Genomic DNA, 57,671 nt, shown 5'->3' with positions numbered 1-57,671 from the left:
GGTATCTACATTAAAAAACAATTCCGCAGGTTCCGCCTTTTTATTCTCTAAAAATAGTTTGAAACTATAGGCTGTTTTCTTTGATAGATCAACATTCACCTTATTGGAGGAAAATACATTCGGCAGAACAACTTCTTTTGTAAAACCATCAGTAGTTGGCATTTGAAACAGTTCACCTAAAGCTTTAACTAAGTTGTCAGATTGTGTTCCTAGTGTAGTAATTTTAATTTTTCCTTTAGTAAAGCCCACATCATCACTTGGCTGACCATCGATAATACCTGCTGGGATAAAATCAACGACTTCAATTTTAGCACCTACTGTATCCTTATTGTAAATTGATTTCGTTGTATAAATGCGACTTGAATCGGTTTTAACTTCGTCGGTAATACGCAAAAAGAAATTCTTTTTTTCAGGTCCTGGAGTACCATTCGTCAGTTGTTCGATGCGCACCCGCTCAATGGTGTTCGCTGTCGCAGTATCACTTCCATCAGTTTTCTTCTGATTGGAATTTCCACAAGCAGCCACCATCATCGTAGCTGTTGCAAGAAGGGCTATAGATTGAATTTTGTACATGGTGAATTGTTTATTATCAGTAATCATTGAAATATTGTTCCTATAATATTACTACTATTACTGATAACAAACAACTATTCGCAATGTTTTTATTTTATTTCAATAAAGCGTCGTATAAAATTTCAACGGGGTGAAAAGATTTTCTTCCGGCACCATCTTTAATCTGATGTCGGCACGAAGTACCCGCAGCAGCAATTAGAGTCGCAGTATCTGTGTTACGTACAGCTGGTAATAAAACCAGTTCGGCCACTTTCATTGAGACATCATAGTGTTCGGCTTCATAACCAAACGAACCTGCCATACCACAGCAACCCGACGGAATCACTTCAACGGAATAATTGGATGGGAACGCTAAGACTTGCTGGGTAACGCCTACCAGATGAAAAGCTTTCTGATAGCAATGTCCATGCAGTTTGATGTTCTTTTCCACAGCTGTAAACTGCTCCTGATGAATACGGCCCGCCTCGATTTCCGCCAATAGAAATTCGTCAATCATAAGTGCATTTTTAGCCACCAACTGTGCATCAGTACGAAGATTTTCATCAACCAGACTTAAATATTCATCTCTAAATGTAATGATGCCAGATGGCTCAATACCCAACAACGGTGTTTCGTCGGTAATCAGACCTTTTAGGAAATTAATGTTTTGATTGGCAATCTTTTTTGCTTCTTTGACAAATCCTTTGGAGAGATATGTCCGTCCGCTTTGTACATGTTTTGGAATAATCACTTCATAGCCCAATGCCGTTAGTAGCTTGTAAGCTGTAATACCAATCTCAGCATCGTTATATTCTGTAAACTCGTCTGAGAATAGATAGACCCTGCGTTTATTCTGTGGTGTTATCGTTTGCTTCCTGACCCATTGGCTCAAGGTCGTTCCATTCACCGTAGGAAGAGAGCGTTTTGGTGCAAACCCTACGGTTTTCTTTACCAAACCAGATAAAAAGTCATTCTTCACAACAAAATTATAGATTGGAGCGACGAGCGATCCCAGTTTCTGGGAATCAGTAAAATTCGCGATCAATTTGGCCCTAAAGCCGGCCCCATGTTCATCGTAATAATGTTGTAAAAACTCTGCTTTCATCTTGGCAACATCCACACTCGATGGACATTCCGTTTTACAGCCTTTGCAACTCAAACATAGATCCATCACTTCCTTGATTTCCTCATGGTCAAAGCGATTTTTTTTCGTGGAGTTGGTCAAAAATTGACGCAACATATTCGCTCGTGCACGCGTTGTATCCTTCTCATCCCGTGTCGCCATAAAAGATGGACACATCGTCCCGCCGGTAATTTCTGTTTTCCGGCAATCACCCGAGCCCGAACATTTTTCAGCCAAACGGAGAATGGATTCATCTTTGGAAAAATCAAAATAGGTTTTTATATCCGTCCTATTTTTGTCATTGTCATAACGCAAATGGGCATCCATTGGTGGAGTATTGACAATCTTATTTGCATTAAAAATTCCTACGGGGTCGAAGATTACCTTTACTTCCTCCAGAAGTTTATAAACCTTTTCTCCTAGTACTTTACCAATAAATTCTCCCCTCAAACGTCCGTCACCATGCTCCCCACTCAACGATCCATTATACTTTAACACAAGGTCACTTGTTTTTTCCAATATGGAGCGGAAAGTCCGCTTACCTTCTTCTGTTTTCAAATTGACAAAAGGCTCGATATGTAGTTCACCCGCTCCAGCATGTGCATAGTAAGATGCATGCACCCCCTCTTCAACCAAAAGTTTCTGGATATCACTAACATAGGCCGGAAGATCCTCCGGAGAAACCGCACAATCTTCGATTAAATTGACAGGTTGGCTGTCCCCAGGAAGATTACGGATAAGCCCCAGTCCAGCTTTTCGAACATCCCAGACAAGATTAGTCTGCTCGACTCCAATAATATAAGGATAGGCATAGCCCAAACCTTTCTCAATCAGTTCTGCCTTTAAAGCCATCGCCTTGGCCTCGGTCTCCACAGCAGTATGACCTCTAAATTCTACGATCAACAGTGCCTGGGGATCACCCTCAATAAAAAAGCGATTGTATTTATAAGTCGGATGCCCGACCGTAAAATCCATGATATATTTATCGACCAGCTCAGATGCCTCAGGCTGATGATTCAACGCAATTACATTTCCATGCATACATTCAACCATATCAGCAAAATGAACACATAATAGTCCAAGTTCCTGCGGTGGTAAATCCATCAAGTGAAGCTTTGCCTCCGTTACAATCGCCAAAGTTCCCTCCGAACCCGCCAAAAGGTTACACATATTAAACGGTTGCGTGCGGTCACTCAAAATATCCAAGGCATATCCAGTATTTCGTCGCGTAATCGAACGCTTGGGGTAGCCTGTTTCAATCGCCGCCAAATTTTGAGGATCCGTCAACAAATCATTCATGTGACGGTAGATATCCCCTTCACGATCTGCTTGTAAAAGTTTTTTGAAATAACTTGCCTCATCTAGCGAAGCAAAGCTTACCTCCGATTTATCGTCTAAAAGTACATTTGCCGCAATTAGATTATGACGGGTATCGCCCCAAACAATGGAATGGAGACCCGAGGAATTATTTCCGATCATACCACCAACCATGGCCCGACTTGCCGTGGATGTCTCCGGACCAAACATTAGCCCAAAAGGCTTCAGGTAACTATTCAGATCATCACGAATCACTCCGGGTTGTAGCCGCACCCATTTCTCCTCCACATTCAATTCCAGTATGCGGTTAAAATGACGGGATATATCCATAATGATACCATTTCCGACAACCTGTCCTGCCAACGATGTACCAGCCGTACGGGGAATTAAGGTTGTTTGGTTTGCTCGGGCAAAATCAATCAAATTCTTTATATCGTTTATATCAGATGGAATGGCCACCGCCAACGGTTTTTCCTGGTACACCGAAGCATCTGTTGAGTAGGCAAGTAACATGGTTTGATGCGATGCCTCATCTGTATAATACAACTCCCCCTTAAGTTGAGTTGCCAATAAGGCTAACTGATTCTGATCTTTCACTGAATTTGCTTTTTTGTATAGAAAACAAATTTAGTCAAATTTCTCCTTTGGAAAAAGGAAGAATTGCAAGAAATACACAATTTCTTTTAACAAAACGCATAAAAACGCAATCACAAAATGCAATAAACCGGAATTTTATTTCGCATCTTCATCAATTGCTTGTATTTTTGCAGCAGCAACACGGTTTAATGAATTAACATCCGCTCTGTTATATGCGTAATCTTATCCTTCGATACACATTACATTCAGATTTTATTATATATTCGATACGGGTACTAGTAGGATTTTTACTAGGCTACATCCTATTCGTGTCCTTTCCGGAATACTCTGTTTCCTGGACACTTATTTCAATTATCCTAGTGATATCCCCGCAGGAAAATGAGTCCAAAAAAATTGCCATTGACCGTGCAAAATCCAATTTCATTGGCTCTGCCATCGGTCTCAGCTTATACTTCGTACCGATTCCGCAGCTATATGCGATGATTATCGGAATGCTTGCCTCCCTCATCATCTGCAAAGCACTGAATATTATGGCTGTGGCCCGCACATCTATGGTGGCTTTAATTATTGTCTACTTACATGAGCAGGAAAGTCGTTCTTATTTTGCAGCCCTCGACCGTTTCGGTTGTGTTTGCGTGGGATGTTTGATCGGCTTAGGTGTCATCCTATCTACCCGGAATATTATTATTAAGTTGAGAAATCGGTATAATTGTTGAACATCGTAAACTGTAGACCACCTGCAACTCTCTTTCAACCAACAAATTAAAGCAAACAAAGAAAATCAACAAGAACACCAATCGAATAAAATTCACAACATTAACCATTCTTTCAGAATAATATTCATAATTAATACTAATATTTTGAATATTATACTTTTTTCCTTACCTTTGCAGTCGAAATGACAAAAGTAGAATATAATTTAGATCAGGTAGATTACAAAATCCTTCGTTTAATGCAGGATAATGGGCGTATCAACAATGCTGATATCGCTAGAGAATTAGGTATGGCTCCTTCAGCAATACTGGAGCGGGTTAAGAAGCTTGAACAGAAAGATGTGATCTTAAAATACAGCGCCAAGATCAATCCAGCGGCTGTTGATCAGAAACTTTTATCATTTATTTTCATCAAATCCAATGATATCATTGGCGAACAACGTGTAGGTCTCGCCCTCGCGGAAATTCCGGAGGTACAAGAAGTACACGACATTGCTGGAGATGACGGTTATCTTATCAAAGTAAGAACGGCAGATTCAACAGGTTTGGTTGATTTAATGCGCAATACACTGGGCAAAGTAGAAGGAATAATTTCTACTCGTACCACAATTGTACTTCAGACGGTAAAAGAAGATCAACAGGTAGTTATACCTGAATAACAGAAAGGAGGTTTTAATTATGTTGCAAGGACACAAAAAAGCTGCAAGCCCTTTAATGGTTGTAGTTGCTTATTTTATTATTTATGTGGTATGGGGCTCAACCTTTTTCTTTATAGAAAAAGCATTGCATAGTTTTCCACCATTTATATTAGGCTCGTTTCGGTTTGTTACTGCAAGTGCCATCCTGATGAGTTATTGTGCCATAAAAGGTTATAAACTGTTTAACAAACGCTCCATATTGGAAGCTGCCTTTGTAGGCTTCTTACTTCTATTTGTGGATATGGCCGGAGTCATCTGGGCCGAACAATATGTTTCTGGTGGGGTAGCCGCGATTATTGCCGCTGCAGCTGCAATCTGGTTTATTTTACTTGACAAACCCAAATGGAAAGAGAATTTTAGCAGTGTCACTACAGTAGCCGGAGTTATGCTTGGATTCGTCGGGGTTGTTATGTTATTTGCAGAACAGATCATGGCTTCCAACGACAATGCCAATGGTAATTTGAAAATCATCGCGCTATGTATTTTGGTATTGGGCTCCATCGCCTGGACGGTAGGTTCATTAGCGTCTAAATACTTCAAAAAATCAGAAGCACAAGAAAAAGAAGATCTGCACGTAATGGTGAAAACAGCCTGGCAGATGGTCACTGCAGGTGTTCTTTTTAATATCACTGCGCTATTCACAGGCGAATACGCATCATTTGAATTAAGTAGTGTCGCTCCTGTCGATTGGTTTAATTTGGCATATTTGATCACATTTGGTTCTATCCTTGCATTTAGCTCCTATATTTGGCTTTTGCAGGTACGCCCAGCGATGGAAGTAAGTACATACGCTTATGTAAATCCGATCATTGCGTTAATATTAAGTCATTTTTTCACTTCACATGCCGTGACTTCCTTACAGATTGTAGGTTTGGCAGTTATTTTGTTCTCTGTTTTACTGATGAACTGGAAGGCTTACCGCACCAAATTGTCAACTAAAAATAAAAACAAAAAGATACTGCAAGGAGGTACATTGGATACTTTACCAAGGCATGATGATCGTCAATCAACTATAGATGATCTTCCCGAAGCAGAATTAGTTCACTAGGTTGTTATTTTTCTAATTATATGATAAAGCTTAACGTAGATCTATGTTAAGCTTTTATTGTTTTTATCATTTTAGCAAAATTAGACCAGGAGGAATAAGATTTCTTCATATTTAATTGGCTAACTTTGCCCCAGTATTTGGTTAAACTAACTATAATGAATATATCAAAGCAAATTGCCTTTATTGGTAGTTTTGGAGTCGCTTCGCTTTTGATGGTCACAGGTTGCTCAAAGCAACTCCACCCTACACAAAAGGACTTCAAACAATACCATATCAACAAGGATGTACAAGCAGATCCTACCGTCGTTTCCATCTATGAGCCATTCAAGCAAAAAATGGAAACTGAAATGAACCGCGTTATCGGACATGCCGATAAGGCGTTGACAAAAGAGAAGACACCTGAAACATTAATGGGTAATTTCTTTTGTGAAGCTTTGTTGTGGATGAGTGACCATTATGCCCACAATCCCGCCGACCTTGCCTTTGCGACAAAAGGAGGAATTCGCAATGATCTCAAAGCTGGAAATATCACAGTAGGACATATCTTTGAAGTAATGCCCTTTGAAAATACATTGACGATTATTGAACTAAAAGGCAGCCAAATACGCCAGCTTGCTGACTATATCGCGACAACCCATGGCCAGCCTATTGCAGGCATGACCTTAACGATAACTGGCAATAAAGTACAGGATATCAAAATCAAAGGACAGGTAATAGATGACAATAAAACGTACAAACTTGTCACCTATGATTATCTGGCCAATGGTGGCGATAATCTCGTCCTATTGACACAATCGATCGCTAGAACCAACTATCCCCAACGGATGCGTGAAGGTTTGATAGAATATGTAAGTGAATTAACAAAAGCAGGTAAACAAGTAAATGCGGAATTAGATGGAAGAATTAAAATCAATTAATCGGAGAACCTTTATCAAGCAAGCCGGTGGATTTTCTGCAGCACTTGCTTTGGGTTCATTACCTTTTCAGGCGTCGGCAAAAAGTAAAAAGATCAAATTGACCATTTTACATACCAATGATGTACATAGTCGCATTGAGCCTTTTCCAATGGACGGTGGTAAGTACCAGGGACTGGGTGGTGTAGCTCGTCGTAGCACACTGATCAATAAGATCCGTAGCGAGGAAAATAATCTACTATTATTGGATGCAGGTGACATGTTTCAGGGAACGCCGTATTTCAACCTCTTTGGCGGTAAATTAGAGCTTGACCTGATGACCAAATTGCGATATGATGCCGGGACATTTGGCAACCATGAGTTCGATAATGGCCTGGATGGACTCGTGAAATACCTAGACCATGCCAAATTTCCATTTCTGACTGCCAACTATGATTTTAAAGGTACTGTACTTGAAGGAAAAACCCAGGATTATACGATATTTCATAAAGGCGGTATCAAGGTGGGTGTGTTTGGACTAGGGGTTGATATCGAAGGTTTGGTAGATCCCAATAATTACAAAGGGATGAAATATCTGGATCCGATTGAAATATCCAACAAAATTGTTAAAATCCTGAAAGAAAAACATAAGTGTGACCTTATTATCTGTCTTTCACACCTCGGATATCAATATGAGAATGATAAAGTTTCAGATCTGGTTTTGGCAGCCAAAACATCAGATATCGATCTGATCATTGGCGGACACACCCATACTTTTTTAAATGAACCGACCTTGGTCACAAATTTAAAAGGTACACAGACAGTGGTCAACCAGGTTGGTTTTGCAGGCATCAATCTTGGTCGCATTGATTTTATTATGGAACCGGGATCAAACAAAAAGCAGATGATAGCAAGTACCTATCAGGTCAACCCGTCAATAGCAGAATCGCAACTGGCATAATATTATCCCTTTATAATAGATGCCAAATTGACCAAATCAATTTGGCATTTTTTTGACAGAATCCGTTGAAGTTTTTGTGAGCCAAAATCAGCCCTTACCGGAAAGATGGAAACGCTCATAATAAATGACCAGCTTTTAAAAAGCAAACTATTTGCATGAAAAAAATCATATCCATATACTTGGATTCCTTCAAAGGCCTTTCACAGGCCGCATGGCTCTTGGCAGTTGTTATGTTGATCAACAGAATGGGAAGTATGGTCATCCCCTTCCTGGGGCTCTATATGACACAGGTCCTTCATTTTGATATCAAACAAGTTGGGATTGTACTTATGAGCTATGGCATAGGCTCGGTTTGCGGCTCCTACATCGGTGGATGGTTGACAGATCGGATTGGTAGCTTTAAGGTACAATTCGGTAGTTTAGTATTGGCTTCGCCCCTATTTCTATTGATTCCTTTATTTAAAGAGGTTCAATCCCTGTCTATCATGATCTTTACACTAAGTCTAATTTTTGATGCATTTAGACCTGCCAATTCTGTTTCTGTTGCGAGTTACGCTAAACCCGAGAATATTACCAGAGCTTTTTCGCTCAACCGTTTAGCAATTAATCTAGGTTTTTCAATCGGTCCTGCTGCCGCAGGCTTTCTGGCGACGATCTCGTTTAACTGGATATTCTATGGAAATTCCTTTGCAGTGATGTGTGCTGCAGTAATTTTCTTTATCTTCTTTAATAAAAGACAAAAAAGAACAGATGTAAAAGCAAAAAAAGAAGCATTGGCAAACAGCAATATAATCGTAAAACAAAGTCGCAATCCTTATACCGATATTCCCTTTGTATTATTTAATATATTCTGCTGTATTTTCTCGTTCTGCTTTTTCCAGCTAATTACGACCTTACCGATATTTTATCGTGAAGTACATCACCTGGATGATCATCAGATCGGATTTCTACTAGGTTGGAGTGGTTTTGTGATTGTTCTATTGGAGATGTTTGTCGTCCATGTCGCCGAAAAGAGGTTCTCACTGATTAGTACATTGGTGTTTGGTACCACTTTATGCGCCCTCTCCTACGCCATGTTAAATTACATGGGTGGACTAGGCTGGTTATATTTCACATTTTTCATCTTCGGTCTTGGCGAAATGCTGACACTTCCCTTTATGGCGACCGTATCTGTCAATCGTTCTACACCCAAAACTCAGGGAGCATATATGGGTTTCAACTCCCTAGCTTTCTCTGCCGCAAATATCTTTTCACCATTGCTAGGAACTTCTATTGTTGACTCCTTTGGTTTTACAACATTGTGGTGGGCCACAGCACTGACCCTGTCCTTTACAGGACTCGGCTTTTACCTTGTGCTGAAATGGATGCGATAAATAATAAAAGGGACATTTCAAATGAAATGTCCCTTTTATTATTTAAATAAGATCGGTGGATTTTCCTACCAGATCTTAATACGTTTATCTGTAGGGATAAACATTTTATCGCCATCTTTCGTTTCCCAGGCAGCATGGAATGCATCCAAATTAATGATTGGAGCGAACGCCCGGTATTGTGCAGGAGAATGTGGGTCCGTTTTCACCTGATTCACAACAAATTCATCCGTTGTCTTCGTTCTCCAAATGGTAGCCCAAGAAAGGAAGAAACGTTGATTCTGTGTAAAACCATCGATTAAACCAGGATTTCCTTTGTCTTTTAAATACAGCTGTAGCGCATCAAAAGCGACCGAAGAACCACCCAAATCACCAATATTCTCACCTAAAGTGAAACGGCCGTTCACAAAAACTCCCGGAACTGGCTCATAAGCTTCAAATTGTTTGACCAACGCATCCGCTGCGGCTTCAAATTTAGCCTTATCACCATCAGTCCACCAGTTGTTCAGATTTCCATTACCATCGTATTTTGCACCCTGATCATCAAAACCATGAGATAACTCATGTCCTATGACTGCACCGATGCCACCAAAATTAACCGCTGCATCGGCTTTGTAATCATAAAACGGAGGCTGAAGAATTGCTGCCGGAAATACGATTTCGTTAAACAATGGACTATAATAAGCATTGACAGTCTGTGGTGTCATTCCCCATTCAGATTTATCAACTGGCTTACCTTGTTTTGCAAGGTTCTCATAAAAAGCCCACTTGCTGGATGATAAAACATTCGCGTAAAGTGATGTTCCAATATCAAGTTTGCTATAATCCTTCCATTTGTCCGGATAACCGATTTTCACTTTAAACTTCGACAACTTTTCGAGCGCCTTCACTTTTGTATCTGCAGACATCCATGTTAGACCATTGATATGTTGCCCGAATGCTTTTACAAGATAACTTACCAGCTCCTCCGCATCCGCTTTGGCTTTTGGTGGAAAATTCTCTTTTACATATAACTTACCCAAAAGTTCCCCAGCGATAGAATTAACGAATTCTACCCCTCTTTTGTCCAGTGCACGTTGTTCCTTCTGCCCTTTTAACTTACGACCCCAAAAATCAAAAGAAAGATCATTTAATTCCTGCGTTGTATACGAAGCCGCGGTATTTAATAGGTGAAATGTCAAGATATCTTTAATAATCGGAAGGTTCGCCGGATTGAAGATTTTATCTAAATTTTCATAGTATTTTAATTCGGGTACAATAACAGTATCTGCTTTGAATCCTACATCGTTTAGATATTTAGCAATGTCGACGTTTTTTACCATCTTTTTCAAATCAGCAACTGCCACTGGATTATAGCGGCCATTTGCATCACGCGACTGTTCGACAGTTTTTAGATTAGCGGCCAATTCTTTTTCAAATGCAACAATTTTAGGACCTTTTAGATCTCTTGTACGTTGCCCCGATTTGGCATAAAGAGCAGAGATATATTCCGAATAATCCTTTAACGTCTCTTCATTCTTTTGATCCTTAACTTGGTAATAAGAACGACCTAAACCTAGACTTCCACCACCCAAATAAACCGTATTGACATTAGAATTTTTGAGATGTGCATATACATATCCACCAAAGAAAGGGTTTCCTCCGATAGGCGCGACCTCTACCAGGTATTTATAAAGATCGTCAAAATTCTTTATCGCGTTAATTTTTGTCAAATAGGGCTGAACAGGACCTAATCCCAATTTGTCACGTGTCTTCGTATCTACAAAAGACCTGTACAAATCCCCTATTTTCTGGTTATCTGTTCCCTTTGTAAACTGGCCTGATAACGATTCCTGCAACACTTTCAATGTAGCGATGTCTGTATTTTCACGCAACTCATCAAAAGAACCCCAACGTGCCTTATCAGACGGAATTTTAACCGTTTTCATCCATTGACCATTCACAAAATTGTAGAAATCATCCTGCGGACGAACACTTTTATCCATGTAATTTACATTGATTGCATTATTTTGCGCATAGCCGGCCAAAGAACCACATGCCAACAAAGCAGCCAAAAGTATATTTCTCTTCATATAAATTTTAGTTTGTTATGTATCTACACAAACTTAAGAAAAGTTTCGCTATTGTTCCTAACACAAAACATAGTTTTGCAGACAACTGAAATAATATATATTACACTATGTCTGTCTTTTGTTTTGAGTCGATTTACGGAGCAGAAGAAAGAAAACCACCAGGAACAGTGCCACTCCACCCAGCCAAATCCAGGGATTGGCATACCACAACGTGCCATTTGCCTCCTTGAGCTTTTGATTTTCCTCAATCGGCACCTCCGCGTGGAGTATAATAATTGAAAACAGCAAACAAAACAGTAAAGACATTCTTTTCATACGATCTACTTTATATAGATAGAATGCTCCGCCAGCCTATTTTGTTTGCTTAGGATAAAATTTGTGTTCAGTCTTTTTGTCTAATCTCCCCCAGATGAACGACATCTTTTAAATCAAAAGGCGTTTCCTGGTACACAAAATAGTTGAGCCAATTATTAAATAACAAATTAGCATGGCTCGTCCAACGCACCAAAGGTTGATTTTCTGGATTGTCATCTCTATAGTAGTTCGCAGGCATACGAATGGCCTGGCCTTTTTCTAAATCCCTTTTATATTCTTCATCCAAAGTAAATGGCGCATATTCCGAATGGCCGGTTAGGTAAAATTCCCGACCACCGCGGGAGGATGCGATGGCAATACCTGCTTCAGGAGATTCGGAAAGAATTTCTACCCCGCTTTTAGCAAGTAAATCGTCTTTCTCCATGGTTGTATGCCGACTATGAGGAATAAAAAACTCATCATCAAATCCACGAAATAACGGATGTCTTTTGTCGAGAGCAGTATGTTTGAATACACCAAAAAGCTTTTCATCCAACGGTTTTTTCTCCACATCATAAAAATGATACAAGGCCGCCTGCGAAGCCCAACAGATATACAAGCTTGACGTTACATGCGTTCTCGCCCAGTCAAAGATCGTCTGAATTTCATTCCAATAGGTCACCTCTTCAAATCTGACCATCTCAACCGGAGCGCCTGTGATGATCATACCATCGTAGAAGTTTTCCTTCACCTCACTTAGGCTTTTATAAAACATCTCTAAGTGCTCCTCAGGAGTATTTTTTGAAACGTGGGTTTCCAATCGAAGAAACTCCATCTCAACTTGCAAAGGATTATTGGAAAGTAAGCGGATAAAATCGGTCTCCGTTGTAATCTTAAGAGGCATCAGATTGAGGACCAAAACACGTAATGGTCTAATATCCTGCTCATTTGCTCTTAGATCACTCATGACAAAGATATTTTCCTTTTTTAAAAGCTCTATCGCAGGAAGGTTATTAGGAAGTTTGACTGGCATATATAAATTTCTCCTTATACAATTAGCATGCAAAATTAACAAGAAAATGGCAGAATACTAAATGAAACCGCAAATTTAAGTTTGCACCAAATCATAGCCTTTTTCCCTTTCAGATCACTCTTCGGTTAATTGCCTTAGGGCTTTTTGAAACTTCGCCGAGCCAAAGTTCATCCCGCCCACGTGCTTATTGACCAGTTTGCCCGCTTTATCTATGATAATGGTCGTAGGGATACTCGTCGTACTAAGATCTTTTGGTAATGCGGAATTCAGCTGATAGACCGGAAGACTATATTTTCTTTTCTTTAAAAACTTCTCCGAAGACTTCAGGTTGCCGTCAACGTCCACCGATAAAAACACAATTCGGCTATTCCCTTGAAAGTCTTTATAAAGTTTGTCCAAAGAGGGCATTTCTGCTAAACAAGGTGAACACCATATCGCCCAAAAATTGATCAAAACAACTTTACCTTTGAGCTGATTCAACGAAATCACCTTGCCTTTACTGTCTTTAAAACTAACTTCCTCATTTTTGAGTCGCAAGCTAGCATACGTTGTCGGATCATCTCCATACGCATAACCCGATGTGTATGCAAATAATAATAGCAGTAAGATGCTGATCATAATAGATCCGACGCTGTTTTTTCTTCTCATATTGTTTCTTTCATGAAGGACACACAATCAACGTTTATTGTATAAATTGATTGTGTTAATCACTGCACAAACTACAATAAAATTACATTTATTCTAGCATTTTAATTCAATATCCATGTCAGTAAATTGACCAAACTTGATGGTTTAAATACATCCTACGGATCCAATGCAGTCTATGAACACAAGAAAACAACTGTAAAATCAGGACATAATAAACTAAGCATCTGATATTTAAACCTAACAAAAACAAATTGCTAATTTGCCACCACCCCATTTTTTTGGGAAACGATCAATTGAATGCAATGATTTGTCTAAAAGTTATTACAAACAAATTGGCGGCTATGATTATTATATAGTATATAATAAGTAAATCAATATGAGCAAGGAAAAATCAATCCAGGAAATCGAGATCAATGGAAAAGTTTATCAATATAGTTCCCTAAGAAATCTACCGGAGGGTGATATCGAACATCTGCCCTTCAGTATTCGGATTCTCCTGGAAAATGTCTTACGTAACCATGATGGATTTAGTATCACGGATGAGCATATCGGCACATTAATCAATTGGTCTCCTCAGCCTGTCGACAAAGATATTCCATTCAAACCAGCACGCATTCTCATCCAGGACTTTACCGGTGTCCCTGCAGTGGTAGATATGGCTTCTCTACGAGCGGAATTTGTTCGACATGGCAAGGATGGTCAAAAAATTAACCCAGCGATTCCCGTTGATCTGGTTATTGACCACTCCGTACAGGTAGATTATTTTGGCACCGAATATTCCTACGACAAAAATGTAGCATTGGAATATGAACGCAACCGTGAACGGTATGAGCTTCTGAAATGGGCTCAAAAAGGCTTAAAAAATTTCACTGTTGTTCCTCCGGGGATGGGAATCTGCCATCAGGTAAATTTAGAATATCTGGCCAAAGGTGTTATTTCACGTGATAATTGGTTATTTCCCGACACCTTAGTCGGCACGGACTCCCATACCCCTATGGTCAATGGTATTGGTGTCCTGGGCTGGGGTGTTGGCGGTATCGAAGCCGAAGCAGCGATGTTGGGACAACCCATCTTCTTTACCTGTCCGGAGGTTATCGGACTTAAGCTCACAGGTAGTATTCCCGATATCTGTACGGCGACTGATATGGTTCTTTCCATCACAAAAATTCTACGGGATAAGGGTGTTGTCGGAAAATTTGTTGAAGTCTTTGGGGACGGACTAGATACACTGTCCGTCACAGACCGGGCCACCATCTCCAATATGTCACCTGAATTTGGCTGTACGGTCACCTATTTTCCAATAGACGACCGCACACTGGAATACATGCACAGCACCAATAGAACCGAGCAGGAAATCAAGATTGTAGAAGAATACTGTAAACAAAATCTACTCTGGCGCACAGGAAAAGAACAGATCTTATACTCCTCCGTTGTCGAATTTAATCTAAGTACACTCGAGCCCACAGTTTCAGGCCCCAAACGTCCACAGGACAAAATTTTGGTTAAGGACTTAAACAATAAGTTCTCACAGCTACTCGATAGTGAACACCATAGACAATACATCCCGATGCCACAACGCTCCGAATCGGCCTGGTTAGCAGATGGCGGATCGGGTACCGAATTTACTTTTGGGAAAGTACCTGTTGAACATGCTTCACCACATCAAGTCATTTCAGAGTCTATACATGCCGTAAGAATAAAACACAACCATAAGGAATATATTGTTAGCGACGGTAGTATCGCTATTGCTGCAATTACAAGCTGTACGAATACCTCTAATCCAACAGTTATGATCGGGGCTGGTCTATTGGCCAGAAATGCTATTGAACGTGGGTTACGGACAAAATCTTGGGTAAAGACCTCCTTGGCACCAGGCTCAAAAGTAGTCACACAGTACCTTGAACGATCGGGACTCAATGCAGATCTTGACGCACTCAGATTCCACACTGTAGGCTACGGATGTACCTCCTGTATCGGAAATTCAGGTCCGCTCCCACCGCAAATTGCGGAAGCAGTTGAGAAAGGTGAGTTGATTGTCGCCTCAGTATTGTCAGGGAATAGAAACTTTGAAGCACGGGTCCATCCACAGGTAAAAATGAATTTCCTAATGTCTCCCATGCTGGTTGTTGCCTATGCCCTTGTTGGTCGCGTGGACATCAATTTGATGGAAGACCCTCTTGATTATGACCCAAATGGGCAACCCGTTTATTTGAAAGATATCTGGCCAAGTCGTGAAGAAATTACCAAAACAGTCAACGAATGCGTTAAACAATCTGATTTCCAAGAGGTCTACGAAGTTATCTTTGACGGTTCTACGGATTGGCAGGATCTAGCGGTCAATCTTGATCAGAACTATCAATGGGATGACACATCGACATATATCAAAGAATCCCCATTTTTTGAGAACCTACAGGCTGCTCCGGCACCTATTCAGGACATTCAGCATGCAAGAGTCTTACTTTATTTGGGAGACTCAGTCACAACGGACCATATTTCTCCTGCCGGATCTTTTAAAGAAGAGACTGCCGCTGGAAAATACCTCAAGTCTCATCAGGTCAATAAAGAAGACTTCAACTCCTATGGTTCCAGACGCGGTAATCATGAAGTCATGATGCGTGGCACCTTCGCCAATGTGCGGATTAAAAATAAAATTACCGATCAGGAAGGCGGTTTTAGCAGGTATTTCCCGACGAATGAAGTAAAAACAGTATACGATACGGCAATGGAATATCGCAAAACAGATACGCCTTTGATTGTCTTAGCGGGAAAAGAATATGGGTCGGGCTCATCCCGTGACTGGGCAGCCAAAGGCACTTTTCTCCTTGGTGTACGGGCTGTGATTGCCGAAAGTTTTGAACGCATACATCGAAGTAATCTTGTCGGTATGGGCGTAGCTCCACTCGTTTTTATCAATGGAGAAAATGCTGAAACACTCGGACTTGATGGCACTGAAGTCTATACGATCACTGGCTTAGCAAATGCGCTAACACCACATAAACTGCTAGCTGTAAAAGCCGTACACGACAATGGGAAGACAACAACATTTCAAGTCAAAGCGAGACTGGATTCAGCCATAGAAATAGAATACTTCAAGAATGATGGTATCTTACAATATGTACTAAGACAATATTTAAAAAACAATTAGCATTAACCTTGCTGAAGAAGCATGAAATGAACAAATAGAAAAAGGGCGCCATTAGACGGCGCCCCTTTCACAACCTATATAAAAACCTACCAGAGTTCTATTAGACGATTTTCCAGCCACCGCATATACAACGATGGAGCTAGGCCAAAGTTACACCCTTTAACACCTGTTTTCCCTCCCTGAAGTCAGCCATTTTTTATCAACTCCACTTTCATTATCCATGATAAAAATGTATTTTCGCAGGTAATCAATCCCAATATTTACGCAGCAGAAAAATCATGGATGAACTGGTAGAACAGACGATTTCTAAAGTAGGCTTCAATAGCGAATTGCAGCAAATTAAAGAATTTTATAAATGCACGTTTGAATATTGCGATTTCCAAAATGCCGCATTGATGGATCTAATCTTTACAGATTGTGAATTTAAATCCTGTAATTTATCCAACATTAAGCTCAAGGGTACTCAATTGGATCACATCCTTTTTCAGGACTGTAAGATGTTGGGGATACAATTCAACGAATGCAGTTCATTCTCATTCCATATCGAAGTGAAAAATAGCATGCTCGACTATGCTTCTTTTTTTGAACGAAATATGAAGAAATTCAAATTTGAACACTGTTCATTACAGCATGTCGATTTTGAAAAAGCGAACCTTCAACAGGTAATCTTTAAAGATTGCGACTTTCTGCGTGCCCGATTTGAACAATGCAACCTGGAAGGCTGTGATTTTCGTACCTCCATGAATATCCAGCTGGATCCAGAAACAAATCGTATGAAAAAGAGCAAATTTGAATCAGAGCAATTACCCGGTTTGCTCGCCAAATATCAATTGCTGATCGACTGATAAGATTTTATATCATCAGGCTCCAGAAGAAATCTTTAGCAAGAAATTACGAAATAACGGATTTCAGGGATAAAAGAGCCTATTCTAAATCATCATATTTGCCTATCAATTTTAGGTAGATGAAAATATCATGCCCCTACAATAGCGAATATACCTTGCGCATATGAGCACATGATAATTTCCGCACCACTAAAAAGCAAATTTATACAGATGAAAAAAACATTCTTATCATTCGCCGTATTAATGGCTGCCAGTACGGTATCTTTCGCGCAGGTCAATAAGGCATTTAAAATTAGTTATGCTATTGTATTCGCAAACAACAGTGGCGGCACGGAGCAAGAAGGCCCTGTTTCCCTTTATGAAGCATATGTCAGTAACGACAAGATAAAAGTTATATCTTCGGCGGAGGGACAAGAGTCCATTTTTCTTGCGAAAAAGAATGAAGATAAATCAACGATCCTTTATCCCTCCCTATCGAAATACACCGTACACGAAGAGGACGCAACCTCCTTCTCCATAAAATTAGTTGCCGGTCAAACTAAAACCATTGCGGGTTATCCTTGCAAACTGGCACAGATTGAGCTCCCCAATATGGAAGATATCGAAGGTAATACCAACTTGTCCATCTGGTATAGCGAGAAGCTACCTGTTATCTATTGGGAAGGTTTCGATGTCTTCAAAAAAATTCCAGGAGCTGTACTTCAGGTAACCACACCTCTTGGTGTAGATATTGTCGCACAAAGTGTCGCAAACAGTCAGTTAAATGACAATGACTTTATTGTTCCCGAAGACTATGATCAAGTAGAATCTATCTACGAAGAAGGCCAAGAAGGTGAGGAAAGCAATCAAATGGCGGAAAACCTTTACCTATTTGAAGACAGTATCTCTGGTCTTATGGGATTGCAAGATAATGCGCAACAAATCATCGTACCTGCCCAATATCATTACATTACACCATTTGTAGGTGAAATCAGTGTGGTCCAGTTTAAAAATGAGAAATATGGTGCAATCAACCTTGCAGGAAAAGCAGTTATCCCCTTTCAATACGAATATTTAAGCTATGATGATAATTCAGGACAATTTCTATTCGGTCTAAAAGAAAAATATGGGATACTTGACAAGGCAGGTAAAGTCCTTATTCCGGCAAATTACGATATGATCTCCTTTATCAATGGTGGTTACGCTGTTTTTCAACAAAATGAAAAATATGGCATTTTAAATCAAGCTGGAAAAATCACTGTACCGGCTAGCTATAGTTTCATTTCGGAGAATAATGGCACACATTTTATTAGTGTCGAAAATGACAAATACAGTCTCGTTGATATTAAAACAAACAAAACATTGGCTCCAGCTTATGATTTTATTTCAATAACCGAAGAACCGAATCTTTTTCTTGCGAGTAAAGACGGCAAATATGGCTATTTAAATGGTCAGGGAAAAATTGCCATTCCTTTTATCTACAGCGGTGCAACAGCATTTAGCGATGGTGTAGCATCCGTCTCAAAAGAAGGTTCAGATGACGTCATTTTAATCAATACAAAAGGTGAACAGGTTGAATTGGATGCAGCTGCTGAAGCGGTAGCCGAAGAAATCTAAAGCATAACAGGCTATTCAAAAAATAGGGGCTGGTAAAGATTACCAGCCCCTATTTTTTCACCTATTTGTGCTATTAATTTGCACTTACCGCCTTCTTTTTGCCGAAAATTTTCTTACCTACTGTAAAAAGTAGCACCGCGATAATACCACCGCCCAAACCGAACAAAAACTCCTTAGCCATACCGGGGAAATTAGGTAACGCATGGTGTAGAAAATCTATATAATGCGAAAAGATACCACCCGAAACCAAAATCAAGGCAATCGTACCTACCACAGCCAATAATTTGATAATAAAAGGCAAAGCGCGAACCAGCAATCTGCCTAAACTGGCCAATGGCCCTTTTTCCTTCGCGCTTTTAATCAACTTATATCCAGCATCATCCATCCTGACAATCAAGGCTACAATACCGTAGACACCAACTGTAGCAAGCAAAGCAACCACACAAACTGTAATGATTTGCAAGGTCAGACTTTTATCAAGTACCGTTCCCAATGCAATAATCACGATTTCCACAGAAAGAATAAAATCAGTCGTAATAGCTGCCTTGATTTTTGACTTTTCAGCCTCTACGTTATTCTCTTCGATAACCTCCTCAACATTGGATTCGCCCGCCTGATGTTTACGATGGAACAAATACTCAATAATCTTTTCAACCCCTTCAAAGGCCAGATAAAATCCACCCAAGATCAAGATATATTTGATCGCTATTGGAAAAAAGACGTTCAGTAGTAAAGCTATGGGAACGATAATCAGTTTATTCACTAAAGATCCCTTTGTAATAGCCCACAGAACGGGCAATTCCCTAGATGCTAAGAATCCGGTAGCTTTCTCCGCATTCACAGCCAAATCATCACCCAAAATTCCAGCTGTTTTTTTTGTTGCTATCTTACTAGCAACTGCAACATCATCCATTAAAGCCGCAATATCATCTAATATTGCAAATATTCCTGAAGCCATATTTTAATAAAAATTTGAACGTAAAAATATAAATTTAATTCAATTCCCAAATAAGTAATTTAATTGGATTACAATAATCGACTATAAACAGATTTATTTTAATTGTGTATTTTAGATTCAAATTATACCAAATATGAAAAAATCACTTTCGGCTACGGATCAGGCAGCATTATACAAAGTGCTGAAGCAGCGATTTGATACGAATATGAACAGACATCAGGATCTTGTCTGGGAGCAGATACAACATAAACTGGAAGAAAACCCGACCAAGATCTGGAGCCTACATCAAATGGAACAGAGTGGTGGCGAACCTGATGTTATCGGAATAGATCCGATTAATGCTGCTTATTTGTTTGTTGACTGCGCCGAGGAAACCCCAAAAGGAAGAAGGAGTTTGTGTTTCGACCAGTCCGCATTGGATTCCAGAAAAGAAAATAAACCGGTAGGGAGTGCCATGGAAACAGCTAAACGGATGGGAGTCGAATTGCTGACAGAAGAACAATATCGACAGTTACAAACGCTGGGGCAATTTGACCTGAAAACATCAAGCTGGATACAGACACCGGCCGATATCCGTAAACTCGGAGGCGCCCTATTCTGTGACCGTCGTTATGACCATGTTTTCATCTACCACAATGGCGCTATCTCCTACTATGCCGCACGTGGCTTTAGAGCAGTATTATACGTTTAACCAAAAAGGAATAACAAGCTAGTTTAAAACAGATTACATCTAAAATGAAACAGTCTATCATCTTATGGCTTAGCCTCATCTGCATCTTGTTTTCGCGATCAGTATTCGCGCAAGCCCCCTTTCCCGCATTTCTCCAGGGCACCTGGAAAGTAGCCGATAAAGAACGCTATGAACACTGGGATCGCATGAGTGACAGTGAATTAAAGGGTGTTTCTTACAGCATTAAAAATGACCAAAAAATCGTCAGTGAGTATCTGAAAATCAAAAAACTCGGCGACAAAGTTATTTACACCGCTTTGGTAATCGGTCAAAATAACGGAAAAGAAATAGACTTTGAATTGACTTTTAAGGATAGCACCTATTCGTTTATCAATGAGCGCCACGATTTTCCCAACCGAATACGTTATAAACAGCTTGCCGGAGACCGTATTCATATTTCAGTCGAAGGGAAATCCGGAAAAGCACATGCTTTTTATGTCCACAAAATAAAAAATGACAGTCTGAGCGAAAACCCCAATTATGACCGCGACTTAGCAGCCAAGTTGGGCGCTGACGATTATGGTATGAAAAGTTATATTTTTGTACTGCTAAAAACTGGCCAAAATAGAACCACAGATAAACAACTGATCAGCGAAAGCTTTAAAGGACATATGGAAAATATTGGCCGTTTGGTCAAGAATGGGCAGTTGATTGTAGCTGGCCCATTTGGAAAAAATGACAGTGGCTTTCGAGGTCTTTTTATCCTCAATAAGGTTGCAACAATTGAACAGGCCAAAGAAATACTGCAAACAGATCCAGCAATTAAAAATGGTCTTTTGGAACCCTTATACTATTCTTGGTACGGCTCAGCAGCATTATCCGAATACCTACCTTTTTCTGAAAAAATATGGAAAAAAGAACATTGATTTAATACCCTACATAAGATTTTGGATCCATTGGGAAGAACCTATTTTTTTTCAATCCAGCATTCCCTAATGACAAGCTGTTGTCAGCTGTCAAATCTATTTTTGAGAAAAATATAAAACGCATGGAAAATAGATCTATACCTTCTTTCAATATTATTGGAATTGCTATACGTACAAGCAATCAGAACAATCAAGCCGCCAAAGATATTCCTGGACTATGGGCCAGATTTTTCGAAAATGATATTATGAACCGGATTCCAAATAAAGTATCCAATGAGCTCTATTGTGTTTACACAGAATACGAAAGGGATCACACCTTGCCCTACACAACCTTATTAGGTTGTAAGGTTGCCCATCTTGATGATCTCCCGGAAGATATGGATGGCATACGCATCGAAGAAAGTCTGTATCATCATGTTGAGGCTGAGGGCAACCTGGCAGCAGGCATTGTTTACGATGCCTGGTTAAACATCTGGGAAGCCGGTCTTCCAAGAGCATTTTCAGCAGATTTTGAAATATACGGCGAGAAAGCACAAAACCCAGAGCAGGCGAAGGTTGATATTTTCATTGCACTCCAATAGCCAAAGATTTCGGCACATCATTCAGGGCTTTAACAGTCAAGCCTGTTAAAGCCCTGACAATTTTTATTTACTTTCCAGTGAATGTAACAAAACGTATGTCGGACCTCTCTTGCATTTATTTTAGCCAAAATATCTTTTACCTTTGTGCCGATTTAAAGTAAACTAATATGCAGGACACCACCGCCCACCGTAAAAAAATCGTACGATACAGCTACATAAAATTAATCGGAAGTTCAGTTTTCGTAAGCCTAATATGTTGCCTACTCGCTTACAGCCTGAAACATATTACTGGATATGTACAGGAAAAAATAGCTGAAGGCATTTTAAACTGGGATCCTAGACTATTTATCCTATTACCAAGTGTAGGTATTACAGCGATATATTTTCTACGAAAGCATGCTTTTCAAAACCGGAAAAACAAAGGAATCAAGGAGATTTACACAACGCTGGAAACACGAAAGGATCATTTGCCTTTTTTCAAAATACCGTCCCACTATATCAACGGCTTTTTGACCGTTATTTTTGGCGGATCAACGGGTATTGAAGTTTCTACTGTAGTAGCCACAGCCACGGTGGGAAACCAGGCCTACAAGCGTCTTCACCCTGCTTGGGCCTATAAAACAGAACTGATCTGCGCTGGTGTTATTGCCGGTGTAACACTATTGTTTGGCAGTGCGCTTGGTGGCTTGTTATTTGCCTTTGAAGTCATCGCCAGAAAATACAACAAAACACTATTGATCAGCGGCATCAGCTCCATGTTGGTCGCCTCGCTATTCGTACACTATATGGATGACAGTCCTTTGTTCAACTTTGCAGCGAAGCAATGGCAATGGCAGGCTGTTCCTTTTATCGTCTTACTAGGCCTAATCGCTGGTTTGTTAGCCTTATATTTTACAAAAATTGTGATCTATGCAAAATCTTTCTTTGCCGGAATAAAGAATAATTTTATCCGGGTCAATTTGGGAGCCATTACAGTGGGAATCCTGATCTTCTTTTTGCCAGCCCTATATGGTGACAGCTATCACGGTCTCGGAGAAATCTTGGAAAGTAGTTTACATGGATCTATCAATTGGCTCTACTTTCTGCCATTACTGCTATTAGTCCTGTTAAAACCGCTTGCAGCAGCACTTACATTAGGGGCTGGTGGTGATGGTGGTGTCTTCGCCCCCAGTATTGTAACAGGCGCACTTTTAGGTGTACTTTTTGCGCAACTTTGCAATCACTATCTGGGCACACATCTTATTGTCATTAATTTTGCGCTATTTGGAGCAGCAGCGATGCTTTCCGCTGCCATCCATGCGCCATTTACTGCGATTTTCATTATTGCCAGTATTGTCCCTTCAGGTTATCTACTATTTGCCCCCTTATTGGTAGTCAGTGTCATCGCCAAGATACTTGCCAAAAGGATCTATCCTTATAATGTATATACTTACAAGGAAGTCGCCCATAACTAGCAGCCAGCATTGGCTTCAAGGGGCTGTCTCCAAATTGAATTTGGGAGATAGCTTTGAAAATACTAATACACAAGAAAAAGGATCAAAATTCATTAAGAATTTGATCCTTTTTTATTTGATTCAATGAAGTTTTAAAATACCCCTAATCTTCACGGCTACCATCATCAGCCATACGGACAATTTTTGGTGAGAACTTTGCGACGACGTCCACCAACTCCTCTTGCGAGGCCATGACGGTATGGATGTCTTTGTAGGCCATGGGTGCTTCATCCATCCCGGCTCCCAAAAGTGTAATCCCCCGATCAGCAAGCATATCTTTCAACTCAGTAGCAGCGAGCCTCTTGATTGCTTGTGTACGGCTCATCAATCGTCCTGCACCATGAGATGCCGATTGGATAGCAGCCATCTCCCCTTTTCCGCGCACCAGAAATCCAGGAGTGGCCATGGAACCCGGGATAATTCCCATCACGCCTTTTGCTGCAGGAGTAGCTCCTTTTCGGTGTACCACAACCTCTCGGTCATTCCAGGTCTCTTTCCATGCAAAATTATGATGGTTTTCAATTTTCGCTAGCAATTCAGCCCCCAAAGCATCTTTTATCTTGTCATGAATAACTTCATGGCAGGCTGAAGCATAATCACCAGCCAGATTCATTGCCAACCAATATTCTTGTCCTTCCATTGTATTTAAATCCAGATAAGCCAGATTTTGAGCTTGATAGGGCAACTTACATAAAGTCTTCGCCAATTTGGTGTAATGAGCAGCCACAGTTGCGCCTAAGCCTCGCGATCCGGAATGTGTCAGCAAACCTAGGTAAAGTCCTTTCTCAATGTCCAGTATCTCATCCTTTTCGACAAACTCCACAATCCCAAATTCCACAAAGTGATTACCTCCACCCGAAGAACCTAACTGTGTCCATGCCTTGTCTTTTAAGGATCTAAGCAGATCATTTTCTGCAAACAATTTATTGTCCAGGACGGCATGATCCACACGTTCATGCTTCAGATAGCCATTGCCGGTACCAAATCGCGTATGTTTCAGAATAGTCTCTTTTAATGTAGTCGTATCTGTATCCAATAAAGATGCTGGAAGATCAAAGATGGACAAAGCCATCCGGCAACCAATATCAACGCCAACTCCGTAAGGAATTACAGCATTATCGGTAGCCAATACACCACCGATCGGCAGTCCGTATCCTTGATGGGCATCGGGCATCAAAGCGCCAGCAACTGTAACCGGCAGTTTCATGGCCACTTTCATCTGTTCTTTAGCTCCCGCTTCGATTCCGGACTCTCCATAAATCGTGTATCCTACAGGATTTTCATTTAGGGCAATCATGGAGGCATCAACAACATCCTGTCCTAATATGGCCTCTGCCAACACACTGAAAATAGCATCTTCAGTATACGCTGTTGGATTTTCCAGAACAGATTTAAATTTAGCTAACATTTCCGCTCGCGTAAAACCATGTCGCTTGCTGTTGATTTTCAACGCAGCACCCAATGTATGATTCTCTTTATATCCTAATGCAATCAGATCATTGCCATTAATTCTTTTATTTTCCATTTTTATCTTTTTTAACAAGGGGGATCTTTCCAATCCCAAGCAGGTAGCAATACCTCTTTACAATTGCTACCCGCACCTCTTTTGTCCTCAATTTTATTAACTTCCCTTTGTCGCTACTTCACAAACAACTGCTTTAATTGATCTACAATCTGCCCATTTCCCGAAATAGAGATGTTATTGATCCTTTCGGCAATTTTCTCTACATACTCCATTTCCTTCAATTTAAACAACATCGCATTCTCCTCCATAAGTTTTGCAGTATTCAGCAAACTTCTAGTCGAAGCTGTTTCTTCACGACGCATAATAATATTTGCCTGAGCGCGTTTTTCCGCGATCAACACTTGGTTCATGATATCACGAACATCCCCTGGCAGAATAATGTCTTTGACTCCACAAGTTAATAGACGTAAGCCTAATCCAGCAATATACTCCATCGTATTTTGCAAAATATAAGTGCTTATCTCTGTCTTCTTGTCCATCAGTTCATCCAGCGTCATCTGACCGATATATGTCCGGAGATTTAATTGCATCACAGCATACAATTGCTTCTCATATTCCTTATTATCCAACAGCGCTTTGACGATATCAACGATTTGATATTGCAAAGTGAAATTGATCCGTATTTGCGCTTTGTCCCGCGATAGAATCTCCTGACCTACCACATCCAAAGTTAACACACGCATATCCGCTTTTGACACCGAAATAGTCTTTGCGTTCTTCCACCAGCTATACGTTCCTGGATCCAAAATTTCTGTAAACACGCCTTCAACAAAAAGTAATCCTTTCTCATTTGGTTCAACTTTGTATTGACGGATATAATAAGCCAACGTTTGCTTTTCAAACAATTGACGGTTGACAGAAACTGGTATTTCGATCTCCGAAATATCCTCCAGTTGAAATTTGCGCACTTGCAAACCTTTCCAGAACACATGTCTACCTGCTGCCAAGGTCTTTTCAAAATTATTGCTTAAGAAAACCAGCGCAATTTCCGTATCCGCCACTTCGACAATATCCACCAGTTCACGAAAGCCCTCCACCTGTAAGAGCACATCAATGTTATGGTTAGACGGAAACGAATTTGCCCTATTGTATGTCTCCAGTTTTTCACCGAAACCCAACCAGTACTTACCGGCATCCAATACACGGATAACTTGGTTATTTTTAACCACCAATCCAATTTCATTGACATTTACTTGTACTCTTTTCATAATATTTATTGTTTATACTATTTTCCAATGACAAAACTTGCTATGAGCTGCCCATCGATGCCGAGCGGGATCAAAAAGAGCCCATACGGAGCTTTACCGTAGAAGCGTTCGAAATGGCCGCCTTAGCGATCCACGACAACGCTCTTCCTGTATCGTCTCTGTATGAGATGTTCCCGATCACGGGCTCCTCACCGACTGCCATGAAGAAAAACGAAGTTCTCCTCAGTGCCGGCCAGACTATAGCAAGCTTTATTTAAATAACCTTTTTAAAGAAGGTATAACTTTCAAAACCAGAACCTAAATTCTGTGCAATACCCTTATGCTATTCCATCCGAAAATGGAAGTGGGATTCGAACCCACACTACAACTAAACTGCCTTGCTCTACCCTTGAGCTACCTCTTTCGAGGGAAGGATTCGAACCTTCAACCCTGGCAACCTTCTCTCATTCTCCTCTTCTTATCAGTATATTGAGTCCCATCGGGAACAATACTATCCTGCTATACAGAAACAGGAGACTAGGACGCAAATCAAAGAATGAGAGTCTCTTTATACTTCTCCTAAAAAGAAGTGCATATCTTAAAAGCATTTTGCTATAATTTTCATCAAAGAACGTTTATCATTGCTGACATTACAAAGATCACACGATTAACATGCAGACCATTTGCGCGATAAAATAAAACACAAAGAAAATAATAAAAATAAATACAACACACTGATAATAAGTTATAAAAATTTCAAAATAAACGTTAGTATTAAAAATCAAAACCCTAACTACGCAATTATATTGCGTATATCAACAGTGATTAGACGAGAGATATGCTTAGATGATCATTTGATAACGATAAATATCACTGATTTCCATGAGAAAGCTATCTGATATAAGTGCTATTTTTACACCGTTATAATTAACTGGAATTTACTAAATGAGAGCAAAAACATTATTGGTTATACTGGCTACCTATTTTGTCGCTACAGGTTGCGCGGGTTCAAATCCTAAAAATAATGCTGTAAAGCCCCCTAGCGATATCCTAACAACAAAAAGTAGCGCTGATACTGCGAAAGCCAGTGATCAGGTAAAGTCAACAACAGATCTTGATCCAGCCAAAGTATGGCTGGAGCGCATTTTTCACTGCAATGACGATAAATCAGGGAAGTATTGTTATTATCTGGACAAGGAAGAAGCCCTCTGCACGGCACGTTTTATGGAGTTCTTAGCAGATGCCAATGAAATCTATGGTCCCTCCAATCTAACAGACGCAGAATTACCTGAGGTGGAAGCGCGATACAAAGCGAAGTGGGGAAAAATTTACCCGCTCTACACGCAGGAAATGTGGTTATTCGGCCGAGGTAACGATGATGCCCTGGCTATTAATACTGTCGAAATCAAGAAACTAAGCACAGACAAGTACAGCGTATTTATAGATTATGGTGACAACATAAAAACGCAAAATGAGGTTCAGTTGGTTCTTGAAAACAGTAACTATAAAATTGATTATTGTAAGACAAGCTTTGTACAATAAACTCTTCGTACTTTTCCGCACCACAGTTAGGATAATCAAAGGAAGGTTCTTTCTGACCAATATACCGAGCTGACAGCCAATTCAATAAAAGCCACTTTTTATCACTAACGGATAAAAAGTGGCAATATAATAAAACAATAAATGGGGCGTGTAAGCAGATTAAATTTGGGACGAATTGCTCCACTTGACGATATTCCCTTTGTGCAGTAGGCCATCGACAGCTGAGATACGTGATACAGCTTCAGCAGAGCAGCTTGCATCCACCAATAGGAAACTCGCTTCATCACCTACATTTGGCCATATCCGTTGACCACTATCGTCCAAAGGTAATTTTCCATTTGTCGCATAGTGTAGGCAACGGGACAGATCAAATTCCGTCTCATAACCATAGAGTTGCGCAGCAAGGTTTGCTTTTTGCAACATATTTCCACTACCGAAGGTCCCCCAGTGATCCTGCACATTATCATTTCCGGTAAGTACCTCCACTCCCGCTTTCCGCAGTTGAGGCAATGGCATCAGCATATTACGGAACGGGACTGAACTCGCAATACCGACCTTGGCGGAAGCCAAGCGTTCAGCTGTATATTGAAGATCTTTTTGAGACATATACCCCAATGCAAAAGCATGACTGATAAATGTCCGTCCCTGCAGTGCGGGATTCTCAAGTACTTTGTCTATTAAGTAATGGATGGTTTTGACACCAGATTCACCCCCCTCATGCAGATGGATATCAATTCCCTTTTTGTTGTCCAAAGCTAACTGAACAGTCAAATCCATGGGTTTTTCGATACTTCCATCAATACTATAGGGATCTAGACCTCCTATAAAATCAACCTTTTCCCAGGCAGCAATTTCCTTCATCAGCCCAGCAGAGTCCGTATAATATAACCCATGTTGTGGGAAAGCAACCAGTTCTGCGCCAAAGGAATCTTTCACATGTTCCAATGCCCGCAATAGATTTGCTAATGATTTGGTGCCAGAGGTTGGATCGACATTAAAATGTGTTCTAGCAAAATTAGTTCCATAGCCTTGCAGCAACATGATTAGCTTTTCAGCCCTTTCCACCGAGGTTTTAAGCAGCTCTGGAATAATTTCCTGCTCGCGGGCAATCATATCCTTCACGGTTCTATTTTTGGGAAATACAGCCTTCCAAGGTAGACCATAAAGGGTTTTATCCAAATGGATGTGCATATCCCTAAAGGCGGGTAATGCCAATTTTCCCTTCGCATCGAATCCGCCGGAGCCAACTGTAGTCTGACCCGGCCGAATTTCCTTTATCTTTCCGTCCGCTATTGTTACCGCAAAGAGTGCCGTATCAGTTCCAACAATTTTCCCTTCACTATAGAGAAAACCTGTTTCCAATCGTACATTTTCTAATGTATACTGTTCGTTGCGCTGATTGAGTTCATTCATGAAAATATCATTTTTTCCAAAGCTAAGCTATTTAGCCCCTTTTGCTTTGTAGATATTATCACAACATTTGTAAATATTATGGCTGCGGCTTAAATTATGAAGTCTGCATGAATTTTCTCTTAATCCTGTGTTTAATACAAAAATATAGTTACTTTGAACTCGTTTTATAAAACACCACTTCCTTAATATGCAGATTGAAATTGATCACAATTTTTATGAAATAGTCAGTTGGGACAAAGATTATATTCAAATTCAAGGTACAGATTCCCCCTTTCGTGTCTATGCACCAGCCTTTTATGATATTGCCTCCCTCGAACAATATATCAGGCTTAATCCGCCAACATCTTCCGGACATGATCAGTCCTATTCCTACCTGGAAAATCCCTATCATTTATTTACAAAACCCTACCTGGTTAAGGTTTTTCAAACCTCAGCAGCGCCTTTTATTGAACTTAAATCAAGCAGTATCTGCGTTCACCAACGAAAGGCTGTAAATACACTCAAGTTACTCAAACCCTGGAGTCATGAATTGTTATACAATGAACTGATCAAAAGGATAACCTATTGGGAAGAACAGCTGGACAACTACGCAATTTCAGCAATCCATATAGGCAAGCTATCTACCACGAATTATAAAATTAAGGGCAATGAAATCTATTTTTCATCCCGATTGATTGATTTTGACAAAGAACAGATTAATCTGGTTGTTTTAGCAGCATTTTGTAAAATTTCCAAAAAAAACAAGAAAGAATCAGAAGCGATCTATAACTTGTACATCCCCAACTGGAGAGCATTTAATGTATATTAAGACATGGCAGACATCAGCATACAATTAACAATAACAGGAGACAGCAACTTTGAATCGCTGCGAAACGATCCAATACAATGCTCAAAATTATTAGGTACCGAACAGCAGCGACTGATTGATGACCATGTTGTTGGTCAGCTCGATGATCAAGATGGTGCTCCGACACTGACAGATTTTAGCATCAGCAATATTCTCTTTGATCGCATGACGCTAAAGGGTTCCTTTCGCCTTCATTTCAAAATTTCCCGACAATTCTGCTGTAGCGACACCTCTTCTTGCCAGACCGATTATATGGATTTTAACTTCACAAAAGAAGGTAAAAAAACCTATGCAACAGGAAATTATACACCATGGACAATTCAATAAATTTACCCATTTAAAATCGACAACAGATCAGTTGATTCCAATTTAGGTATACTATTTAAAAATGAAAATCCCCGAGCGCTATAAAATTAACACAACCTCCTTTTCCTATTATTGGACCAAGGGTATCGGTGCTAAGTTGCTAGACAAGTTGCCCAATAAACCAAATCTGGCCGATGCGGATCAATATATTCCATTGTTATATCAGTACGATGAGGCCTGCGACCGACTGGTAGAACATTTACATCTGAAAATTGGTTTTACAAAAGGGCAACAATTGATTCGGGATTATCTGCAGGGCAAATCCATCGAAAGCATTTACGATAAACTGATTTCGGATTTTATAAACAACTTGCCTGTAGAGCCCCAATGGCTCGATTGGCAGAAATTACAACAGGGAATTGCGCTCAGTCAGCGCTCAGGATTGACTGGACTCATTGTATTACGCGATTATTGTCTCATGGGTGGTTATGAATCCAGCGCGATCAATAAACCCTTGATTTTTACTGGAGCACTTAAAAAAGGCGCCGTCAAACGCTTAACCGAGACGGTAACATTTTGGGTCGACATCACCGCTGACCAGGCATTACGAAAAGGTGGTATTGGCTTTGAAGCCATTCTATTGACACGATGTATCCATTCCTTCGCACGCTTGAATATATTGAAACATGGTGATTGGGCCACTGAAAAATGGGGTATCCCTTTAAATACTTGGGATATGTTGGCAACGAATCTAGGTTTTTCATTAGTTTACTTAATCGGGCTTAAACAAATGAAATTCAAATTATTAGAAATCGAAATAAATGGAATTATGCACCTTTGGAAGTATATCGGAAGCTTATTGGGTATTCCATTGGATCTGCTTCCAGACACTGAGGAAGAAGCCATCAAAGCCCTATACTATTGGACCATGACCCAAAAAGAAGGAGATCAGGACAGTATTGCATTAGCCCAGGCCCTTATGGAAGAACCCGTACATGCAGCTTACCCGACAAGCAAGTTTGGCAGAAAATTAATGCGGGAGGTACATTTGTACTATAACAACTATCTACTGGGCGATTACTCCTGTAACCTATTGGGACTGGAAAAGACAACGATCGGTAAGATAGCCTACTTCAACATTCTTAAAAACAAAAAAGAAAATAGCCATATCCTAAAGGATGAGGTTAGGCACCAACAGATACGGAAAGGCCGCAAAGTCCATGAGGGAGTCAAAGAGATCTATTTGAAATACAACTAGCCAACATGACGTTCGTAAGGCACCCTGGTAGCGATTGACCGACCCAAGGTGAGCTCATCGACATATTCCAATTCACCTCCAAATGCGATACCGCGTGCGATTGTTGTAATCTTGATATCAAACTCACGCAATTTTCGATACAGATAAAAGATGGTTGTATCCCCTTCCATCGTTGCTGAAAGTGCTAAAATAACCTCCTCAACACCACCCCGTTGAATACGGTTGAGTAATCCTTCAATTTTAAGGTCAGCAGGACCTATTCCGTCCATTGGCGAAATCAGCCCCCCTAATACATGATAAACACCTTGGTAAGAATTTGTATTTTCAATGGCCATAACATCACGTGTATCTTCGACCACACAGATGAGGTTCTTTTCACGTTTAAACGATCCACATATTTCACAGGTCGCATGATCCGAAATATTAAAACATTCCTGGCAATATTGAATATCTTCTTTCAACCGATCAATAGATGCCGTAAAACGGGCCACCTCGGGATCGGATTGCTTCAATAAATGCAAGACCAGCCTTAGGGCTGTCTTTTGTCCCACACCCGGTAATTTACCAAATTCCGCAACCGCGTTCTCAAGAAGTTTAGAAGAAAAATTCATAATGCAAATGTAAGAATAATCGTAAAAAGTAGCTAGTATTAAAAAAATAGCTATATTGTATTCCTTTTTGAAAAAAAATGGGTTTTAGAAATTAAATGTATAACGTTATATATGGACATTACAAAAGAAGATAAAATTATCCGCGCTTTTGAGAACAAAACATGGCAGGAAATTAAGGTTAAAGATTCATGGCAGATTTTTAAAGTCATGTCAGAATTTGTGGATGGGTTTGAAAAATTGGCTAAAATTGGCCCCTGTGTATCCATATTTGGTTCGGCACGCACACCACGTGAACACAAATATTATCAAATGGCTGTAGATATCGCTGCGCTACTAACTGAACGGGGTTATGGTATTATATCTGGAGGTGGCCCGGGGATTATGGAAGCCGCAAATAAAGGTGCTTATGAGTCTGGCGGAAAATCTGTGGGTTTGAATATTGAACTACCGTTTGAGCAGTTTCACAACAAATATATTGATCGGGATAAACTGCTTGAGTTCAAATACTTTTTTGTACGAAAAGTAATGTTTATGAAATACTCTCAAGGTTATATCGTTATGCCTGGTGGCTTCGGAACAATGGATGAACTCTTTGAAGCGATTACCTTGATTCAAACAGGTAAGATTGCCCGCTTCCCAATTGTATTGGTTGGTTCAGAGTACTGGAAAGGCCTCATGGACTGGGTGCAAAATACCATGTTGTCAAACAAGTACATCAGTGAAGAAGACCTCAAGCTTTTTCGCATCGTTGATACCGCTGAAGAAGCAGCTGATCATATTTTCCGTTTCTATGATAAGTATTTGTTGAAACCGAATTTCTAATAGCTATAACATTAAATAAAACACAAAAAAGAGTATCTAAGCAATTTGGGTACTCTTTTTTTGCTTTTATATACTCGCAATCTATCCGCAGCCTTCCATCATAATGAAAATCAAGCCTGCCCCAGCATTGTTGCTTTTTTTTGCGCATTGATATGGCTGCTTCACTCAGTGTTTATTGGGTACAAATAAACAGAATCTTAGCTTTAAACAAAAAGAAATATTTAAAACACATAAGTTAAAAAATCACACTTTATCTGTTCTTTCAATGCTAGTATTTTGACGTCTCAGTTGTCCATTACAGATAAAGCACTTGTCAAGCACAGATATAGCACAGATATAGCACTATCTTGCTAGATAGCAAAAAGTGCTTTAATGGTGCTTTAAACGGGCTATTGACCTGCTGAAAACGGATAAAATAGAAAAATAGACTCTTTGATCTATTTTAACTACTAGACAACCATATCTAGCACGATAAAGCGTATATAGTCATCCAGAAAATGTAGGGTCCACCTCTACTATCATTCTTCCATGCAAATCTCTAACCTAGCTCAACGTGTGGCTTATTTACTGAAAAACGAACTTTAGCCCTTGAGACCAAAACAGACAATACCTTAAACAATTGGACCGGTAATATTAATTTTAAAAATTGGAATATTCCTAATTTAGTAACTACATTTACAGCACAAATTATATAGTCACATAATATAACCGAAGAAAAACAGATTATTGTCTCAGATGAAAGATAGTGGGAGCCATTCGGATGAAGAGTTGATTCTATTGATTCAACAGGATGATAATATCGCTTTTGAAGCATTATATGAGCGCTACTGGAAGAAGCTCTACTATCAGGCTGCCCGAAAAACAGATTCGCTGGAGGACGCGCAGGAAATCGTTCAGAATATCTTCACCTCTATTTGGCTCCGAAGACAGCAATTGCATATAGAGAGCAATGTCTCCTCCTATCTCGCAGTCGCTGTGAAATACAAGGTCTTTAAATATCTGGCACAGCGTTATAAACGAGAAGCCTTTCAGCAGGATAACGATTGGGTAGATTTTGATAACTCCACCGAAGATTGGCTTCAGTTTGAGGAATTGCGGGCCCGATTGGAACAAGTTGTCTCAACCTTACCTGAGAAATGCCAGCTTATTTTCAAACTATCCCGTGAGCAGGGACTGACTTACAAACAAATTGCGGATGAACTTGATATCTCCGTGAAGACAGTTGAAACCCAATTAAGTCGTGCCCTAAAAAAAATACGCGCTGGTATTCAGCGCTTTCTGATTACTTTATAATTTTTTTTACCCAGCTGTCAGGGTACCTCCATATTTCGGGAACTATATAGAAAATAACCCCTAAATATGGTTGATAACAATCAATTTGAAATTAAGCAATTAGCTTATAAATGGCTTCAAGGCACCTGTACGGAAGAAGAAGAGGCGTATTTACTGCAATGGTATAAAGAAAATAGTGAAGAACCCCTCCCTATTCCCGAGCAAATCGCAACAAGTGAGCAAGAGCTTAAGGAACGTTTATTTTCGAATATCAAACAGCAAATAGAAAGCTCCAAAATCAAACCGATTTCCAGATGGTACAAATTGGCTGGAATTGCTGCTGCATTGTTACTCTTATTTGGACTTCCGCTTTATCTCGTACAGCACACGGACTATGAGCAAGTAACGGAAATAGCTATAGTTCAAAAAGAGGTTCATCCTGGGACAAAAGCTGCTGTATTAACCTTAGCAGACGGAACCAAAATAGATCTATCCGACAATAAACAGCATATTCTACATCAAGATGCAAAGGTAAAGATTACGACGACTGCCGAAGGTACGGTTCAATATCAGTTTACCGCCGGCAACAATAATCCTGGTCATAGAACAAATACCATAGAAACACCGATCGGTACAGAATATAATATCATACTTGCAGATGGCAGTAAGGTATGGTTAAATGCCGGCTCCAAACTGACCTTTCCCGAGACTTTCGCATCCAACAACAGGGAGGTAACATTGTCCGGTGAAGCTTATTTTGAGGTTACACCAGATAAGAAAAAACCCTTCTACGTTAATGCAGACCAGCAGATCATCCGGGTTTTCGGAACGCATTTTAATGTACAGTCTTATCCGAATGAAAACAACAGGACCACCCTTGTCGAAGGCTCAGTACAGGTGACACAATCTGGTCGATCCAAGATGTTAAAACCAGGTCAGGCCGCATTCAGCAGGAATAACAATTTACTTGTCCAGGACGTGAACATTGAAGAAGCGATAGCCTGGAAAAATGGCTTCTTCTATTTCGAATCTACACCGGTCAAGGAAGCCCTGTCTGCTATAAAACGTTGGTATAATGTGGATATCATCTACAAAGGAACCAATGAAAAACGTGAACTGACCGGAAAAATAAAACGCAACTCCACCGCGCAACAATTGATTGAAACACTCAACTTCCTAGATATTAAATGCCAATTAAAAAACAACAAAATTGAAGTAGAACTCTAACGTATAAAAATATAGAACACATTTACCAACTAAATTATGTATAAAGTTACAACGAATCATTTTGCGCATAAACGGGCAAAACTATTTGGTGCCCTACTGGCCATCCAGTGCCTAGCGACTGTAAATAACAAGGCTATCGCCTTGGTGAGTCAATCCAAAATTAAATTACACGACAAAGAATACACATTAGCAAAGTTTGCGCGAGAAATCGAACGGCAAAGTTCCTACGTATTTCTTTACGACAATTCTCAGATCAATGACAATCAAAAGATTCTGATCCATCATACGGATGGCTCCATTGAAGAGATTTTGAATGATAACCTAAAAGAACTATCGTATTCGTACAAAATCGTCAACAACACCATTGTATTAAAGAGAAAAATAGATATACCCCAGGCAAATAATCAGACTGTCCAACAGCTGATCAAAGGGAAAGTTGTTGATATGGATGGAAAACCGCTAGCGGGTGTCACCATCCGAAATATGGATAATGGCCGTCAGGCCGAAACCAACAGTAAAGGCGAGTTTAGCATAGAAGGTGCACCGACACAACAACTAAGCTTTAGCTCTGTAGGTTATGAAACGGTAAATAATACGATCAGCAGCAACAATCCCCTAACAGTTCAGCTGAAAACGGCAAATAACCAATTGGAACAGATCGTTGTGATAGGTTTTGGAACGCAGAAGAAGAAAGACATCACCGGAGCTATTGCCACGATGAACACAAAGGATATTGAAGACAGACCGGTAACCCAATTAGCTAGTGCCATGGAAGGGAAAATGGCTGGGGTAGAAATCGTCAAATCCTCGGGTCAGCCACAGGCTGGTTTCTCTATTCGTGTACGCGGAACGTCGACAATCACGGCCGGTAGCAACCCATTGTATATTCTCGATGGTGTTCCTACCGAAAATATCTCCGAACTCAATCCTTCAGATATACAGAGCATCTCGGTGTTAAAAGATGCCGCATCCGCAGCTGTCTACGGTTCTTCGGGTGCCAATGGCGTTGTTCTCATTACAACCAAACGTGGGAATAATGGCAAAACACTAGTAAACTTCGAAACTTATCAGGGTTTTTCAACAATCTGGAAAAGACCAAAGGTGTTGAATGCTGCGCAATATAAAGCTCTGATGACCGAAGTTGGAGAGACAGCCGATTGGTCCAAATATTCAGCAGATACCAATTGGCCAGATCAATTGTTCCGCACGGGGCATAGCCAAAAATATCAGGCCTCTGTACGCGGTGGTGATGAAAAGACCGGATTTTACATCTCAGGATCGTATCAGAAAGATAATGGTACCGTCATTACAAATACAGTCAACAAAGTCAATTTCAAAGTCAATCTCGATCATCAGATCAACAAGATATTCAAAGTAGGAACGAGTATGTCTTATAACCGCTGGTATGATGTAGATATTCCCGAAAATACACGAAATGGTGTTATTATGAATGCTTATTTAGGTTCCCCAGTGATTGGAATCTACGGTGACAAAGGTGCATTTACCGTAGATCCTTTTTATACAGACCTTGATAACCCTGTTGCATTGGCTACCGGAAATGAACATTCTTATGTCAATAATAGATTTACTGGAAATATTTTTGCTGAGGCGAATATCCTCCCTGAACTAAAATTCAAAACTTTATTTGGCTACGAGAAATACAACAATCAATACCGTAGTTTTGTCGATCCATTTCGTACCACCGAAGGCCGGAAATATAAGGGAATGGCCCAGCTCGACCAACAGGACAATCAGTATTGGATGTCCGAAAACACCCTAAACTATGATAAGACCTTTAATGAAAAACATCACTTCACCGGTTTATTGGGGTATATTACCACCAAAACACAAACAACTGGTTCAAGTATAAGTACGCAGAACTTCGCCAATCCTGCGATCCATACCGTTAATGGCGGATCGATGATTACAAGCATGCCTACTGCAAAGGATGCTGCAATTACGACCGTTTCCGGTATCGCCAAAATCGGTTATGATTATAATAGCACTTATTTATTCACGGCCAACCTAAGAGCAGATGCATCTTCGGTATTTGGCCCCAACAACCGCTGGGGTTATTTCCCCTCCTTTTCAGCAGGCTGGCGTATATCAAATGAGAGTTTCTTCGAAGCCTGGAAAAATACAGTCAACGATTTAAAGGTCAGAGCGAGCTGGGGTAAAGTCGGAAACAGCCAGATACCGGCCTTCGCCTATCTTGGCTTAATAGATGTGACAGGGTCGTACGTCATTGGCGATCAGGTTGTACCAGGCTACACACCAATCACGCTGGATAACCCCAGCCTGAAATGGGAAACAACCAACCAGACGGATATTGGTATTGATGCGAGCTTTCTAAACTCACGATTGACTATCGCGGCAGACTATTATGCAAAGAAAACGGTAGGACTTTTACTGGATTCGCGCGTACCTTATAGTTCGGGATATGCCAACGTCCTAAGGAACCTTGGCGATCTACAGAACAAAGGTTTTGAATTTGAATTAAGTAGCCGGAATTTTGTCCAGGACTTCAAATGGAATACATCCCTAACCTTTGGTCTCAATCGCAACAAAGTTCTGAATATTGATGGTGGCACCTATTACGATGGTAATATTGACGGTCGTGGAAACAGTACCATCGCCAAAGAAGGCCTTGCTTTAGGCACCTTCTGGGGCTACGTAGCCAAGGGTGTCAATCCGGAAACCGGCGATATGATCTATCAGATGGCTGATCCCGATGCGGGACTTCAGACGAGCGATATGGCTGTTATTGGTAATGCCACACCCAAGTTTTCTTACGGAATGACAAACGATTTCAGTTACAAAAACTTTAATTTATCTTTTTTCTTGCAAGGTGTACAGGGTAACGACATCCTCAATGCAACACGTATTTATACAGAAGGTATGTGGGAGCCCCGAAACCAAAGTGCGGCAGTCCTTAACCGTTGGAGTCCAACAAATAAAAACAGCACGATGCCACGTCCCGATTTAAACACCACGGAGGATAATTACAATACGCAGATCTCTTCCCGATTTGTTGAAAAGGGATCCTATCTCCGATTAAAATCGTTAACACTCGGCTATACCATACCCAAACAGGTCCTGGAGAAATGGAAAATTAATAAACTGCGTTTCTATGTGACCGGTGAAAACCTATTGACTTTTACCAAGTACTCCGGTTTGGATCCCGAGGTCAGTATGTACAGCGCAACCAATCAATACGCTGTGAGCTCCAATATGTCTCCAGGTATTGATTTCGGTACTTCACCACAAGCACGCACCTTTATTGTTGGTTTAAACTTAACCTTTTAACCATTTAATTTGAATAACATGAGATCTAATCTATATACGTCGCTCACAATAGCCTTAATGGCATCCCTATCCTTCACTTCTTGTAAGAAGTTTTTGGACGTACAACCAACATCTACGGTAACCAGTGAAAATGCTTACCTGACAGGTGATAATATCGAAAAAGCGATGAATGGCGCTTATAACTCATTCATCGGAAATGGCACAAGACCGGGTAGTAATGCCAATTACTACCAATGGGAGATGATTTTACAAACTGATATCCGCTCTGACAATGCACACGCTGCAGGTGGTGGTGAGATTGATTTTGGGCAAATTGATTTCAACACCATCACCAATACCAATGACATGGTACGCAGGGACTGGGAAGAATTATATGGAGCCATTTCAAAATGTAATATTGTCATTGACAACGTAGGAAAAGTCACTGACCCTACCTTTTCAGAAGAGCGGCGTAAACAAATTTTAGGGGAAGCCTCTTTTTTGAGAGCTTTCCATTACTACCAGCTAGTCAAATTATATGGTGGAGTTCCGCTGGAAAAACACTCGAACAGCACAGACCCAGAAGTCATCCGTATCAAAAGATCAACTGTAGAAGAAGTTTATGACTTTATAGATTCGGATTTGCAAGTTGCCGTAAACAATCTACCAGACGGATTTGGCCAACCTTCTATCGACAAAGTTCGCGCAACAAAAGGCGCCGCAAATGCCCTCCTGACCAAGATATGGGCACAACGGCCAGATCGGGATTACAACAAGGTTCTCCAATACGCAGATGCGGTAATTAACGGAAAAGGTGGCTATCAGCTGCTTCAAAACTATGCTGACCTCTTTGATGGCGCACACAACTACAACAATGAGTCAATTATAGAAATCCCATATGTTGCAGGAAGTCCCAATTTAAGTTGTTGGGGAGGTGCCTTCTTTTTCCCCGATCTGGATGGGAATGGACTGATCAATGAAAATGAATGGCGCAGATATGGCACTCCTTCTAAAGATCTTGTAGATGCTTATGACAAAGCGGGTGACACAAAACGGAAAAATGCCAATATCTGGTTCTTTTCTGTCCCTTGGGCTGATGAGTTCTGGAACCCTTGTGCAGATAGCAATACCAAAATCCCCTTTAATGTCAAACAAAAACACGCCAATAGTTTTCAGAGTGGAGACCACTTCTATTTACTCCGTCTGGCAGATATTGTTTTGTTAAAGGCAGAAGCTTTAAATGCCCTAGGCAATTCAAACGAAGCAATGAATACCCTTAACATCATCCGCCACCGTGCTGGGCTGCCCGATATCACAACAGGCAACGCAAGTCAGCTGAAATCTATTATACTCAATGAGCGCCGATTGGAACTTGCATTTGAGGGACAACGTTGGGATGATTTGAATCGTTATGGCGTTACAGTGGACGTTATGAACAAGCTGAACGAGCTCAAGTTTACCTGTAACGAAGGGAATGTAAGTTCCCCTACTCCAATAAAATATAATTTTAACCAAAATAGCCTCCTACTACCAATACCATTATTGGAAATGCAGGCAAACCCTAGCCTAACTCAAAATCCAGGCTATTAATGACCAACCCGAGCCGCTTTAGTTGAACTGAAACTTCCTAAAGCGGCCTTTTTTATATCAATTTATGAACCGCTTTAAATCATTAGACATATTTCGTGGATTTACAGTTGCAGCCATGATACTAGTCAATAATCCAGGGAATTACCACCATGTATATCTGCAGCTGGAACATTCCGCCTGGCATGGCTGTACATTTACAGATCTTATTTTTCCCTTTTTTCTGTTCGCGGTAGGAAATTCAATGGCTTTCTCCTTAAAAAAAATGGAAGAAATCCCATCTGCGGTATTTCTAAAAAAAGTCAGCAAAAGATTTCTATTATTATTTCTGATCGGCTTCTTATTAAATATCTTCCCTTATGTGGAATGGAATAGCCAGCATCAGCTGGAATGGCTGCCCATGGAAAAATACCGCTACTTTGGTGTTTTACAACGTATTGCCTTATGCTATTTTTGCAGTGCCGTATTAATCTATTACCTCAAAGATAAAGGAGCCGTTATTACGAGTATCTTTCTGCTGCTTTTCTATTGGTTAATCTGCTATATAGCCAACCCCAATGATCCCTATAGCTTAGAAGGATGGTTTGGAACGGCTCTGGACGTCAAGCTTTTCGGTGCTTCCCACCTTTATCATGGTGAAGGTAAAGCATTTGATCCCGAAGATATATGGAGCGCACCCGCTGCAATCAGTCAAACTGTTTTTGGTTATATAACCGGGAAATATATTATTCAAAGATTAGCAGGAAAGAAAGAGCTGATCAGGCTATTTGCCTGGGGAGTAACCTTGATCATTGCCGGATATTTATGGTCTTTTGCCTTCCCCATCAATAAAAAGATCTGGACCAGTAGTTATTGCTTATTTACAACCGGGATAGCCTTAGCTTTTCTGAGTCTGTTAATTTATCTGATTGAATTTCTAAAGATCAAAGGTCCGCTATACAGTGTGTTTGACGACTTCGGAAAGAATACACTTTTCATCTATTGTCTGAGTGGAATTGTTCCCAGCCTATGTGCCCTTATTTTGATACCAAATACTAAGCAAAACCTCTGGGACTTTAGCTATCAGGCGATATTTGGAAACTGGACAAACCAAGCACTGGGGTCAGTATTATTCGCCCTGTTCTTTGTTTTCCTCAATTGGTTAGCAGCCTTATTCCTCAGAAAAAAGAAGATCTATATCAAAATCTAGGTCTAAGTTTATTGAAGCAAAAATTTCGGCATTTTCCACTGTCTACAAAGTAGACATCTCCATCAGAATGACACAAAAAAAAGGGCCTAGGCCCTTTTTATATATAAAGATATGGATAAGATATACCGTAGCTACTTTTAGAAAACGCCCCATATTTGTTTACTAATTCCGCCATTACAGTATGCATGTACTAAAGTAAGTCAAATTAACCCCGTAGAGAAAAAAACAAGGGGGACAAAAGGGGGGACAAATCACAATAATTTGATATACAAACCATTACTGTTACACAATAAGATAGCAAAAAGTGATTTTTAAACAAAAATAACTGGGTTCAATTTTATATAAGAAGCGCTTTCCATCCAAACGAGCAACGATACACGCTGTCTCTGTATATAAAAAAGAAGACCTGAGGTTGGGAGCCCCAGGTCTTAACTAACCAATTATTAACCTAAATTATGAAAAGTCTTTTTTATTATTCTACACAAGGAATATTTCAACTATTAGACCAAAAAGAGTGTCAATTTTATATTTCACATTTTTTTAACAAATTGCTGAGATTGATATGACGAATCTACCCTTTCTGAGTCCACTGACTATATTATCGAGTAACAGATCAACTTATTGGAAGAGCTTGTCTGTGGTAATTTTGTCATAGTCAGTGTCAGGCTCAGCAGCTATAAGCCCAGCCGGATTTTGAGTCAGGAAATGCACCTTATTTGGATAGCGTTCAGCCATTTGCCTTACCAGCTCCATCATATAATGATTGCTTGGATAAACCTTTACCTGGGTTCTGATATCTGCTAAATCAGCATATTGACCATATAGATCAATATACCCCATACCATAAAACCGGCCATTTTCAATGACAATACAGCTCTTTTCTTCCATACTCCGCCCCTTATCTATAAATACATAAGAAGGTCTTTGCTTTAACCATTCATCAATACAACGCTCCACACGTGTATTATGCAGTTCTTTGTCAGGCAAATCAGCTCGACTGACGGATTTAGCTGACAAACTAGCAGTGCCAAAATGACAAAACTGAGAGCTAATTTCTCCTTCTTTCATAAAGGACTGTAATAATTGAATGGCATCATATTCCCGTTGAAATAACTGGATGCAATCTTGGATCCGATTCATCTTACCTATCGCCAAATGGAGATACCCATTTTGATCCTCATAGCAAAACAGACCGAATTTTGGTTCATACCGTTTGAGTGCCCGATTATATTTGGGCCAAAGTCGTTTAATCTCCGTACATTCCAGTAGCAGAGACATCAGTTCTGTACCACAAGATTCATAACTAATGTGATAGATCTCTTTTAAAAAATTTTGTCGCTGCGCCTGAATATTGTTACCTGTAAAGTGGGATAACACCCTTTTCTTGATATTGACTGCCTTCCCCACATAGATGACCTTCCCATTTCTATCATGAAAATAATAAACACCAGCGGTATCGGGCAATTGCTCAAATTCCTTCCGATCTAAATGCGGCGGAAACCGCTGGTCGATAGCCTTGTGTTTGATCATTTCCTGAAACACCTGTGTCGTATCGAGGGCGCGAAGATAAGCGAAAAGAATCGCTGTTGCATCGGCGTCACCACCTGCCCTGTGCCTATTTTCGATGGGTATATCGAGGTAATCACACAAACGGCCCAAACTATAGGATAAAAGCCCCGGTTTGATCTTACGGGCATAGCGTACGGTACACAATTTAATGGAAGACCAGTCTATTCCGGCCTCCTGAAGCTGAAAACGAATGAAGGAATAATCAAAATTAACATTGTGTGCAACAAAAACACGATCTTTCAATAATGCATAAATTTCCGGTGCAACATCCTCAAATAATGGCGCATCCGCAACCATGTCATTGTCGATACCCGTAAGCGCAAAAATAGAATTCGGAATTTCAACACCTGGATTTACCAAAGTCTCCCAACGATGCAGCACACGATTACCGTCGTGTATAACGATTGCAATTTCAGTAATCCGGCTGGATTTTGCATTACCCCCTGTGGTTTCTATATCCACAATGGCAAACTCTTGTTTTTTGCTCCGATTCATAGTCATTCCTAAAACAAATATACTAACATATTTAGTATATCTATATATTTTAGCATTTATTTGGCAAAAAGAGCAGATAGGCCTTAGCACATCAGTGATTAATGCCGATCAGCCTAACATCACTTGGTCAATTTTCGGCAATATTCGACAGGATAAACAATTCGAGGATAATGTTGATCAGATTTTGTTTATTTTGGATATACTTTTATATAACACATCAAATTATCATCAATGGAAGTAGTACATAAAAACGACGAAAAACATGGCAGTTTTGAGGTAGTAGATCAAGGAAAATCAGCTGCACAAATGACATATACCTGGGCTGGGCCAACAAAGTTTATTATTGACCATACCGAAGTCCGCGAAAACTATACAGGCAAGGGATTAGGTAAACAACTATTGATGGCTGCCGTAGCCTTTGCCCGAAAAGAACATCTCAAAATCCTCCCCTTGTGCCCCTTTGCAAAGTCAGTCTTTGACAAAGAAGCGGAGTTGGCTGATGTACTTTTTTAGCGCAACGAGAAAACATAAAAGCAGGTTAGATCTTTCATAGAAAGATCTAACCTGCTTTTATGTTTTAGACAAGTCTTATTTCACCAAGACCTATCCAAATACAATCGATTAAAACCTATTTAAAAATTTAAAAATAAGATCTGCCGCCAGTTTTGCTGTCCGGGCATCAATATCAAAATACGGGTTTAACTCCGCGATATCCATGGACCTCAAATTAGGCAGTTCAATAATAGCACTGTACAAGTCGAAAAATAGATCATCCGGAATAATACCATTGAAGGCTAGCGCACTTACGCCGGGTGCATAAGGAGCCGCGAAAACATCCAGGTCAACAGTTAAGTATATATAATCAACCTGACTGGCAAATACTTCAATTTGCTTCTTAATAGCATTAAGCTTACCTGGAACCAGATCTCTTCGTTCAATAATCTGCGTATGCTTTGACTTTGCATAGTTGATAAGACCACTTGTATTGCTGATCTCCTGTATACCAATAGCCATATAATGAAACGATTGGCCCATACCTTCACGGTCCGCTTCGATCTGGTAAAATCCTGTTCCTGAATTCCCCTGCCCTCCAGCAAGCGCACGCATATCCAAATGAGCATCCAGGTTGATAATACCGATCTTATGTCCACAATCAGCCAAAAAATCTTTTATTCCGAGATAATGGCCATAAGTCACCTCGTGTCCACCCCCCAATACGACAGGAAATCCACCTGCTTTAAGAATTGAAGATACAGCATAACCCAGCGCCAATTGAGCATACTCTAAATCACTATCTTTAAGAAAAATATCACCAGCATCTTTAAGTTTTAGTTCACATGAAAAATGAACCGGCAGATTAGCAAGTACATTCCGTATAGCACCAGGTCCATCCTTAGCACCCACCCGTCCCTGGTTGCGGGCGACACCTTCGTCACTGCAAAACCCCAGGAACACCACTGACTGATTCAAATTGGGATCGACCAACAGGTCTGTACATTCCATCAATTGATGCCAGCGCATCCAATGCCTTTGTTCGCCGTCGATTCGCCCTTTCCAGACGGCCTGGTCTCCCCTGGTATATAAGTCCCGCTGGTTAAGTAAAAGATTCATTCGTTGTCATTAAACAATTCATCAATAATATGGTCGTCCACCAGTTGTGCGCGGGTAACCTGTAGCGTCTGATTGCTTGCCATTGCACTATCCAAGGCTTGATTTGCCTCTTTATTACGTGCCCAGGCACGCCTAGCGATACCATTATTCACATCAAAGTACAACATTTTCTCCAGTTTACCATCTGCGGCTACCGAACCATCAAGCAACATTCCGAAACCGCCATTGATTACTTCGCCCCAGCCAACACCGCCACCATTGTGAATGGAGACCCAGGTTGCACCTCGAAAACTATCACCTATCACATTATGTATCGCCATATCCGCGGTAAACTGACTTCCGTCATAGATATTGCTTGTCTCCCGATAAGGGGAATCCGTTCCACTGACATCGTGATGATCACGCCCCAATACGACTGGACCAGCAAGTTCTCCGTTTCGAACGGCTTCATTAAATGCTTTGGCAATCGCGATACGGCCATTAGAATCTGCATACAGGATACGGGCTTGTGAGCCTACAACCAACTTATTCTTTCCGGCCTCCTTGATCCATTGGATGTTATCCAACATCTGTTGTTGGATCTCCTTTGGCGCTATCGCCTGAAGCGATGTCAGTACAGCCATTGCAAGCTGATCTGTCTTTTCAAGATCCGAAGGATCTCCGGAGGTACATACCCAACGAAACGGACCAAAACCGTAGTCAAAGCACATTGGCCCTAAAATATCCTGAACATATGATGGATATATAAATTTATCCCCCTCCGAATCCAATATTGCCGCTCCGGCACGACTACTTTCTAGTAGAAATGCATTGCCATAGTCGAAGAAATATGTACCCTTGGCAACATGGTTATTAATGGCATCTACATGACGAACTAAAGTTGCCTGGACAAGCTGCTTAAATCTATCCGGATCGGTAGCCATCAGCACATTGGACTCATCAAACGATAAGCCCATTGGATAATATCCTCCAGACCAGGGGTTATGGAGCGATGTCTGGTCAGATCCAACAGTGACATAAATATGCTCGCGGTCAAAGGCTTCCCAGACCTCCACAATATTACCAATATAAGCAAAGGATATCGTCTGCTTTTTATCCATCGCTATGCGAACCTGCTCCACCAATTGAGCAATATCTTCCACCAATACATCTACCCAACCCTGCTCGTGTCTTTTTTTCGCGGCGGTAGGATTGACCTCAGCGCAGACGGTAATGCAACCAGCAATATTACCTGCTTTCGGCTGTGCGCCACTCATCCCCCCGAGGCCGGAGGTCAAAAACACTTTTCCTTGGATAGATTCTCCAACTGGAAGCTGCCGACGGAAAGCATTCATGACCGTAATCGTTGTTCCGTGCACAATACCTTGTGGACCAATGTACATATAGGAACCTGCTGTCATCTGCCCATATTGGGTGACACCAAGCGCATTGTACCGCTCCCAATCATCGGGTTTCGAATAATTCGGAATCATCATACCATTGCTGACAACAACCCGGGGAGCATGTTCCGAAGATGGAAATAAACCCATTGGATGACCACTGTACATATGCAGCGTTTGTTCATCCGTCATCTGGGAAAGATAATGCATCGTCAGGCGGTATTGTGCCCAATTTTGAAATACGGCACCATTACCACCATAAGTAATCAGCTCATGGGGATGTTGGGCAACTGCAGGATCCAAATTATTCTGAATCATCAGCATAATGGCTGCTGCTTGTTTACTTTTTGCCGGGTAGGCTGCTATCGGACGTGCATACATTTCATAACTTGGCCTAAAGCGATACATATAGATCCTTCCGTAAGCTTTTAATTCGGCCAGAAACTCCGGTGCCAATTCCGCATGCCATGATTTTGGGAAGTAACGCAGGGCATTTCTAAGCGCAAGCTTTTCCTCTTTTTTCGAAAGAATATCTTTGCGTCGTGGTGCATGACTTACAGTCAGATCACGCGCTATCTTGGGGGGTAGCTGCGAAGGGATACCTTCTGCAACTACACGACTAAATACATTGTCCATCATCGTTCAATTGAAAACACTTCCTTACCATTTTTCCAGACAGCCGAAGGCTGCATACTTCCTTGATAATAAGTGATATTTTGATAATTATCGGTCTGAAATAAACTAAAATCCGCTCGCATTCCCTTTGCCAACTTGCCGCGATCATGCAGATTCAAGGCATGTGCTGCCCGGAAGGTCAATGCTGATAAAACCTCAGCGTTGCTGAGCTTTTCCATTGTTGCCAATATACAGGCACTGGTCAGCAATTGGCCAATCGGTGCGGAACCCGGATTCCAGTCACTTGCGATTGCTAAACTTGCACCGGCGTCCAACAGTTTGCGTGCCGGCGTGAAAGCACAACCGATACCAATAGATGCCGCAGGCAATGCCACAGCAACGGTATCTGAATGCGCCAAAAGCTCAATCTCGACGGCTGTAGACGCTTCAAGGTGATCAGCGGATCGTGCTCCTAATTCCACTGCAACTTGACTTCCGGAGGTACTGAACTGATCTGCATGAACCGTCAAATCGAAGCCCATTTCTTTGGCCCGTTGCAAATACGGTTTGATCGTTTCGGCATCAAATGCTGTTTTTTCAATAAAAGCATCCACTCGATTGGCCAACTGCTGTGCTTTCAATTCTGGGAAGAGAGTTGCCTCCATCAAATCAAGGTAATCTTTCGCCGATCCTTTATAGTCCCGAGGCAGCATATGTGCTGCTAAACAAGTCGGTATTAAATCCGCAGCAGTTTGGCCATTTGCCCTCTTAATAGCGCGCAAAATCTTAAGTTCTTCTTCAACTTGAAGACCGTAACCACTTTTAACTTCGACAGTTGTAATACCTTGACGCAATAAAAAATCGGAGCGATCGATAGTCAGTTGTACCAGTTCATCTTCGGCACTAGCTCTTGTCTGGGATACCGTACTCCAAATTCCACCACCGGATTCCGCAATTTCCAGATAGGAAGAGCCTGCGTTACGAAGCGCAAAATCATTTGCCCGCTGCCCTGCATAGCTAATGTGGGTATGGCAATCCACGAAGCCCGGTAAAGCGACCTGATCACCTTCAAGATGGATGATGGTAGCTCTTTCCTGCCATTGTTGACATAAAAGGTTAAAATCACCTATCTCTTGAATGATTTCTCCTTCAATCAAAATGCCAGCATGATCAATGATCTGTAATTCGTTATCCTTTATAGCACCTTTCAATGAAATATGATCCATTGTCAATAATTGCCTGAAAGGTCCTATAAGTTTTAAATCTTTCTCCATAATATGCCAATCTAAAATGTATCAAAACGTTCTACCAACGCGGTCTCAACATCTTGCTGCGGATTAGTCTGCTGACGTAGGGTAATCAGTTCGCCCGATTTGACCAATTCCAATGCATTCGTTAACAAAGCTTCCATTGGCTGATCAGATTCAATATGTGGAATAAACTGCCGTATGCGTTCATGGACCGCTTCCAATGCCGGAGTAGACCGCAGCGGGTGATGATAATCCTTCGCCTGTGCTGCGCATAACAATTCAATACTCAGAATTTTATCCACGTTATCTATGACCTGAAGCAGCTTTCTACCAGAAATGGAACCCATACTCACATGATCTTCTTGTCCCAATGATGTTGGGATACTATCCGCACTTGCTGGAAAACACAAACCCTTATTCTCACTTGCAATAGCAGCTGTACTATATTGAAGAATCATAAAACCAGAATTAAGTCCTGTCGATTTCATCAACAACTTAGGCACCCCATTGGTTTGCCCCTCTAGGGATAAATACACCCTCCGATCTGATATATTACCTATTTCCGATACGGCGAGCGTAGCATAATCCAAAGGTAAGGCAATAGACTGTCCATGGAAACTACCGCCACTGATCGTTAATTCGTCGTTTATAATAACAGGATTATCTGTTACCGAGTTGATTTCAACCTCGATCGTATCCTTTAAGTGAAGCCATGCATTACGTGAAGCGCCATGCACCTGTGGGATACAACGTAAAGAATACGGATCTTGAACACGCGAACAATCTTTATGACTTTCTAAAATAGCTGACCCATAAAGTAAGGAATGGATATTTGAAGCAACATAGCGATTGCCAGCGTGTGGACGCAGTTGATGTAATTCGGAAAAGAAAGGTTTAATGGATCCATTCAGTCCCTCAATCATCAATGCGGCAATAATATCCGCATTTTGAAGTACTCTATTGAACTCGCTAACAGCTTTCACACCATGAGCAGCCATAAATTGTGTCCCATTGATCAAGGCCAACCCCTCCTTAGCACCTAATTGAACAGGCTTAAGACCATGTTGCGCTAAAATATCCGCCGTTGTATAAATTTCACCCTCGACATTCACTTTGCCAAGCCCAATCAGGGGCAGGAAAAGATGGGACAATGGTGCCAAGTCTCCCGAGGCACCAACTGAACCCTGTTTGGGTACAACAGGAATAACATCCTGCTCGATATGCCATATTATACGTTCCAATGTACTGTACTGAACACCCGAGAAGCCCTTGGCCAATGCATGAACTTTCAATATAAGCATCACTTTAGCCAAATCATTTGCGATAGGCTCGCCCATCCCTACAGCATGGCTCTTCAGGATATTCTCCTGCAACACCTGCGTCTGATCCGCATCAATCAGCGTCGTACAAAGTGGACCAAACCCCGTATTGATACCATAAACCACCTGCCCACGTTCGACAATCTGGCGTACATAGGCTGCACTCCGATCGATAGCTGCCTTCACTTCTGCTGAGATCTCCCCTTTAACTTCACCTTTTGCTATTGCCAAGGCAATGGAACTGGTTAAATGTCCACTGCCGTATAAAAATTTTTCCATTGTTATAAAGCTTTTATCAAATTTAGCCGCTATATTTAATAATTAGAAATACCATTTTTATCATCAATTGATAACCATGAATTATCAAATAGAACTTAGACATCTTCTCTATTTTAAAGTATTAGCCGAAGAGCTCCATTTCAGAAAAGCTGCTGAACGGCTATTCATTGCCCAACCGGGTCTGAGTCGACAGATCAAGCAACTGGAAGAAAACTATCATGTAACGCTGTTTGAGCGCAATAAAAGAAATGTCTCTTTAACGGAGGCCGGAGGTTACCTCTTCGACGAGGTAAAAGAACTGTTTAGACATCTAGATCAGATTGAAACGCAGCTCCAGAGTTTGGCCAACGGCAAGATCAGCACCCTAAAGTTGGGCTTTATCGGATCGGCAGTACAAACAATATTACCTCAGTTGTTGCTCACCCTCAAACAAAAGCAACCCGACATCGAACTGTCACTACACGAACTTGCCAATGAAACACAATTGGATCTTATTCAAAAAAAAGAACTTGATTTCGGTTTTGTCCGTCTTTCCGAAACACCGATAGGATTGCATAGCCTTCCTATTCATACAGAACATTTCAGTCTGGTACTACCAAACAATCATCCCTTGTTAAAACAGGAGAAACCTGATCTGTACCAATTGAAGAACGAATCCTTTATTCTGTTTTCCAAAAATTACAGTCACTCCTATTATGATTTGGTCATGAGTATTTTTCAGGATCATCAGTTTACACCAAAAGTTACACTCCGGACGGTAAATGCATTAACCATATTTAATATGGTGGCACAGGGACTAGGGGTTGCCATTGTACCAGCCTCTTTAAAAAATGGTTATCAGGTTGATGTGCGTTTTCTTGAACTGGATGGCTTAGCACAACGAACCACCTTATCTTTGGTATGGAATGCCGAAAACCGCAATCCAGGGATACCTTTCGTTTTAGACATTATTGCTTCTCAGGGCCTGAAAGCTATCATTACTGAAACTTAGACCTTTTTTATCGTGGAAATATTTGATATATTTACTTGACTATATATTTAAAAAAACAAATTATGATTTTAGAAGTAGCCGTACTACAAATTATCGAGGGACAACAGTCTAATTTCGAACGTGATTATAAAACTGCTTGCCAGTACATTAGCGCTAGCAAAGGGTATATAACACATTCACTCCGCAAATGCCTTGAAAAAGATAACCAATACATCCTATTGGTCGAATGGGAAACTTTAGAGGATCATACAGTAGGTTTCAGAGAATCTCAATTATTTAAGGAATGGGAAAAACTATTACATCACTATTATGACCCCTTCCCGACAGTGGAACATTATGAAGTGTTAAAATAGTTTTTTCATCAATCTTTTTCAATAATATCTACTACCTTTGTAGGAATTATAAATTCAACTTTTAACCCCTGTAAAGTCCTGGACTTTATAGCTATGTACAGAATAAGATGTATACAAAAGAAAAAGCAAAAGTAAATAGTTTCACGGTAGACCATACCAAATTGAAACAAGGGATATATGCCAAGGCTTCCAATACCAATAGTAGCGCTATTGAAAGCTATACGACTTACGATATCCGCATGATCAGACCAAATTCACCGGAACGCATGTTGTCTCCGGAGGTGATGCATACATTGGAGCATTGTTTTGCGACAGAAATTAGAACAATTTTGGGTGATGAAGTCATCTATGTTGGTCCGATGGGATGCTGCACCGGATTTTATGTGGTCTTAGCGGGTACAGACAGAAGTCCCCAAGCTGTAGCCGAATTGATGAAAGAAGTTCTGGAAACGATTTTGACTGAGGGCTACGAAGTACCTTTTCAAAATCCGATCAGCTGTGGTAACTACACATTCATGGATTTCACTACATCGAAACAAGCCTGTGTCAATTTCTTGCATTTAATCAATGCTGGAGAGCTCGCTTTCGAATACCCTTATATTGAAGAAAATTAAATGATTCTTAACAAAGAGATTGAAACAATCATTCTGGTAGCAAATAAAAATGAATTATCTTTTACTACCGAAAATAAATCAACCTTCATCTATGAAATAGGTGTTGGAAAAGTAAACGCGCTTTTGTCGTTGGCAACGCTCTATGAAGACATCAAAGCATTGGGCATCAACCCTGTTCTACTGAATGTCGGCACGATCGGATGCACAAGACACCCAATTGGGCATGTATTGTATCCGAACTACTATGCACAAGGCGATGCTTATACAGAGGGTTTCTTTTTAGAAAATACACTTTTCCTAAAAGGGCAAGGAGTAATCGAATCCGTTTCTCTTGACGAATTTAACTACGAAGAGGCACTGCTGACTTCAGATCGTTTTATCAATGTCAATACGGCCTTCTATCAAGATATCAGACACCTGAACCCTTTGGCCTTTGATATGGAATCCTATGCGCTAGCAAATTTCTGCTTACTCAAAAATCTGCCTTTTCACAGTATTAAGATCGTTTCAGATAACTGTGATGGTACAGTAAAAGATTGGGAAAGTATCCTTGGTGAAATTTCGGGGCGATTGGGAACAATCCTGGATGAGTTTATGAGAGACCGACTGGTCAAGGAAAAAATAGACATCCCGAGCGTTTCATAAGACTGAACACGCCATAAAAGGACCTGTAGCGAACACTACAGGTCTTTTTTTTGAAATAATTATCACCCCTATTTACAGCTAAAAGTAAAGCGGAACCAGCTATTACCTAAATTTTCTATTTAAGTCCGATAAAAACCACCAATAGACCTTATTTGAATTAATCAAAACGATTTTGAGCTAGGCTTTGTTCATTTATATAGATACGCACCCATCGTTATATTCATTATAACTCTTCTACACTGCAAATAAATCGATCTAATATTTTTATGAAGAATAAAAAGAAAATAATAATTTCAAATAGACTGCCGATACAAATAGAACGAAAAAAAGACAAGCTTATCATCAAACCTAGTGCCGGTGGTTTGGCTACTGGCCTAAATTCGGCCTTTGACTCTACTGAAATCTGCTGGGTTGGCTGGCCCGGAATAGTTCCCAAAGATGACAGTGAAAAGGAGAAAATCATCGCACTGCTCAAGCCGATGAATCTGCTACCCGTCTTCTTATCAAAAGAGGAAATCCACAACTTCTACGAAGGTTACTCCAATGAGGTTCTCTGGCCGATCTGCCATTATCAGCCGAGCTATATTCACTTTGATCAGGAATACTGGTCGACTTATGTTGCTGTCAATAAAAAATTTTGTGATGCTGCATTATCGATACAAGATGCTCCTGATTTTATTTGGGTACAGGATTATCAGCTCATGTTGCTGCCGCAATTATTACGTCAAGAAAATCAGGAACTCAATATCGGCTATTTTCACCATATCCCTTTCCCATCGGAGGAATTATTTATGAACCTTCCGCAGCGGAAAGAACTCATTGAGGGTTTACTCGGCGCCGATCTTGTTGGTTTTCATACATTTGCAGATAGTCAGAACTTTCTTAATGCCTGTAAGAAGGTATTGCATGTACCTTGTGGTCACAATCAGCTCAAATACAGAGATAGACATATATTTGTCGAATCTTTCCCCATGGGAATAGACTACGAAAAGTTTGTCCACACGAGTTCCCTACCCGAAGTTAATGCAATCGCTACCCAATTTCGCAGTCATTTTCCAAACCAAAAAATAATAATATCAGTAGACCGGCTTGACTATAGCAAAGGAATATTGGAAAGACTACGTGCTTTCCTGACCTTCCTGGAAAAATATCCGGAATGGCATTCAAAAGTCATACTGTATATGCTTATCGTTCCTTCCAGGGATAAGGTCTCACAATATAAAAAACTGAAAGATGAAATCAACCGAAAAGTAAGCGAGATTAATTCAATTTATGGCAATCTGAGTTGGACTCCCGTGCTCTATTTTTATAAATCTCTTCCATTTGAAGAACTTATAGGACTCTATATTGCATCTGATATATGTATGATTACTTCTACGAGAGATGGAATGAATCTCGTTAGCAAGGAATATATTGCCTGTAAGACCAATTCTGATGGTGTATTGATTCTGAGTGAATTTGCAGGTGCTTCGAAGGAACTCGTAGATGCGCTTATTGTCAATCCATACAACCAAGCTGAAACTGCGGATAGTATCTATCATGCGATTAGAATGCCACCAGAAGAGATTCGCGAACGTACGGAAGCTAATCGCCAGATTATACAGAAGTTTAACGTCCATCACTGGGTCCGCCTTTTTCTAGACCGTATGGCAGAAACAAAGGCCATACAACGTGATGAATGGGCAAGGCGAATTTCAGATAAAGTTTTTAACAGTATAGCTGAACGGTACAAACAAAGCCATAACAGACTGTTTTTTTTGGATTATGACGGCACACTGGTCAAATTTCAAAATCATGCCCAGAAAGCCAGCCCAACGGTTCTTTTGTACAATCTCCTGGATAGTATTATCGCCGATCCGCTCAATACTTTGGTCATCATCAGCGGGCGTTCGCAGGAGAGCCTATCTACCTGGTTTGACGGACGCTCCTACTATTTGGTCGCTGAACATGGGATATGGTCTAATTTTCCCAACTTTAACTGGGCCTACAAAAAGGGCTTGGCGCTACACTGGATGCCCGAAGTCAAAAAGCTGATGGAAAAGTTGGCTGATCAGACACCCGGCTCTTACATAGAGGCCAAACCATATTCCTTGGCTTGGCATTACCGTAAAGTGGAACAAGGGCTTGGAGAACTGAAAGCGGCAGAACTGAAGGAAATTTTAAATCCTATGTTAAATGACTATGGATTACAGCTCCTTGATGGAAATGCCGTAATTGAAGTTAAGAATACCGAGGTCAACAAAGGAAAAGCGGCACTAGAAATCGCGGGGCATATTAAAGCCGATTTTTTATTGGCTATCGGTGATGATGTCACCGATGAAGATCTTTTCAAATATCTGCCCCGCTCAACTATTAGCATCAAAGTTGGCAACAATAAATCGGCGGCAAAATATTATTTGGATCAACAGGAAGATGTACTTCAATTTTTAAATCAACTTATTATAAATCATGAAGGAAAATAAGACAGCAAACAGACATATGTATCAAGCGGGGATAATCGGCAACTGTTCCTATATAGCGCATGTAGACATTAACAGTAATATCTCTTGGTTATGTTGGCCATCATTTGAAGATAGTTTTGTTTTTGGTGGTCTAATAGATAAAAATCAAGGGGGCTGTTTCGTTGTAAAACCGGAAGAAGAAGTCGTAGAAACGAAACAATATTACATCAAAAACTCAAATATCCTCTGTACAGAAATCCATACTGCATCTTTTGCCTATCGCATTACAGATTTCGCACCCCGATTCGAACAATTTGGACGATATTTTAAACCATTGATGTTGATCCGTAAAATAGAACCGCTACGCGGTGCACCCAGTGTTAATATCCAATGTCAACCAACGGGAAATTATGGTCGTAATGCGTTAAAAGCTACGCGGGGAAGCAACCATATTCTCTATAGTAGTGCTGATATCGGTGAACGCATTCGCCTGACAACAGATGTACCGATATCACATTTTTTTCAAGAGGACAGCTGGACAATCATCAGCGAGAATAAATATCTTATATTGACCTATGATGCAGCTTTCGAATCTGCAATTGCCAGCACCTGTGAGGACTTCCTTATCAAAACATTGAGCTACTGGCAGCGCTGGATTAAAAGATGTAATATCCCCAATATTTACCAAAAAGAAGTGATTCGTTCGGCCCTGGTACTCAAATTACACCAATACGAAGATACGGGAGCTATTATTGCCGCATCGACCACCAGCCTGCCCGAATTTCCAGGCTCAGGAAGAAACTGGGATTATCGTTATTGCTGGGTCCGTGACAGCTATTATGTATTGACCGCATTGACACATATTGGTCAGTTTGAAGAAATGGAAAGTTTTGCCAACTATATTGCCGGTATTACACATCACAACCCGGGCAGGCTTCAACCCTTATATGGTATATTGGGAACCTCTGAATTGACGGAACATATCCTACCTGATCTAAAAGGATATCAGGATAGTGGTCCCGTTCGCATCGGCAATCAAGCATTCGAACACATCCAGAATGATGTTTATGGCCAGGCAATGATAGCCCTCCTCCCCTTGTTTACAGACCAACGTTTCAAAATCCACGAGAACAAAAATGTACTAGGCTGGGTAAACTTTATTCTGGAGAAAATCGAAGCAACGATCGATGAGAAAGATGCCGGAATCTGGGAATTCAGAAATTTTGCCAACCACCATTGCTATTCCAACCTTTTTCAATGGGTCGGTTGCAAGGCTGCTTTGCTTATCGCCCGCCAAAATGGTTATCAAGATATGGAACAGCGCGCCACTGTTTTGCTCGAAAAGGCAGCCACCTATATTGAAGCCTGCTATGACGACGAAAGAAAAGTTTACCAAAATGCGTTAAACAGTCGAAATTTAGATGCCAGCACGCTACAGCTGATTGTCATGGATTACTTAGATCCCAAATCAGATCGGGCTTGGCAGCATCTCGAAATGCTTGAAAAAGAACTGAAAGGTGAAAATGGACTCTTTTACCGCTACAAACACCAAGATGATTTTGGCAAACCCAAATCTACCTTTTTAGTCTGTGCATTCTGGTATGTGGAAGCTTTGGCCTGCGTAGGAAGAGTCGAAGAAGCAAAAGAAATACTGGAAAAGCTGCTGACCTACAGTAACCATCTGGGCTTATTCAGTGAGGATGTTACAGAAGATAATGGTAGCCAATGGGGCAATTTCCCACAGGCATATAGCCATGTAGGACTGATGAACGCTGTATATCGACTCGCTATTAAATTGGACAAGCCCATCTTTTCATTATAACGCACAAAAAATGCGGTCAACTAGATTGACCGCATTCTCTTCTTATACGTAAGTTTACAATTAATCGAATGCTTACATTTTATCTAACCAATCTTCCACCTCTTCTTTTGTCTTACCTGTTTTTTGTTGCAACTTACCCAACAACTCATCTTCTTTACCTTCTGCATATAACAAATCATCATCGGTCAAATCAGCATATTGTTGCTTTACTTTTCCTTTTAACTCGTTCCAACGTCCTTTCCATGTTAAATTACTCATAATACTTCTTTTTAGTTTAAAAATGAAATGATATACTATATATTATATTAAAGTTTTTATATCAACGTTTGTTTATATTCATCGAAATGTTCGCATATTTCTTCCATTCCGATACTTTTTCCCATTAGATCAATAAAGCGGTTTTTATAAAGCGAAAAAATATACAAACCTGTGGCAATATTCCCGATAACAAATATGCCTTCAAGTTCATTGCTTCTAACGATCTTATCCTTCAGATGACATTCCTTTAGCAATGGAATATTGTAGGAAGACCATTTCCCCATTCGATCTCTAAGTATCAATCCGATATCTTTTGTTTTAACCATTGTTATTGTCTTTTCTAATGATAGAACAGTTGTCAAAGATTAAATGTTTCAAAAATTCAACGACTAAAAACAGAACAAGTGTTTAATTTTAAGTCCACCG

General features: G+C 40.5%; 48 protein-coding genes (1 of these 48 cut by a window edge). 30 read left to right on the top strand and 18 right to left on the bottom strand.

What is annotated here, in order from left to right:
• On the bottom strand, positions 1-573 hold the 5' portion of the coding sequence (locus M2408_RS02710; RefSeq protein ID WP_259179027.1) for a hypothetical protein. 78 nt of this gene lie to the left of the window's left edge; 573 of the gene's 651 nt are visible here — the first part of the coding sequence; it begins with the start codon at positions 571-573; its stop codon lies off the left edge, out of view.
• 94 nt (positions 574-667) lie between these two features.
• Complete coding sequence (locus M2408_RS02705) at positions 668-3,589, bottom strand: FAD-binding and (Fe-S)-binding domain-containing protein (RefSeq protein WP_259179025.1); 2,922 nt, start codon at positions 3,587-3,589, stop codon at positions 668-670.
• Positions 3,590-3,801: 212 nt separating this feature from the next.
• Here M2408_RS02705 and M2408_RS02700 point away from each other — a divergent pair, with 212 nt between their 5' ends.
• The 6 genes from M2408_RS02700 to M2408_RS02675 all read left to right on the top strand — a co-directional run bounded on the left by M2408_RS02700 (position 3,802) and on the right by M2408_RS02675 (position 9,275).
• Entirely contained in the window at positions 3,802-4,305 is a 504-nt protein-coding gene (locus M2408_RS02700) for an FUSC family protein (protein ID WP_120257842.1), read from the top strand.
• Positions 4,306-4,487: 182 nt separating this feature from the next.
• Entirely contained in the window at positions 4,488-4,961 is a 474-nt protein-coding gene (locus M2408_RS02695) for an Lrp/AsnC family transcriptional regulator (protein WP_223585270.1), read from the top strand.
• A 19-nt stretch (positions 4,962-4,980) separates the two neighbouring features.
• Positions 4,981-6,048, top strand: coding sequence for an EamA family transporter (locus M2408_RS02690; RefSeq protein ID WP_259179021.1), 1,068 nt, complete (start codon positions 4,981-4,983; stop codon positions 6,046-6,048).
• 155 nt (positions 6,049-6,203) lie between these two features.
• Complete coding sequence (locus M2408_RS02685; RefSeq protein ID WP_259179019.1) at positions 6,204-6,965, top strand: 5'-nucleotidase C-terminal domain-containing protein; 762 nt, start codon at positions 6,204-6,206, stop codon at positions 6,963-6,965.
• Positions 6,943-7,902: a bifunctional UDP-sugar hydrolase/5'-nucleotidase gene (locus tag M2408_RS02680; RefSeq protein ID WP_259179017.1), complete on the top strand. Its 960-nt coding sequence runs from the start codon at positions 6,943-6,945 to the stop codon at positions 7,900-7,902. The genes M2408_RS02685 and M2408_RS02680 overlap by 23 nt, the downstream gene beginning before the upstream one ends.
• A 155-nt stretch (positions 7,903-8,057) precedes the next feature.
• Positions 8,058-9,275, top strand: coding sequence for an MFS transporter (locus M2408_RS02675; RefSeq protein ID WP_259179015.1), 1,218 nt, complete (start codon positions 8,058-8,060; stop codon positions 9,273-9,275).
• 65 nt (positions 9,276-9,340) lie between these two features.
• Here M2408_RS02675 and M2408_RS02670 read toward each other — a convergent pair whose 3' ends face one another.
• From M2408_RS02670 to M2408_RS02655, 4 genes are all read right to left on the bottom strand, one after another.
• A complete protein-coding gene (locus M2408_RS02670) occupies positions 9,341-11,344 on the bottom strand; it encodes a M13 family metallopeptidase (protein ID WP_259179013.1) in 2,004 nt (667 codons plus the stop codon).
• Positions 11,345-11,449: 105 nt separating this feature from the next.
• Positions 11,450-11,659 carry a hypothetical protein gene (locus tag M2408_RS02665; RefSeq protein ID WP_259179011.1) on the bottom strand — a complete coding sequence of 70 codons (210 nt, stop codon included), beginning with the start codon at positions 11,657-11,659 and terminating at the stop codon, positions 11,450-11,452.
• Between the two features lie 67 nt (positions 11,660-11,726).
• Positions 11,727-12,671 (bottom strand): homoserine O-succinyltransferase, encoded by a 945-nt coding sequence (gene metA / locus M2408_RS02660; protein WP_259179007.1) that lies wholly within the window; start codon positions 12,669-12,671, stop codon positions 11,727-11,729.
• A 114-nt stretch (positions 12,672-12,785) separates the two neighbouring features.
• Positions 12,786-13,319 carry a TlpA disulfide reductase family protein gene (locus M2408_RS02655; RefSeq protein WP_259179005.1) on the bottom strand — a complete coding sequence of 178 codons (534 nt, stop codon included), beginning with the start codon at positions 13,317-13,319 and terminating at the stop codon, positions 12,786-12,788.
• Between the two features lie 376 nt (positions 13,320-13,695).
• Here M2408_RS02655 and acnA point away from each other — a divergent pair, with 376 nt between their 5' ends.
• The 3 genes from acnA (at position 13,696) to M2408_RS02640 (ending at position 18,905) form a co-directional block, all read left to right on the top strand.
• Positions 13,696-16,464 carry an aconitate hydratase AcnA gene (gene acnA / locus M2408_RS02650; RefSeq protein ID WP_259179004.1) on the top strand — a complete coding sequence of 923 codons (2,769 nt, stop codon included), beginning with the start codon at positions 13,696-13,698 and terminating at the stop codon, positions 16,462-16,464.
• A gap of 278 nt (positions 16,465-16,742) precedes the next feature.
• Positions 16,743-17,309 carry a pentapeptide repeat-containing protein gene (locus tag M2408_RS02645; RefSeq protein WP_259179002.1) on the top strand — a complete coding sequence of 189 codons (567 nt, stop codon included), beginning with the start codon at positions 16,743-16,745 and terminating at the stop codon, positions 17,307-17,309.
• Between the two features lie 210 nt (positions 17,310-17,519).
• Positions 17,520-18,905: a WG repeat-containing protein gene (locus M2408_RS02640; RefSeq protein ID WP_259179001.1), complete on the top strand. Its 1,386-nt coding sequence runs from the start codon at positions 17,520-17,522 to the stop codon at positions 18,903-18,905.
• Between the two features lie 73 nt (positions 18,906-18,978).
• Here M2408_RS02640 and M2408_RS02635 read toward each other — a convergent pair whose 3' ends face one another.
• Positions 18,979-19,863, bottom strand: a complete 885-nt coding sequence (locus M2408_RS02635; RefSeq protein WP_259179000.1) for a DUF808 domain-containing protein — start codon at positions 19,861-19,863, stop codon at positions 18,979-18,981.
• Between the two features lie 133 nt (positions 19,864-19,996).
• Between M2408_RS02635 and M2408_RS02630 the strand changes: the two genes are divergently transcribed.
• The 4 genes from M2408_RS02630 (at position 19,997) to M2408_RS02615 (ending at position 23,494) form a co-directional block, all read left to right on the top strand.
• A complete protein-coding gene (locus tag M2408_RS02630; RefSeq protein WP_259178998.1) occupies positions 19,997-20,554 on the top strand; it encodes a DUF4256 domain-containing protein in 558 nt (185 codons plus the stop codon).
• Positions 20,555-20,598: 44 nt separating this feature from the next.
• Positions 20,599-21,459, top strand: coding sequence for a DUF6265 family protein (locus M2408_RS02625; protein ID WP_259178996.1), 861 nt, complete (start codon positions 20,599-20,601; stop codon positions 21,457-21,459).
• Positions 21,460-21,581: 122 nt separating this feature from the next.
• Entirely contained in the window at positions 21,582-22,040 is a 459-nt protein-coding gene (locus M2408_RS02620; RefSeq protein WP_259178993.1) for a GyrI-like domain-containing protein, read from the top strand.
• Between the two features lie 167 nt (positions 22,041-22,207).
• Positions 22,208-23,494 carry a chloride channel protein gene (locus M2408_RS02615; protein ID WP_259178992.1) on the top strand — a complete coding sequence of 429 codons (1,287 nt, stop codon included), beginning with the start codon at positions 22,208-22,210 and terminating at the stop codon, positions 23,492-23,494.
• Between the two features lie 142 nt (positions 23,495-23,636).
• Here M2408_RS02615 and M2408_RS02610 read toward each other — a convergent pair whose 3' ends face one another.
• Together M2408_RS02610 and M2408_RS02605 are read right to left on the bottom strand one after the other, a co-directional pair.
• A complete protein-coding gene (locus tag M2408_RS02610) occupies positions 23,637-25,058 on the bottom strand; it encodes an RtcB family protein (protein ID WP_259178990.1) in 1,422 nt (473 codons plus the stop codon).
• A gap of 113 nt (positions 25,059-25,171) precedes the next feature.
• The gene (locus tag M2408_RS02605) at positions 25,172-26,266 is read right to left on the bottom strand and encodes a slipin family protein (protein ID WP_259178988.1); all 1,095 of its coding nucleotides are present in this window, start codon (positions 26,264-26,266) and stop codon (positions 25,172-25,174) included.
• Positions 26,267-27,190: 924 nt separating this feature from the next.
• Here M2408_RS02605 and M2408_RS02600 point away from each other — a divergent pair.
• Positions 27,191-27,787 carry a hypothetical protein gene (locus tag M2408_RS02600; RefSeq protein WP_259178984.1) on the top strand — a complete coding sequence of 199 codons (597 nt, stop codon included), beginning with the start codon at positions 27,191-27,193 and terminating at the stop codon, positions 27,785-27,787.
• Between the two features lie 159 nt (positions 27,788-27,946).
• On the opposite strand, the gene M2408_RS02595 is transcribed toward M2408_RS02600, so the two are convergent.
• Positions 27,947-29,200 (bottom strand): amidohydrolase, encoded by a 1,254-nt coding sequence (locus tag M2408_RS02595; RefSeq protein WP_259178982.1) that lies wholly within the window; start codon positions 29,198-29,200, stop codon positions 27,947-27,949.
• A gap of 187 nt (positions 29,201-29,387) precedes the next feature.
• Here M2408_RS02595 and M2408_RS02590 point away from each other — a divergent pair, with 187 nt between their 5' ends.
• The 3 genes from M2408_RS02590 to M2408_RS02580 all read left to right on the top strand — a co-directional run bounded on the left by M2408_RS02590 (position 29,388) and on the right by M2408_RS02580 (position 31,611).
• Positions 29,388-30,008, top strand: a complete 621-nt coding sequence (locus M2408_RS02590) for a hypothetical protein (protein WP_259178980.1) — start codon at positions 29,388-29,390, stop codon at positions 30,006-30,008.
• Positions 30,009-30,011: 3 nt separating this feature from the next.
• Positions 30,012-30,374 (top strand): hypothetical protein, encoded by a 363-nt coding sequence (locus M2408_RS02585; protein ID WP_259178977.1) that lies wholly within the window; start codon positions 30,012-30,014, stop codon positions 30,372-30,374.
• A gap of 61 nt (positions 30,375-30,435) precedes the next feature.
• Positions 30,436-31,611 (top strand): oxygenase MpaB family protein, encoded by a 1,176-nt coding sequence (locus tag M2408_RS02580; RefSeq protein ID WP_259178974.1) that lies wholly within the window; start codon positions 30,436-30,438, stop codon positions 31,609-31,611.
• Here M2408_RS02580 and recR read toward each other — a convergent pair.
• Positions 31,608-32,222, bottom strand: a complete 615-nt coding sequence (recR, locus tag M2408_RS02575) for a recombination mediator RecR (protein WP_259178970.1) — start codon at positions 32,220-32,222, stop codon at positions 31,608-31,610. The genes M2408_RS02580 and recR overlap by 4 nt on opposite strands.
• A gap of 117 nt (positions 32,223-32,339) precedes the next feature.
• Here recR and M2408_RS02570 point away from each other — a divergent pair, with 117 nt between their 5' ends.
• The 6 genes from M2408_RS02570 (at position 32,340) to M2408_RS02545 (ending at position 41,604) form a co-directional block, all read left to right on the top strand.
• Positions 32,340-33,044, top strand: coding sequence for a TIGR00730 family Rossman fold protein (locus tag M2408_RS02570; protein WP_199768646.1), 705 nt, complete (start codon positions 32,340-32,342; stop codon positions 33,042-33,044).
• Between the two features lie 735 nt (positions 33,045-33,779).
• Positions 33,780-34,337 carry an RNA polymerase sigma-70 factor gene (locus tag M2408_RS02565; protein ID WP_120257867.1) on the top strand — a complete coding sequence of 186 codons (558 nt, stop codon included), beginning with the start codon at positions 33,780-33,782 and terminating at the stop codon, positions 34,335-34,337.
• 66 nt (positions 34,338-34,403) lie between these two features.
• Positions 34,404-35,543: a FecR family protein gene (locus tag M2408_RS02560; protein ID WP_259178968.1), complete on the top strand. Its 1,140-nt coding sequence runs from the start codon at positions 34,404-34,406 to the stop codon at positions 35,541-35,543.
• A 36-nt stretch (positions 35,544-35,579) separates the two neighbouring features.
• On the top strand, positions 35,580-38,849 hold the full coding sequence (locus M2408_RS02555; protein ID WP_259178966.1) for a TonB-dependent receptor: 3,270 nt from the start codon (positions 35,580-35,582) through the stop codon (positions 38,847-38,849).
• A gap of 18 nt (positions 38,850-38,867) precedes the next feature.
• Positions 38,868-40,418, top strand: coding sequence for a RagB/SusD family nutrient uptake outer membrane protein (locus M2408_RS02550; protein ID WP_259178963.1), 1,551 nt, complete (start codon positions 38,868-38,870; stop codon positions 40,416-40,418).
• 64 nt (positions 40,419-40,482) lie between these two features.
• Positions 40,483-41,604 (top strand): acyltransferase family protein, encoded by a 1,122-nt coding sequence (locus M2408_RS02545; protein WP_259178961.1) that lies wholly within the window; start codon positions 40,483-40,485, stop codon positions 41,602-41,604.
• A gap of 618 nt (positions 41,605-42,222) precedes the next feature.
• Here M2408_RS02545 and M2408_RS02540 read toward each other — a convergent pair.
• Positions 42,223-43,668: an exonuclease domain-containing protein gene (locus M2408_RS02540; protein WP_259178960.1), complete on the bottom strand. Its 1,446-nt coding sequence runs from the start codon at positions 43,666-43,668 to the stop codon at positions 42,223-42,225.
• Positions 43,669-43,899: 231 nt separating this feature from the next.
• Between M2408_RS02540 and M2408_RS02535 the strand changes: the two genes are divergently transcribed.
• Entirely contained in the window at positions 43,900-44,181 is a 282-nt protein-coding gene (locus M2408_RS02535; protein WP_259178959.1) for a GNAT family N-acetyltransferase, read from the top strand.
• Positions 44,182-44,289: 108 nt separating this feature from the next.
• Here M2408_RS02535 and hutG read toward each other — a convergent pair whose 3' ends face one another.
• Genes hutG through hutH form a run of 4 tightly spaced genes read right to left on the bottom strand, consistent with a single transcriptional unit; the run spans position 44,290 to position 50,121 of the window.
• Positions 44,290-45,279, bottom strand: coding sequence for a formimidoylglutamase (hutG, locus tag M2408_RS02530; RefSeq protein ID WP_259178957.1), 990 nt, complete (start codon positions 45,277-45,279; stop codon positions 44,290-44,292).
• Positions 45,276-47,297 (bottom strand): urocanate hydratase, encoded by a 2,022-nt coding sequence (locus M2408_RS02525; RefSeq protein WP_259178955.1) that lies wholly within the window; start codon positions 47,295-47,297, stop codon positions 45,276-45,278. The genes hutG and M2408_RS02525 overlap by 4 nt, the downstream gene beginning before the upstream one ends.
• Entirely contained in the window at positions 47,294-48,547 is a 1,254-nt protein-coding gene (gene hutI / locus M2408_RS02520) for an imidazolonepropionase (protein WP_259178953.1), read from the bottom strand. The genes M2408_RS02525 and hutI overlap by 4 nt, the downstream gene beginning before the upstream one ends.
• Before the next feature lie 11 nt (positions 48,548-48,558).
• Positions 48,559-50,121, bottom strand: a complete 1,563-nt coding sequence (gene hutH, locus M2408_RS02515; protein WP_259178952.1) for a histidine ammonia-lyase — start codon at positions 50,119-50,121, stop codon at positions 48,559-48,561.
• Between the two features lie 76 nt (positions 50,122-50,197).
• On the opposite strand from hutH, the gene M2408_RS02510 reads away from it, so the two are divergent.
• The 6 genes from M2408_RS02510 (at position 50,198) to M2408_RS02485 (ending at position 56,987) form a co-directional block, all read left to right on the top strand.
• Entirely contained in the window at positions 50,198-51,112 is a 915-nt protein-coding gene (locus M2408_RS02510) for a LysR family transcriptional regulator (protein ID WP_259178951.1), read from the top strand.
• A gap of 62 nt (positions 51,113-51,174) precedes the next feature.
• On the top strand, positions 51,175-51,465 hold the full coding sequence (locus M2408_RS02505) for an antibiotic biosynthesis monooxygenase (protein ID WP_120257879.1): 291 nt from the start codon (positions 51,175-51,177) through the stop codon (positions 51,463-51,465).
• Between the two features lie 107 nt (positions 51,466-51,572).
• Positions 51,573-52,079 (top strand): S-ribosylhomocysteine lyase, encoded by a 507-nt coding sequence (locus M2408_RS02500; protein ID WP_120257880.1) that lies wholly within the window; start codon positions 51,573-51,575, stop codon positions 52,077-52,079.
• Positions 52,080-52,724, top strand: a complete 645-nt coding sequence (locus M2408_RS02495) for a hypothetical protein (RefSeq protein WP_259178949.1) — start codon at positions 52,080-52,082, stop codon at positions 52,722-52,724. It begins immediately after the preceding gene.
• Positions 52,725-52,990: 266 nt separating this feature from the next.
• On the top strand, positions 52,991-55,186 hold the full coding sequence (locus M2408_RS02490; protein ID WP_259178948.1) for a bifunctional alpha,alpha-trehalose-phosphate synthase (UDP-forming)/trehalose-phosphatase: 2,196 nt from the start codon (positions 52,991-52,993) through the stop codon (positions 55,184-55,186).
• Positions 55,173-56,987 (top strand): glycoside hydrolase family 15 protein, encoded by a 1,815-nt coding sequence (locus M2408_RS02485; protein WP_259178947.1) that lies wholly within the window; start codon positions 55,173-55,175, stop codon positions 56,985-56,987. The genes M2408_RS02490 and M2408_RS02485 overlap by 14 nt, the downstream gene beginning before the upstream one ends.
• Positions 56,988-57,059: 72 nt before the next feature.
• On the opposite strand, the gene M2408_RS02480 is transcribed toward M2408_RS02485, so the two are convergent.
• Both M2408_RS02480 and M2408_RS02475 read right to left on the bottom strand, forming a co-directional pair.
• Complete coding sequence (locus M2408_RS02480) at positions 57,060-57,245, bottom strand: CsbD family protein (protein WP_104382022.1); 186 nt, start codon at positions 57,243-57,245, stop codon at positions 57,060-57,062.
• 56 nt (positions 57,246-57,301) lie between these two features.
• Complete coding sequence (locus M2408_RS02475) at positions 57,302-57,571, bottom strand: hypothetical protein (protein ID WP_077434091.1); 270 nt, start codon at positions 57,569-57,571, stop codon at positions 57,302-57,304.
• Positions 57,572-57,671 lie beyond the last annotated feature (100 nt).

This window comes from Sphingobacterium sp. BIGb0165 (assembly GCF_024810095.1).
Taxonomy (GTDB): domain Bacteria; phylum Bacteroidota; class Bacteroidia; order Sphingobacteriales; family Sphingobacteriaceae; genus Sphingobacterium; species Sphingobacterium detergens.
Note: the sequence above shows the minus strand (reverse complement) of the source record. Positions and strands in the feature narration are given on the sequence as shown.

Bases quoted from the DNA above. Each gene is read 5' to 3' on its own strand.
- M2408_RS02700 (WP_120257842.1), top strand. From the start codon at position 3,802: ATGCGTAATCTTATCCTTCGATACACATTACATTCAGATTTTATTATA.
- M2408_RS02695 (WP_223585270.1), top strand. From the start codon at position 4,488: ATGACAAAAGTAGAATATAATTTAGATCAGGTAGATTACAAAATCCTT.
- M2408_RS02690 (WP_259179021.1), top strand. From the start codon at position 4,981: ATGTTGCAAGGACACAAAAAAGCTGCAAGCCCTTTAATGGTTGTAGTT.
- M2408_RS02685 (WP_259179019.1), top strand. From the start codon at position 6,204: ATGAATATATCAAAGCAAATTGCCTTTATTGGTAGTTTTGGAGTCGCT.
- M2408_RS02680 (WP_259179017.1), top strand. From the start codon at position 6,943: ATGGAAGAATTAAAATCAATTAATCGGAGAACCTTTATCAAGCAAGCC.
- M2408_RS02675 (WP_259179015.1), top strand. From the start codon at position 8,058: ATGAAAAAAATCATATCCATATACTTGGATTCCTTCAAAGGCCTTTCA.
- M2408_RS02670 (WP_259179013.1), bottom strand. From the start codon at position 11,344: ATGAAGAGAAATATACTTTTGGCTGCTTTGTTGGCATGTGGTTCTTTG.
- M2408_RS02665 (WP_259179011.1), bottom strand. From the start codon at position 11,659: ATGAAAAGAATGTCTTTACTGTTTTGTTTGCTGTTTTCAATTATTATA.
- metA (WP_259179007.1), bottom strand. From the start codon at position 12,671: ATGCCAGTCAAACTTCCTAATAACCTTCCTGCGATAGAGCTTTTAAAA.
- M2408_RS02655 (WP_259179005.1), bottom strand. From the start codon at position 13,319: ATGAGAAGAAAAAACAGCGTCGGATCTATTATGATCAGCATCTTACTG.
- acnA (WP_259179004.1), top strand. From the start codon at position 13,696: ATGAGCAAGGAAAAATCAATCCAGGAAATCGAGATCAATGGAAAAGTT.
- M2408_RS02645 (WP_259179002.1), top strand. From the start codon at position 16,743: ATGGATGAACTGGTAGAACAGACGATTTCTAAAGTAGGCTTCAATAGC.
- M2408_RS02640 (WP_259179001.1), top strand. From the start codon at position 17,520: ATGAAAAAAACATTCTTATCATTCGCCGTATTAATGGCTGCCAGTACG.
- M2408_RS02635 (WP_259179000.1), bottom strand. From the start codon at position 19,863: ATGGCTTCAGGAATATTTGCAATATTAGATGATATTGCGGCTTTAATG.
- M2408_RS02630 (WP_259178998.1), top strand. From the start codon at position 19,997: ATGAAAAAATCACTTTCGGCTACGGATCAGGCAGCATTATACAAAGTG.
- M2408_RS02625 (WP_259178996.1), top strand. From the start codon at position 20,599: ATGAAACAGTCTATCATCTTATGGCTTAGCCTCATCTGCATCTTGTTT.
- M2408_RS02620 (WP_259178993.1), top strand. From the start codon at position 21,582: ATGGAAAATAGATCTATACCTTCTTTCAATATTATTGGAATTGCTATA.
- M2408_RS02615 (WP_259178992.1), top strand. From the start codon at position 22,208: ATGCAGGACACCACCGCCCACCGTAAAAAAATCGTACGATACAGCTAC.
- M2408_RS02610 (WP_259178990.1), bottom strand. From the start codon at position 25,058: ATGGAAAATAAAAGAATTAATGGCAATGATCTGATTGCATTAGGATAT.
- M2408_RS02605 (WP_259178988.1), bottom strand. From the start codon at position 26,266: ATGAAAAGAGTACAAGTAAATGTCAATGAAATTGGATTGGTGGTTAAA.
- M2408_RS02600 (WP_259178984.1), top strand. From the start codon at position 27,191: ATGAGAGCAAAAACATTATTGGTTATACTGGCTACCTATTTTGTCGCT.
- M2408_RS02595 (WP_259178982.1), bottom strand. From the start codon at position 29,200: ATGAATGAACTCAATCAGCGCAACGAACAGTATACATTAGAAAATGTA.
- M2408_RS02590 (WP_259178980.1), top strand. From the start codon at position 29,388: ATGCAGATTGAAATTGATCACAATTTTTATGAAATAGTCAGTTGGGAC.
- M2408_RS02585 (WP_259178977.1), top strand. From the start codon at position 30,012: ATGGCAGACATCAGCATACAATTAACAATAACAGGAGACAGCAACTTT.
- M2408_RS02580 (WP_259178974.1), top strand. From the start codon at position 30,436: ATGAAAATCCCCGAGCGCTATAAAATTAACACAACCTCCTTTTCCTAT.
- recR (WP_259178970.1), bottom strand. From the start codon at position 32,222: ATGAATTTTTCTTCTAAACTTCTTGAGAACGCGGTTGCGGAATTTGGT.
- M2408_RS02565 (WP_120257867.1), top strand. From the start codon at position 33,780: ATGAAAGATAGTGGGAGCCATTCGGATGAAGAGTTGATTCTATTGATT.
- M2408_RS02560 (WP_259178968.1), top strand. From the start codon at position 34,404: ATGGTTGATAACAATCAATTTGAAATTAAGCAATTAGCTTATAAATGG.
- M2408_RS02555 (WP_259178966.1), top strand. From the start codon at position 35,580: ATGTATAAAGTTACAACGAATCATTTTGCGCATAAACGGGCAAAACTA.
- M2408_RS02550 (WP_259178963.1), top strand. From the start codon at position 38,868: ATGAGATCTAATCTATATACGTCGCTCACAATAGCCTTAATGGCATCC.
- M2408_RS02545 (WP_259178961.1), top strand. From the start codon at position 40,483: ATGAACCGCTTTAAATCATTAGACATATTTCGTGGATTTACAGTTGCA.
- M2408_RS02540 (WP_259178960.1), bottom strand. From the start codon at position 43,668: ATGAATCGGAGCAAAAAACAAGAGTTTGCCATTGTGGATATAGAAACC.
- M2408_RS02535 (WP_259178959.1), top strand. From the start codon at position 43,900: ATGGAAGTAGTACATAAAAACGACGAAAAACATGGCAGTTTTGAGGTA.
- hutG (WP_259178957.1), bottom strand. From the start codon at position 45,279: ATGAATCTTTTACTTAACCAGCGGGACTTATATACCAGGGGAGACCAG.
- M2408_RS02525 (WP_259178955.1), bottom strand. From the start codon at position 47,297: ATGATGGACAATGTATTTAGTCGTGTAGTTGCAGAAGGTATCCCTTCG.
- hutI (WP_259178953.1), bottom strand. From the start codon at position 48,547: ATGGAGAAAGATTTAAAACTTATAGGACCTTTCAGGCAATTATTGACA.
- hutH (WP_259178952.1), bottom strand. From the start codon at position 50,121: ATGGAAAAATTTTTATACGGCAGTGGACATTTAACCAGTTCCATTGCC.
- M2408_RS02510 (WP_259178951.1), top strand. From the start codon at position 50,198: ATGAATTATCAAATAGAACTTAGACATCTTCTCTATTTTAAAGTATTA.
- M2408_RS02505 (WP_120257879.1), top strand. From the start codon at position 51,175: ATGATTTTAGAAGTAGCCGTACTACAAATTATCGAGGGACAACAGTCT.
- M2408_RS02500 (WP_120257880.1), top strand. From the start codon at position 51,573: ATGTATACAAAAGAAAAAGCAAAAGTAAATAGTTTCACGGTAGACCAT.
- M2408_RS02495 (WP_259178949.1), top strand. From the start codon at position 52,080: ATGATTCTTAACAAAGAGATTGAAACAATCATTCTGGTAGCAAATAAA.
- M2408_RS02490 (WP_259178948.1), top strand. From the start codon at position 52,991: ATGAAGAATAAAAAGAAAATAATAATTTCAAATAGACTGCCGATACAA.
- M2408_RS02485 (WP_259178947.1), top strand. From the start codon at position 55,173: ATGAAGGAAAATAAGACAGCAAACAGACATATGTATCAAGCGGGGATA.
- M2408_RS02480 (WP_104382022.1), bottom strand. From the start codon at position 57,245: ATGAGTAATTTAACATGGAAAGGACGTTGGAACGAGTTAAAAGGAAAA.
- M2408_RS02475 (WP_077434091.1), bottom strand. From the start codon at position 57,571: ATGGTTAAAACAAAAGATATCGGATTGATACTTAGAGATCGAATGGGG.